This window comes from Micromonospora sp. NPDC049523 (genome assembly GCF_040676775.1).
Lineage (GTDB): Bacteria > Actinomycetota > Actinomycetes > Mycobacteriales > Micromonosporaceae > Micromonospora_G.
In genome coordinates this window covers 57,672-113,928 of record NZ_JBFAPP010000022.1, presented here as the reverse complement: position 1 = coordinate 113,928, position 56,257 = coordinate 57,672, and the positions used below count along the sequence as shown (strand labels likewise).

Annotated in this window: 55 protein-coding genes (2 of these 55 only partly in view); 33 read left to right on the top strand and 22 right to left on the bottom strand. The window is 70.3% G+C overall.

Annotated elements, in window-relative coordinates; translation table 11 throughout:
• Together AB0J90_RS28595 and AB0J90_RS28590 are read left to right on the top strand one after the other, a co-directional pair.
• A protein-coding gene (locus tag AB0J90_RS28595; protein ID WP_363601012.1) for an EAL domain-containing protein crosses the window boundary here: on the top strand, nt 1–2,512 show its 3' portion. The gene continues 161 nt to the left of window position 1, outside the view; 2,512 of the gene's 2,673 nt are visible here — the last part of the coding sequence; its start codon lies beyond the left edge, outside the window; the stop codon is at nt 2,510–2,512.
• A gap of 205 nt (nt 2,513–2,717) precedes the next feature.
• Complete coding sequence (locus AB0J90_RS28590; RefSeq protein WP_363601010.1) at nt 2,718–3,884, top strand: acyl-CoA dehydrogenase family protein; 1,167 nt, start codon at nt 2,718–2,720, stop codon at nt 3,882–3,884.
• A 57-nt stretch (nt 3,885–3,941) separates the two neighbouring features.
• Here the strand turns inward: AB0J90_RS28590 and glyA are convergent, their stop codons facing one another.
• Entirely contained in the window at nt 3,942–5,210 is a 1,269-nt protein-coding gene (gene glyA / locus AB0J90_RS28585) for a serine hydroxymethyltransferase (protein ID WP_363601008.1), read from the bottom strand.
• Between the two features lie 274 nt (nt 5,211–5,484).
• A complete protein-coding gene (locus AB0J90_RS28580) occupies nt 5,485–6,504 on the bottom strand; it encodes a LacI family DNA-binding transcriptional regulator (RefSeq protein WP_363601006.1) in 1,020 nt (339 codons plus the stop codon).
• A 244-nt stretch (nt 6,505–6,748) separates the two neighbouring features.
• On the opposite strand from AB0J90_RS28580, the gene AB0J90_RS28575 reads away from it, so the two are divergent.
• Nucleotides 6,749–9,238 (top strand): glycoside hydrolase family 2 TIM barrel-domain containing protein, encoded by a 2,490-nt coding sequence (locus AB0J90_RS28575; protein WP_363601004.1) that lies wholly within the window; start codon nt 6,749–6,751, stop codon nt 9,236–9,238.
• Between the two features lie 179 nt (nt 9,239–9,417).
• Here AB0J90_RS28575 and AB0J90_RS28570 read toward each other — a convergent pair whose 3' ends face one another.
• On the bottom strand, nt 9,418–10,554 hold the full coding sequence (locus AB0J90_RS28570) for a serine hydrolase domain-containing protein (RefSeq protein ID WP_363601002.1): 1,137 nt from the start codon (nt 10,552–10,554) through the stop codon (nt 9,418–9,420).
• A 65-nt stretch (nt 10,555–10,619) separates the two neighbouring features.
• Between AB0J90_RS28570 and AB0J90_RS28565 the strand changes: the two genes are divergently transcribed.
• A complete protein-coding gene (locus AB0J90_RS28565; RefSeq protein ID WP_363601070.1) occupies nt 10,620–11,096 on the top strand; it encodes a hypothetical protein in 477 nt (158 codons plus the stop codon).
• Nucleotides 11,097–11,269: 173 nt separating this feature from the next.
• Here the strand turns inward: AB0J90_RS28565 and AB0J90_RS28560 are convergent, their stop codons facing one another.
• Nucleotides 11,270–11,842, bottom strand: coding sequence for a helix-turn-helix domain-containing protein (locus tag AB0J90_RS28560; RefSeq protein WP_363601000.1), 573 nt, complete (start codon nt 11,840–11,842; stop codon nt 11,270–11,272).
• Between the two features lie 48 nt (nt 11,843–11,890).
• Between AB0J90_RS28560 and AB0J90_RS28555 the strand changes: the two genes are divergently transcribed.
• Nucleotides 11,891–12,673, top strand: a complete 783-nt coding sequence (locus tag AB0J90_RS28555; RefSeq protein WP_363600998.1) for a class I SAM-dependent methyltransferase — start codon at nt 11,891–11,893, stop codon at nt 12,671–12,673.
• Nucleotides 12,674–12,903: 230 nt separating this feature from the next.
• Here the strand turns inward: AB0J90_RS28555 and AB0J90_RS28550 are convergent, their stop codons facing one another.
• Both AB0J90_RS28550 and AB0J90_RS28545 read right to left on the bottom strand, forming a co-directional pair.
• A complete protein-coding gene (locus AB0J90_RS28550) occupies nt 12,904–13,092 on the bottom strand; it encodes a DUF397 domain-containing protein (RefSeq protein WP_363600997.1) in 189 nt (62 codons plus the stop codon).
• Nucleotides 13,080–13,835, bottom strand: a complete 756-nt coding sequence (locus tag AB0J90_RS28545) for a helix-turn-helix transcriptional regulator (RefSeq protein ID WP_363600995.1) — start codon at nt 13,833–13,835, stop codon at nt 13,080–13,082. Before AB0J90_RS28545 ends, AB0J90_RS28550 begins: the two co-directional genes overlap by 13 nt.
• Nucleotides 13,836–14,315: 480 nt before the next feature.
• Here AB0J90_RS28545 and AB0J90_RS28540 point away from each other — a divergent pair, with 480 nt between their 5' ends.
• The 3 genes from AB0J90_RS28540 (at nt 14,316) to AB0J90_RS28530 (ending at nt 15,688) form a co-directional block, all read left to right on the top strand.
• Nucleotides 14,316–14,597: a hypothetical protein gene (locus AB0J90_RS28540; RefSeq protein WP_363600993.1), complete on the top strand. Its 282-nt coding sequence runs from the start codon at nt 14,316–14,318 to the stop codon at nt 14,595–14,597.
• Between the two features lie 5 nt (nt 14,598–14,602).
• Nucleotides 14,603–14,890 (top strand): hypothetical protein, encoded by a 288-nt coding sequence (locus AB0J90_RS28535; RefSeq protein ID WP_363600991.1) that lies wholly within the window; start codon nt 14,603–14,605, stop codon nt 14,888–14,890.
• Nucleotides 14,891–15,067: 177 nt separating this feature from the next.
• Nucleotides 15,068–15,688 (top strand): hypothetical protein, encoded by a 621-nt coding sequence (locus AB0J90_RS28530; RefSeq protein WP_363600989.1) that lies wholly within the window; start codon nt 15,068–15,070, stop codon nt 15,686–15,688.
• 45 nt (nt 15,689–15,733) lie between these two features.
• On the opposite strand, the gene AB0J90_RS28525 is transcribed toward AB0J90_RS28530, so the two are convergent.
• The 3 genes from AB0J90_RS28525 to AB0J90_RS28515 form a co-directional block, all read right to left on the bottom strand.
• The gene (locus AB0J90_RS28525; RefSeq protein WP_363600987.1) at nt 15,734–16,084 is read right to left on the bottom strand and encodes a hypothetical protein; all 351 of its coding nucleotides are present in this window, start codon (nt 16,082–16,084) and stop codon (nt 15,734–15,736) included.
• Entirely contained in the window at nt 16,081–16,998 is a 918-nt protein-coding gene (locus AB0J90_RS28520; RefSeq protein WP_363600985.1) for a phosphotransferase, read from the bottom strand. Before AB0J90_RS28520 ends, AB0J90_RS28525 begins: the two co-directional genes overlap by 4 nt.
• Nucleotides 16,999–17,062: 64 nt before the next feature.
• A complete protein-coding gene (locus tag AB0J90_RS28515; protein WP_363600983.1) occupies nt 17,063–17,413 on the bottom strand; it encodes a DoxX family protein in 351 nt (116 codons plus the stop codon).
• A 91-nt stretch (nt 17,414–17,504) separates the two neighbouring features.
• On the opposite strand from AB0J90_RS28515, the gene AB0J90_RS28510 reads away from it, so the two are divergent.
• Genes AB0J90_RS28510 through AB0J90_RS28500 form a run of 3 tightly spaced genes read left to right on the top strand, consistent with a single transcriptional unit; the run spans nt 17,505 to nt 20,658 of the window.
• Entirely contained in the window at nt 17,505–19,289 is a 1,785-nt protein-coding gene (locus AB0J90_RS28510; protein WP_363600981.1) for an Hsp70 family protein, read from the top strand.
• 50 nt (nt 19,290–19,339) lie between these two features.
• Complete coding sequence (locus AB0J90_RS28505) at nt 19,340–19,717, top strand: PadR family transcriptional regulator (protein WP_363600979.1); 378 nt, start codon at nt 19,340–19,342, stop codon at nt 19,715–19,717.
• Entirely contained in the window at nt 19,714–20,658 is a 945-nt protein-coding gene (locus AB0J90_RS28500) for a hypothetical protein (protein ID WP_363600977.1), read from the top strand. Before AB0J90_RS28505 ends, AB0J90_RS28500 begins: the two co-directional genes overlap by 4 nt.
• A gap of 68 nt (nt 20,659–20,726) precedes the next feature.
• Here AB0J90_RS28500 and AB0J90_RS28495 read toward each other — a convergent pair whose 3' ends face one another.
• Both AB0J90_RS28495 and ilvD read right to left on the bottom strand, forming a co-directional pair.
• Complete coding sequence (locus tag AB0J90_RS28495; RefSeq protein ID WP_363600975.1) at nt 20,727–21,161, bottom strand: DUF5980 family protein; 435 nt, start codon at nt 21,159–21,161, stop codon at nt 20,727–20,729.
• 214 nt (nt 21,162–21,375) lie between these two features.
• Nucleotides 21,376–23,223: a dihydroxy-acid dehydratase gene (gene ilvD, locus AB0J90_RS28490; protein ID WP_363600973.1), complete on the bottom strand. Its 1,848-nt coding sequence runs from the start codon at nt 23,221–23,223 to the stop codon at nt 21,376–21,378.
• A gap of 266 nt (nt 23,224–23,489) precedes the next feature.
• Between ilvD and AB0J90_RS28485 the strand changes: the two genes are divergently transcribed.
• The 5 genes from AB0J90_RS28485 to serA all read left to right on the top strand — a co-directional run bounded on the left by AB0J90_RS28485 (nt 23,490) and on the right by serA (nt 31,402).
• Complete coding sequence (locus AB0J90_RS28485) at nt 23,490–25,739, top strand: EAL domain-containing protein (RefSeq protein WP_363601068.1); 2,250 nt, start codon at nt 23,490–23,492, stop codon at nt 25,737–25,739.
• A gap of 261 nt (nt 25,740–26,000) precedes the next feature.
• Entirely contained in the window at nt 26,001–27,995 is a 1,995-nt protein-coding gene (locus AB0J90_RS28480) for an acetolactate synthase large subunit (protein WP_363600971.1), read from the top strand.
• A gap of 28 nt (nt 27,996–28,023) precedes the next feature.
• Entirely contained in the window at nt 28,024–28,539 is a 516-nt protein-coding gene (ilvN, locus tag AB0J90_RS28475; protein WP_363600969.1) for an acetolactate synthase small subunit, read from the top strand.
• 42 nt (nt 28,540–28,581) lie between these two features.
• Nucleotides 28,582–29,595, top strand: a complete 1,014-nt coding sequence (gene ilvC, locus AB0J90_RS28470; RefSeq protein ID WP_363600967.1) for a ketol-acid reductoisomerase — start codon at nt 28,582–28,584, stop codon at nt 29,593–29,595.
• A 208-nt stretch (nt 29,596–29,803) separates the two neighbouring features.
• A complete protein-coding gene (gene serA, locus AB0J90_RS28465; RefSeq protein WP_363600965.1) occupies nt 29,804–31,402 on the top strand; it encodes a phosphoglycerate dehydrogenase in 1,599 nt (532 codons plus the stop codon).
• Between the two features lie 46 nt (nt 31,403–31,448).
• Here the strand turns inward: serA and AB0J90_RS28460 are convergent, their stop codons facing one another.
• Together AB0J90_RS28460 and AB0J90_RS28455 are read right to left on the bottom strand one after the other, a co-directional pair.
• Entirely contained in the window at nt 31,449–31,805 is a 357-nt protein-coding gene (locus AB0J90_RS28460; protein WP_326560510.1) for a hypothetical protein, read from the bottom strand.
• Nucleotides 31,806–32,127: 322 nt separating this feature from the next.
• Nucleotides 32,128–33,024, bottom strand: coding sequence for an FAD:protein FMN transferase (locus AB0J90_RS28455; RefSeq protein WP_363600963.1), 897 nt, complete (start codon nt 33,022–33,024; stop codon nt 32,128–32,130).
• A gap of 263 nt (nt 33,025–33,287) precedes the next feature.
• On the opposite strand from AB0J90_RS28455, the gene AB0J90_RS28450 reads away from it, so the two are divergent.
• Together AB0J90_RS28450 and AB0J90_RS28445 are read left to right on the top strand one after the other, a co-directional pair.
• Nucleotides 33,288–34,319 (top strand): 3-isopropylmalate dehydrogenase, encoded by a 1,032-nt coding sequence (locus AB0J90_RS28450; protein WP_363600961.1) that lies wholly within the window; start codon nt 33,288–33,290, stop codon nt 34,317–34,319.
• Nucleotides 34,320–34,533: 214 nt separating this feature from the next.
• Nucleotides 34,534–35,631, top strand: a complete 1,098-nt coding sequence (locus tag AB0J90_RS28445) for a branched-chain amino acid aminotransferase (RefSeq protein ID WP_363600959.1) — start codon at nt 34,534–34,536, stop codon at nt 35,629–35,631.
• Between the two features lie 101 nt (nt 35,632–35,732).
• On the opposite strand, the gene AB0J90_RS28440 is transcribed toward AB0J90_RS28445, so the two are convergent.
• On the bottom strand, nt 35,733–36,476 hold the full coding sequence (locus AB0J90_RS28440; protein WP_363600957.1) for a tyrosine-protein phosphatase: 744 nt from the start codon (nt 36,474–36,476) through the stop codon (nt 35,733–35,735).
• Between the two features lie 86 nt (nt 36,477–36,562).
• Between AB0J90_RS28440 and AB0J90_RS28435 the strand changes: the two genes are divergently transcribed.
• Entirely contained in the window at nt 36,563–38,014 is a 1,452-nt protein-coding gene (locus AB0J90_RS28435; RefSeq protein WP_363600955.1) for an MFS transporter, read from the top strand.
• A gap of 134 nt (nt 38,015–38,148) precedes the next feature.
• Here the strand turns inward: AB0J90_RS28435 and AB0J90_RS28430 are convergent, their stop codons facing one another.
• Nucleotides 38,149–38,493: a PRC-barrel domain containing protein gene (locus AB0J90_RS28430; RefSeq protein WP_363601066.1), complete on the bottom strand. Its 345-nt coding sequence runs from the start codon at nt 38,491–38,493 to the stop codon at nt 38,149–38,151.
• Nucleotides 38,494–39,067: 574 nt separating this feature from the next.
• Between AB0J90_RS28430 and cimA the strand changes: the two genes are divergently transcribed.
• The 11 genes from cimA to AB0J90_RS28375 all read left to right on the top strand — a co-directional run bounded on the left by cimA (nt 39,068) and on the right by AB0J90_RS28375 (nt 51,034).
• Complete coding sequence (cimA, locus tag AB0J90_RS28425; RefSeq protein WP_363600953.1) at nt 39,068–40,657, top strand: citramalate synthase; 1,590 nt, start codon at nt 39,068–39,070, stop codon at nt 40,655–40,657.
• A 231-nt stretch (nt 40,658–40,888) separates the two neighbouring features.
• Nucleotides 40,889–41,944 (top strand): MoxR family ATPase, encoded by a 1,056-nt coding sequence (locus tag AB0J90_RS28420; protein WP_363600951.1) that lies wholly within the window; start codon nt 40,889–40,891, stop codon nt 41,942–41,944.
• Between the two features lie 73 nt (nt 41,945–42,017).
• Nucleotides 42,018–43,037: a DUF58 domain-containing protein gene (locus AB0J90_RS28415; protein WP_363600949.1), complete on the top strand. Its 1,020-nt coding sequence runs from the start codon at nt 42,018–42,020 to the stop codon at nt 43,035–43,037.
• On the top strand, nt 43,034–43,993 hold the full coding sequence (locus tag AB0J90_RS28410) for a VWA domain-containing protein (protein ID WP_363600947.1): 960 nt from the start codon (nt 43,034–43,036) through the stop codon (nt 43,991–43,993). Before AB0J90_RS28415 ends, AB0J90_RS28410 begins: the two co-directional genes overlap by 4 nt.
• 80 nt (nt 43,994–44,073) lie before the next feature.
• Complete coding sequence (locus AB0J90_RS28405) at nt 44,074–44,991, top strand: trypsin-like peptidase domain-containing protein (protein ID WP_363600945.1); 918 nt, start codon at nt 44,074–44,076, stop codon at nt 44,989–44,991.
• Between the two features lie 88 nt (nt 44,992–45,079).
• On the top strand, nt 45,080–45,499 hold the full coding sequence (gene arfB, locus AB0J90_RS28400; protein WP_363600943.1) for an alternative ribosome rescue aminoacyl-tRNA hydrolase ArfB: 420 nt from the start codon (nt 45,080–45,082) through the stop codon (nt 45,497–45,499).
• Nucleotides 45,500–45,933: 434 nt separating this feature from the next.
• The gene (gene alr, locus AB0J90_RS28395) at nt 45,934–47,145 is read left to right on the top strand and encodes an alanine racemase (protein WP_363600941.1); all 1,212 of its coding nucleotides are present in this window, start codon (nt 45,934–45,936) and stop codon (nt 47,143–47,145) included.
• A 1-nt stretch (nt 47,146) separates the two neighbouring features.
• Nucleotides 47,147–48,136: a D-alanine--D-alanine ligase family protein gene (locus tag AB0J90_RS28390; protein ID WP_363600939.1), complete on the top strand. Its 990-nt coding sequence runs from the start codon at nt 47,147–47,149 to the stop codon at nt 48,134–48,136.
• A gap of 5 nt (nt 48,137–48,141) precedes the next feature.
• Nucleotides 48,142–49,317 (top strand): UDP-N-acetylglucosamine--N-acetylmuramyl-(pentapeptide) pyrophosphoryl-undecaprenol N-acetylglucosamine transferase, encoded by a 1,176-nt coding sequence (locus AB0J90_RS28385; protein ID WP_363600937.1) that lies wholly within the window; start codon nt 48,142–48,144, stop codon nt 49,315–49,317.
• On the top strand, nt 49,314–49,958 hold the full coding sequence (locus AB0J90_RS28380; protein WP_363600935.1) for a M15 family metallopeptidase: 645 nt from the start codon (nt 49,314–49,316) through the stop codon (nt 49,956–49,958). Before AB0J90_RS28385 ends, AB0J90_RS28380 begins: the two co-directional genes overlap by 4 nt.
• A complete protein-coding gene (locus tag AB0J90_RS28375; protein WP_363600933.1) occupies nt 49,955–51,034 on the top strand; it encodes an acyltransferase in 1,080 nt (359 codons plus the stop codon). Before AB0J90_RS28380 ends, AB0J90_RS28375 begins: the two co-directional genes overlap by 4 nt.
• Before the next feature lie 101 nt (nt 51,035–51,135).
• On the opposite strand, the gene AB0J90_RS28370 is transcribed toward AB0J90_RS28375, so the two are convergent.
• The 5 genes from AB0J90_RS28370 to AB0J90_RS28350 form a co-directional block, all read right to left on the bottom strand.
• Nucleotides 51,136–51,498 carry a VOC family protein gene (locus AB0J90_RS28370; protein ID WP_363600931.1) on the bottom strand — a complete coding sequence of 121 codons (363 nt, stop codon included), beginning with the start codon at nt 51,496–51,498 and terminating at the stop codon, nt 51,136–51,138.
• Nucleotides 51,499–51,592: 94 nt separating this feature from the next.
• Nucleotides 51,593–51,859: a flavin reductase gene (locus AB0J90_RS28365; RefSeq protein WP_363600929.1), complete on the bottom strand. Its 267-nt coding sequence runs from the start codon at nt 51,857–51,859 to the stop codon at nt 51,593–51,595.
• Between the two features lie 29 nt (nt 51,860–51,888).
• Entirely contained in the window at nt 51,889–52,107 is a 219-nt protein-coding gene (locus AB0J90_RS28360) for a hypothetical protein (protein WP_363600927.1), read from the bottom strand.
• Entirely contained in the window at nt 52,104–52,328 is a 225-nt protein-coding gene (locus AB0J90_RS28355; protein WP_363601064.1) for a flavin reductase, read from the bottom strand. Before AB0J90_RS28355 ends, AB0J90_RS28360 begins: the two co-directional genes overlap by 4 nt.
• Nucleotides 52,329–52,366: 38 nt before the next feature.
• A complete protein-coding gene (locus AB0J90_RS28350) occupies nt 52,367–52,585 on the bottom strand; it encodes a hypothetical protein (RefSeq protein WP_363600925.1) in 219 nt (72 codons plus the stop codon).
• Nucleotides 52,586–52,830: 245 nt separating this feature from the next.
• Here AB0J90_RS28350 and AB0J90_RS28345 point away from each other — a divergent pair, with 245 nt between their 5' ends.
• From AB0J90_RS28345 to AB0J90_RS28335, 3 genes are all read left to right on the top strand, one after another.
• Nucleotides 52,831–53,619 (top strand): helix-turn-helix transcriptional regulator, encoded by a 789-nt coding sequence (locus AB0J90_RS28345; RefSeq protein WP_363600923.1) that lies wholly within the window; start codon nt 52,831–52,833, stop codon nt 53,617–53,619.
• Nucleotides 53,610–53,804 (top strand): DUF397 domain-containing protein, encoded by a 195-nt coding sequence (locus tag AB0J90_RS28340; RefSeq protein ID WP_363600921.1) that lies wholly within the window; start codon nt 53,610–53,612, stop codon nt 53,802–53,804. The genes AB0J90_RS28345 and AB0J90_RS28340 overlap by 10 nt, the downstream gene beginning before the upstream one ends.
• Before the next feature lie 109 nt (nt 53,805–53,913).
• Nucleotides 53,914–54,420 (top strand): DinB family protein, encoded by a 507-nt coding sequence (locus AB0J90_RS28335; protein ID WP_363600919.1) that lies wholly within the window; start codon nt 53,914–53,916, stop codon nt 54,418–54,420.
• A gap of 74 nt (nt 54,421–54,494) precedes the next feature.
• Here the strand turns inward: AB0J90_RS28335 and AB0J90_RS28330 are convergent, their stop codons facing one another.
• Nucleotides 54,495–55,868 (bottom strand): PQQ-binding-like beta-propeller repeat protein, encoded by a 1,374-nt coding sequence (locus AB0J90_RS28330; protein ID WP_363600917.1) that lies wholly within the window; start codon nt 55,866–55,868, stop codon nt 54,495–54,497.
• Between the two features lie 20 nt (nt 55,869–55,888).
• Nucleotides 55,889–56,257 carry the end of a PQQ-binding-like beta-propeller repeat protein gene (locus AB0J90_RS28325; protein ID WP_363600915.1) on the bottom strand. Its footprint extends 1,095 nt past the window's final position, so 369 of the gene's 1,464 nt are visible here — the last part of the coding sequence; its start codon lies beyond the right edge, outside the window — the gene reads right to left on this strand; it ends in the stop codon at nt 55,889–55,891.

The window sequence follows — 56,257 nt, the reverse complement described above, 5'->3', positions numbered from 1 at the left end:
GGCTGTCGCCGTCGGCGTGGTCTCCGCCCTGGCCGCCACCCGGCTGATCCGGCTCGCGCTGGCCATCCATTCCGCCCGGCGCAGCTTCGGCCCCTGTCGCGGCGTCGGCTTCCTCGGCGCCGGGGTGGTGGCCACCGGGCTCACCGCACTCGCCCTGCCACTGCTGCCGGCCGCCGCGCACCCGGCCGCGCTCCTCACCGGGCTGCTCGTCGCCCTGCCGCTGTACCTGCTCGGCGCCCTGCTCCTGCCCGGCGCGGCGAGCACCACGTCGATGCGGCTGCGCCGCGGCTTCGACGGGCTGAGCCTCGGCATCAGCCTCGCCTTCGCCGGCTGGCTGATGCCGCCGGGCGGCGGAATGCCACCGGTTGCCCTGGCCGTGGCGCTGCTCGGCGTGGGCGGGTTGTCGATCATCGCGGTCACCGCCCTGCGTTCCTCCGGCTACCGGCGGGTGGCCGGGCTCTGCGGCGCGGGTGCCGGGGCCTCGGTGTTCGGGCTCGCCACGCTCGGCGTACTGCTGCACTACGACGTACCGGGCTGGGCGCCGCTGGCCGCGGCGGTCCCGCTGGTGATCGGGCCGATGCTGACCGCCACCGGCACCCGGTACGCCAACCCGGCCGCCAAAGCCCCCGCGCCGGGCGAGCCCGAGACGCACCTGTCCGCGTACCCGTTGCTCACCGTGCCCGCCGTGGTCGCCACCCTGGCCGCGATCTACCACCTGGTCACGGTCGGCGAGTTCGACCGCACCTCGATCGTGCTGGGCCTCGCGGTGATACCGACCCTGGTGGTACGCGAGGTCTTCGCGGTGCTCGACATCCGCAGTTACGCCCGCCGGCTGGTGAGCCAGGAGGCGCACTTCCGGGCGCTGGTCGCCGGAGCCAACGACCTGACCCTGGTGGTCGGCGCCGACCTGCTGATCCGCTGGCAGTCACCGGCCGCCGCCCGGCTGTTCGGCCTGGCCGACGCCGACGTGGTAGGGCGGGCGTTCGCCGACCTGATGCACCCGGACGACGCCGCCCCGGTCACCACCATGCTGACCGGCGTGCTGACCGCGCCGGCACCGGTCACCGGGCGGACCCCGCTGGTCACCGCCCGGCTGCGCGACGGGCACGGGATCTGGCGGGACACCGAGTCCACGGTCAGCGACCAGCGGGGGGTGCCGGAGGTCGGCGCGCTGGTGGTGCACGTCCGCGACGTCGGCGAACGGCGGCAGCTCGAACACCGGGTGCACCAGCTCTCCTTCACCGACCAGCTCACCGGGCTGGCCAACCGGCGGGACCTGATGCGGGCGATCGTCACCCAACGGTCGCTGGCCGGGCACACCGGCACGCTGCTCGTGGTCGACCTGCACGGCATGTCGGCGGTCAACGAGATCCGTGGGCGGGAGGTCGGCGACGCGGTGCTGGTGGAGGTCGGCCGGCGGCTGCGTACCGGCGCCGGATGTGACGACGTGGTCGCCCGACTGGGCGGGGACGAGTTCGCGGTGGTCACCGTCGACGGCCCGATGCTCGCGTACGCGCTCGGCATCCGGCTGATCGCCGCGCTGACCGAGCCGTACCAGTTGCCGGGGACGATCGTGAGCCTGCAGGCGAGCATCGGCCTGGCCGAGCTGGCCGGCGGCAGTGGCGTGGACGACGTGCTGCGCCGGGCGGAACTGGCCCGGCGCCGGGCCCAGCAGCTCGGACGCAACCGGATCGAGTGGTACGACAGCTACCTGGAGGAGCAGCTCGTACGCCGGATGGACCTGGAACGGGAACTGCCCGGCGCCGCCGCGCGGGGTGAGTTCGACCTGGTCTACCAGCCGGTGCTCGACCTGCACGACCAGCGCCCGGTCGGCACCGAGGCGCTGGTGCGCTGGCGCAGCCCCGTGCTCGGTACGGTGCTGCCGGCCGAACTCGTCCCGGTCGCCGAGGCCATGGGTCTGATGGACGAGCTGGGCAGTTGGGTGTTGCACAAGGCCTGCCGCCGGCTCGCCGAGTGGTCCCGGGGCGGGCGCCGGCTGTGGATGTCGGTGAACGTGTCGGTGTCCGAGCTGACCGGACCGGACTTCGTCGGCCGGGTCGCGGCGGCGCTCACCCTGCACCAGATCGAACCCGAGCGGCTGCTGATCGAGATCTCCGAGCCGAGCGGCGAGGTCGACGTGCTGGGGGTGGTGAGCCAGCTCGGCCGGCTGCGGTCGCTCGGGGTGCGTACCGCCCTGGACGACTTCGGTCTGGGGCCGGCGTCCCTGGCCCACCTGCGGCGGATGCCGGTCGACATCCTGAAGATCAACCGGGCGCTGGTGTCGGAGCCGAGTGGCTGGCAGGGCCAGGGCAAGCCGGTCATCGACGTGGTGGTGAGCCTCGGCCGGCGGCTCGGCATGGAGATCATCGCCGAGGGGCTGGAGTCCGTCGAGCAGGTCGAACAGGCCCGGCTGGCGGGCTGCCGGTTCGGCCAGGGCTACGTGCTGGCCCGTCCGGCGACCGCCGAACGGGTCGAGGCGTACCTGGAGGAGTTCCCCACCCCGTCCCGCTAGCCTCACGATCCTTTGTGGACGGGCGCCCCCGACGCTCCGGCAACCGGATCCGGTTGTCATCGCGGCCAGGAACGCGCCCGGCGGGGGAGTCCGGGTCGGTCGGCCGAGGGACGGTGGGTCCCCCGCCGGCCGGTGCCCCGCGCCGCGCATCTTCACTACCGTCGATGCCGGGGTTCCGCCGTACGGGCGGACGGGAGGGGCGAACATGAGTGACGACGCGGGCCAGCAGGTCCTCGCGGCGGTCCGGGACCTGGCACCGGGCATCAGCGGCCGGGCGGCCGAAACCGAGGAGGGTCGCCGGCTGCCGGCCGACCTGCTGGCCGACCTGACCGCCGCCGGCTGCTTCCGGATGTTCGTCCCGCGTAGCCACGGCGGGTACGACCTCGACCCGCTCGCGGGCATCGCCGTGCTGGAGGAACTGGCCCGCGCCGACCCGGCCACCGGCTGGACCGTGATGCTCGGCAGCGAGGCCCCGCACCTGCTCGCCCTGCTCGACCGGGAACAGTTCGACAAGGTGTACGCGAACGGCCCGGACGTGATCGTCGCCGGTGGGTTCAACCCACAGGGCCAGGCGCAGGTCGTCGACGGCGGTTACCAGGTCGACGGCCGCTGGGCGTTCGCCAGCGGGTGCGAGCACGCGGACTGGATCTTCGGCAACTGCGTGGTGCTGGAGAACGGCGTACCGAGGCCGGGGCCGGTCGAGGGGATGCCGGAAACCCGCGCGATGCTCTTCCCGGCCAATCAGGTGCAGGTCGTCGACACCTGGCGGGTACTCGGACTGCGCGGCACCGGCAGCCACGACATCACGCTCACCTCGGCGTTCTGCCCGGACGCGTACACCTTCGACATCTTCACCGGGCGGCCGTCCGTACCGGAGGCAAACCTGGTGGCGCCGCTGGTGCAGTTCGTCCTGCACCTCGGGGCGGTCGCGGTCGGCACCGCCCAGGGCGCACTGGACGAGCTGACCAAACTGGCGCTGGGCAAGCAGCGTCTCTACGCCCGTACGTCACTGGCCGACTCGGCGGTCTTCCAACTGCACCTCGGCCGGGCCGAGACGTCCGTACGGGCGGCCAGGGCACTCCTGCGTGACCTGGCCTCGGAGTTCATTGCCGGTGCCGCCGCCGATCCGGGCGCGGTGGCCGGCTTCAATCCGGCCGCCTCGGCGGCCCTGTCCTGGGTCACCGAGGTGACCTCGGCCGCGGTGGACATGTGCTACCGCTCCGGCGGGGGCGGGGTGGCGCGGGACTCCGCCCCGCTCCAACGCCGGTTCCGCGACATCCACACGTTCAGCCAGCACGCCGCCGCCGCGGAGGGCTTCCTCGCCACCTACGGCAGTGCCCTGCTCGGCCGCCCCGTCGGCATCGGCTACTGACACGGCGAAGGGGCCCTCCCGGTCGGAAGGGCCCCTTCGCCGATGCCTGAGGCAGGGTCAGACGGTGGTGTAACCGGGCATCGGGTACGCGGCCAGCAGGTCGCTCACCTCGCCCGCGATCCGGTCCAGCGCACCCTCGTCGTCCTTCAGGGCGGCGGTGACCGCGTCGTCCATCCACGTCGCCACCTGCGGCATCTGCTGCTCGGTGAGGCCACGGGTGGTGAGTGCCGCCGCGCCCAGCCGGATCCCGGACGGGTCGAACGGCTTGCGGGTGTCGTACGGCACCGTGTTGTAGTTCAGCTCGATGCCGGCCCGGTCCAGCGCCTGCGCGGCCGGCTTGCCGGCGATCCCCTTGCTGGTCAGGTCGGCCAGGATCAGGTGGTTGTCGGTGCCGCCGGAGGAGAGCTCGAAGCCCCGCTCGACCAGGGCGGCGGCGAGCGCCTGCGCGTTGGCGACCACCTGGTGGGCGTACGCGCGGAAGTCCTCGGTCGAGGCCTCCTTCAGCGCCACCGCGATGGCGGCGGTGGTGTGGTTGTGCGGGCCGCCCTGCAGGCCGGGGAAGACCGCCTTGTCGATCGCGCTGGCGTACTCGGCGGTCGTCATGATCATGGCGCCGCGCGGCCCGCGCAGGGTCTTGTGCGTGGTGGTGGTGATGACGTCGGCGTGGCCGACCGGCGACGGGTGCGCCCCGCCCGCGATCAGGCCGGCGATGTGCGCGATGTCGGCGACCAGGATCGCGCCGACCTCGCGGGCGATCGCGGCGAAGCCGGGGAAGTCGATGGTGCGGGGGACCGCGGTGCCACCGCAGAAGATCACCTTGGGCCGCTCGCGCAGGGCGATGTCGCGTACCTCGTCCAGGTCGATCCGGCCGGTCTCGCGGGAAACCTGGTAGCGGACCGGGCTGAACCACTTGCCGGTGGCCGAGACCGACCAGCCGTGGGTGAGGTGCCCGCCCATCGGCAGCGCCATCCCCATCACCTTGTCGCCCGGGGACAGGAACGCCAGGTAGACGGCGAGGTTCGCCGGGGACCCGGAGTACGGCTGGACGTTGGCGTGGTCGACGCCGAACAGCGCGCGGGCCCGCTCGATGGCCAGCGTCTCGATCGGGTCGATGAACTGCTGGCCCTCGTAGTACCGCTTGCCGGCGTAGCCCTCCGAGTACTTGTTGGTCAGCACGGTCCCGCTGGCCTCGAGTACGGCGGTGGACACGTAGTTCTCCGAGGCGATCATCCGCAGCTTGTCGTGCTGGCGCTGCGCCTCGGACTCGATCAGGGCGGCCAACTGCGGGTCGGCGGCGGTCAGGGCGGGAATCGGTGGTACGTGCACGAGGATCCTCCTGGCTGGTCGGCGCTTGCCCGGCTGCGGAGTGCGGACCGGACAAGGCACTGCCGGAGCCGTCCCGTCCGGCCAGAGCCGGTCCAGACAGTCCCGGTTGACGTGCACCCAGGCGCGCGGTGCACTATCTCGGTCGCTCCCCGGTGGTTTCTTCCACCTCGCCGCGCCAGTCGCCTTTAACCGCCCTGATGGTAGCGGCCCGACGGTCGTCCCCGCATCGCGCGCCACCCCCACCCGGCGTACTTAACCGTTTAACCGGGTCACATCAGGGGGTGCGGGGCGGTGCGGTGCTGCCCCGGGGGGCCAGGTGCGCGGTCTCGTCCTGGAAGTCGCCGATGGCCTCACCGGCGATGGCGGCGAGGAGTTGCCGGGCGGCGTTCGCCCCGTACGCGGGGATGTCCCGGCTGAGCGCGGTCAGCGGGGGATGCACGAGCCGGCACAGCGGTGAGTCGTCCCAGGCGACGATGGACAGGTCGGCGGGGACGGACAGGCCCATCTCCTGGGCCACCGAGAGCCCGGCGATCGCCATCACGTCGTTGTCGTAGACCAGGGCGGTCGGCCGATCGGCGGAACTGAGCAGCCGGCGGGTGACCCGGGCACCCTCCTCACCGGTGTAGTCCGATCCGACGGTCCGGGTCTGGTCCAGCCCGAGCCGCCGGCTCACCTCGGTCAACGCCGCCGTACGGATCTCGGTGTGCAACAGGCCCGGCAGGCCGCCGATCCGGGTGATCCGGCGGTGGCCGAGCGCGTACAGGTATTCGACCGTCTCGACCAGGACCGCCGCGTCGTCGGACCAGACGCTGGCGAGCCGGCCCGTGTGACCGGGTCCGCCGATCACCACCGTCGGCAGTCCCAGTTCCTCCAGCGCCGGCACCCGCTGGTCGTCGACGCGCAGGTCACAGAGGAAAACACCGTCGATGCGGCGCTCACCCCACCACCGCCGGTAGACGGCGATCTCGGTTTCCGGGTCGGCGACGATCTGGAGGGTCAGCGCGTACGACCGGGCGGAGAGTTCGGCCTCGACACCGCTGATCAGCTCCATGAAGAACGGCTCGATGCCGAGCGTACGGGCCGGTCGGCGCAGGGCCAGCCCGACGGCGTTGGCGGTCGCGCCGGACAGGGCGCGGGCGGCGCTGTTCGGGTTGAAGCCGATCTCGCGGGCGATGGCGATGATCCGCTGCCGGGTGGACTCGGAGACGCCGGGCTGGCCGTTGAGGGCGTAGGAAACCGCCCCCTTCGAGACCCCGGCCTGGCGGGCGATGTCCGCGATGGTGGGCCGCTTCACCGGCGCTCCCTCACTGCTACGGCCGGAACGCTCCGGTCTGGTCACTGGCTCGACGCTGGAAGCGGCCTGCGGCGGCGACCGCTTGTCCGGTTAAGCATAGCCACCGACGATCCCCGTTACCGCATGCCCACGCTGTTCACGCCTCATTGACACGGCTGGGACCCGATCGTACGGTGACCTCACTTATCCGGTTCAGTGGGTGTTCCTCGATACCCCGAGGAATCATGGAAGGCGCGATCAAGTCATGACGTTTCGTTCGACCGAACCGGCTGTGCCTCCCACCCGGCGACCGTTGCACGACGGCTGGTCGGTCCGGCCCGTACCCCATGCCGGGGTTCCCGTGTCGGTGTCGGACCAGCCGGTCCCGGCAACGGTCCCGGGTTGTGTGCACACCGACCTGCTCGCCGCGGGGCTGATCCCGGACCCGTACCTGGACAGCAACGAGCTGGTCGTGGCCTGGATCGGCCGCACCGACTGGGTCTACCGGACCACCTTCGAGTGGGACGACCAGGCGGCCGAGCGGGTGGACCTGGTCTGCGCCGGCCTGGACACGGTGGCGACCGTCCAGCTCAACGGGGTCGAGGTCGGGCGTACCGCCAACATGCACCGCGGCTACCGGTTCGACGTACGCCCGCTGTTGCTGCCGGGGGAGAACACCCTCGAGGTCCGGTTCGACTCCGCGTACCGCTACGCCGAGGCGTTGCGTGACTCGCTCGGTGACCGGCCGAACGCGTACCCGGAGCCGTTCAACTTCATCCGGAAGATGGCCTGCAACTTCGGTTGGGACTGGGGCCCGACGCTGGTCACCGCCGGCATCTGGCAGCCGATCGAGCTGCACACCTGGTCGGTGGCCCGGCTGGCCGAGGTCCGCCCGCTGGTCACCGTCACCGACAACACCGGCCGGGTCGACGTGGCGGTCACCGTCGAACGCGCCGCCGCCGAGCCGCTGACCGTCAGCGCCCAGGTCGCCGGGGTACGCACCGAAGCGGTCATCCCGGCCGGCGAGACGGGTACGACGCTGACCGTCACCGTCCCCGACCCGGAACTGTGGTGGCCGCGCGGCTACGGCGAGCAGACCCGCTACCCGCTCGACGTGACCCTGCACGGCCCCGACGGCACCGCGCTCGACACCTGGCAGCGCCGGATCGGCTTCCGCTCCACCCGCCTCGACACCAGCGAGGACGAGCACGGTTCCGCGTTCACCATCCTGGTCAACGAAACCCCGATCGTGATCCGCGGCGTCAACTGGATCCCCGACGACGTTTTCGTCACCCGGGTCACCCGCGAGCGTTACGCCGCCCGTTTCACCCAGGCCGTCGACGCGAACGTCAACCTGCTCCGGGTCTGGGGCGGCGGCCGGTACGAGTCCGAGGACTTCTACGACCTCGCCGACGAGCTTGGCTTGCTGGTGGAGCAGGACTTCCCGTTCGCCTGCGCGGCGTACCCGGAGGAGGAACCGTTCGCCAGCGAGGTCGAGGCCGAGGCGCGGGAGCAGGTCGTACGCCTCGCCAGCCACCCGAGCCTGATCCTCTGGATCGGCAACAACGAGAACATCTGGGGCTGGCACGACTGGGACTGGCAGGAGCCGCTGGGAGACAGGACCTGGGGCGCCGGCTACTACTTCGAGCTGCTGCCGTCGATCGTCGCGGAACTGGACCCGACCCGTCCGTACTGGCCGGGCAGCCCCTGGTCGGGGCGGCACGACAAACACCCGAACGATCCGGCGTACGGCAGCATGCACATCTGGGACGTGTGGAACCGCGAGGACTACACCAAGTACCGGGAGTACCGCCCACGGTTCGTGGCCGAGTTCGGCTACCAGGCCCCTCCGGCGTACGCGACCCTGCGTCGGGCACTGAGCGACGAACCCCTGGCTCACGACTCGCCCGGTATGGCCCATCACCAGAAGGCCGGCGACGGGGACGCGAAACTGCAACGGGGACTCGACGCCCACCTGCCGCCCCCGGCCGACTTCGACGACTGGCACTACCTGACCCAGCTCAACCAGGCCCGCGCGATCACCCTCGGGGTGGAACACTTCCGGGCGCTGCTCCCACTCTGCATGGGCACCATCGTCTGGCAGCTCAACGACTGCTGGCCGGTCACATCGTGGGCCGCCGTCGACGGCGACGGCCGTCGCAAACCCCTGTGGTACGCGTTGCGCCGGGTCTACGCCGACCGGCTGCTGACCGTACAGCCGGGTGACGGCGGTGGGTTGAACCTGGTCGCGGTGAACGACGCGGGTGTGCCCTGGCGTACGTCGGTGACCGTGACCCGGCTGACCCTGGACGGGGAACCGGCCGCCAAGACGGCCCTCGACCTGGATGTGGCGCCGCACTCGGTGGCGACGGTTCCGCTCCCGGCCGAGCTGTCCACCACCGACCGTCCCCGGCACGAGCTGCTGCTAACCGAAGCAGTCGGTACGGGCGAGCGCGCGTTCTGGTTCTTCGCCGAGGACCGGGATGTGGCGTACCCGACGGCTGCTTACGACACCGAGGTCGAGTCTTCGGCCGACGCCACCGGCCACGTGACGCGGGTACGGGTTACCGCGCGGACGATTCTGCGGGATGTGGTGCTCGGGGCTGACCGGCTGGATCCGACCGCCGAGGTGGACGAGGCCCTGGTCACGCTGCTGCCGGGGGAGTCGACCACGTTCACCGTCCGCTCGGCTGGGGCGTTGGAGGGGGCGGCGTTGACCAGTCGGCCCGTACTGCGCTGCGTCAACGACCGGTAGCCATCTGAAAGGAGGAACATACGCACCCGCATCGCGGCAGAAGCGGACGTTGCCGTCGAGCTTTCGCTGTGCGGTGGTGCCCGGGCCCGTGGAAGGCAGATAGCTCGGGATGCGATGCGGTGGTTGTCTGGCTGCCCAGTGGCGACCGAGCAGCCCGACAACTACGTCAGGTACGGGAATTACGACGATTTCTGGGTCAGCGAGGCGTGCATGGCCTGCACCAGGCTGGCCGCCCGGTGGTCCGGTGTCATGTCGGCGTGCAGGCGGTTCATGACGTATCCGAAAGCGATGCCGGTGGCCGGGTCGGCATAGCCGAGTGATCCGCCAAGTCCGGGAAAGCCGAATGCGGACGACGAGTACCACGGCATATCGGGAAGCGGAAGGCCGAAGCCCAGAGCGGGCCGGGTCGGCACACCCAGGACCCGGTCGACGCCGCTGGCTTGTTCGGCGGTAGCGGTCGCGAGGGTGTTCGCGTCGAGGATGCGCACCTCGTCGACCTCGCCGATCAGGGCGGCGTAGAACCGGGCTAGGGACTGGGCGGTGCAGATGCCGTTGACGGCGGGCACCTCCGCCGCCTGGACATCGGGATCGTTAAGATCGAGTGGTTCGCTGGTAATCAGCATTGTGCGCATGATCAGCGACGTTGGGTCGGCGAGCGCAAGCGTCTCTGCCTGGGACGGCGGCTCGACGATCCGGCTAACCCGATGCTGTTCGGTCTTGGGAAGGCCGATCCAGAAGTCCAGGCCGAGTGGGTCCCCGATCTCCTGCGTGAAGTACGCGCCCAGACTGCGCCCGGAGACCCGCCGGACCACCTCGCCTACCAACCATCCGTACGTCAGGCCGTGATAGCCGTGTGCGGTGCCAGGTTCCCACTCCGGGGTTTGTGCGGCGAGGGCGGCCACCATGGGTTCCCAGGCCAACGCGTCGGCCAGCGGCATCCGCCGGTCCAGTGCCGGAAGGCCGGCCTGATGCGACAGGAGCCACCGCACCGGTATCCGTTCCTTGCCTGCGGCGGAGAACTCGGGCCAGTAGTCAGCGACCGGCGCGTCAAGGTCTAGGTGGCCGCGTTGCGCGAGCAGGTGGGCGCATGCTGCGGTGGCGCTCTTGGTGGCCGAGTAGATGGCCTGCAGGGTGTCGTGGTGCCAGGCCCGGTCGGTCTGCGGGTCGGCGGTACCGCCCCAGAGGTCAACGACCTTGCGGCCGTGCAGGTAAACGCTCACCGCCGCCCCTACCTCGGAGTGCCGTTCGAAGTTCGCCGCGAAGGCCGCACGCACCGGCTCGAACCCGGGGGCGACGGTCCCCTCAATCATCGTCATGGCAGTCAGGATACCCTGACCCTGGTGTCAGGACATCCTGACGCTCGTATGATTCCCGAGTGCGGATAAAACTTGACGACCTGCCAGGTCACGAAGGCATCGTCGGGTTCCGTCTGCCCGACGGCTCGTTACTCCCCGATGCGGGCGTAGTCGGGGACCCCGTCGGCTACCGGGCGATGTGCTCCTGCGGGTGGATCGGCGGGTCCGACTACCCGCCCACTGACACAGGCCGGATGTCGGCTACCTCCGACTGGGTCCAGCACATGAAGCCGCTTTGGGCGTCAGCCCCGCCGCAATGGTTACTCAGTCGCTCGGACACGTTGCGCGACAATCTGGCGGAGTTGGCGACCCAGTGGCCGCTTCAGGCGCTCGGCGTCCTGGCTGAGGTGGAACGCTGGCAACGACCACTCATCGAGAAAGCGGTCGCGGTGGCCAGGGACAACGGCGTCTCCTGGGTAGAAATCGGCGCTGCCCTAGGCATCACGAAACAATCGGCGCACGAGCGATTCAGCGCCTCAGCACGCCGGAAGCCCAGGGCTTGACCCACCGATCTCGATGACAGCAGTTACCTGAGGCGCAACACGCGCTCATCGACATGTCCGGACATCCACCGGCCGGGAAGCGTAATCACCAAGCGTGCCTGCTTCGGCTGTGCGGGCGGCGCGCACGGTCGGCGGCATGAGAGTGAGCCGATGCCCGATCCCGGCATACTGCATCAGCGCAGGACGCTCGCCACGACGTTGTGCACATTTTCGACTGGCGGCTCGCCGCGGTGCTCGGTGAACAGCAGTTGCACCGCGCCGATCAGGGTCGGCGCCAGCACCTGCACGTCCGCGTCGGCGGCGATTCGACCGAGGTCGTGCTCGGCTGCCAGATAGCCGGCCACCGCAGCGACCGCCTCGCCCACCAGGGGGAATCGGGCGGTGCCGGCCGCGCGCAGACGGTTGCGCAGCTCGTCGCGGGCGATGGTGAGCACGATGATCGCGGACATGACCGGCTCGAAGAGTTCGAACATCACGCCGGTGAGGTTGCCAGCAACGGTCCCGCTCCCGGCCGCATCGCGGAGCGTGGCACCTTGCACCTCGACCCGCGCGATGCGGTCGAGCACCAGATCGACCAGGAACGCGTCGAAGTCGGCGAAGTGCCGATGCAGTACGCCCTTGGCAACTCCGGCCTCATCGGTGATCGCGCGGCTGGTCAGCGCCGCGACCCCGCCGCGGATGAGCACTCTCACGGCCGCATCGAATAGTTGCTGGCGCGGATCGCGCAGAGCTACGCCGGTCGGCATGAGATGCTCCCGCTTTTCTAGTGGGCGATTGCCCACTAGAGTGGGCGCATGGTCACTCTACCGCCGCAACCTCACGAAGCCCGCCGCGTCGCAGAGTCATTCGGAAGCGAGCCCGGGCGCTACGACCGCAGTCGGTCACCGTATCCGGATGCGCTGATCGAGCACATCGTCGCCGCCGCGCCGGGCCCCGCATTTCTCGACGCCGGTTGCGGGACCGGGATCGAAGCCCGCCAGTTCCGCGCCGCTGGGCGCACGGTCCTCGGCGTCGAGCCCGATCCCCGGATGGCCGAATTCGCCCGCGCGACCGGCATCGACGTCGAGGTTGCGACCTTCGAGACATGGGAGCCGGCCGGCCGCAACTTCGACGCGATCGTCTCCGGCACGGCCTGGCACTGGGTCGACCCTGTCGCCGGAGCCGCCAAGGCAGCCGAGATACTGAGCCCAGGCGGCGTCCTCGCGCCGTTCGGCCACGTCTACGAACTGCCGTCGCCGATTGCCGCAGCGCTGGCTGCCGGGCTACGCCGGGCTGCGCCAGACCTGCCCTACCGCCAACCGTCCGGTTCCATTCTCGACGGCTATCGCGCCCTCTACGACCGCGCCGCCGAGGGAGCCCGCGCGTCCGGCTGCTTCGCCGAACCCGAGATCCGCCGTTACGACTGGCAGCGCACCTACGCCCGAGAGGAACTGCTCGCACTCATCACGACTTCCGGCGGCCTCGCGAGCATGTCACCAGATAAACTCGCCGAGATCCTGTCGACGGTCGCCGCCGCGGTCGACGGCGATGTCACCCTCGCCTATGCCACCTGGTGCCTGACCGCTGTCCGCAGGTAACCCGTCGACGCCGCTCGCCGCGACAGAAAGCGCTAGTCACACATCCGGATGACGTGCATTAACAAGTGCATTCACATCGGCAGATGAGTATGCCAAGAGTGCTAATTGGCACGTCTATGCGAGCATGGCAAACGCTTGGAATCACACGCAGCTGCCCGCTGCTGCGGCTTCACGAGTTGATAATCGCCCGGCGAGGGGACCTTGCCTGTTCGACCTGGCGTTTGCCTTGTTCAGCTCGCGACCCCGGCGACGAACACCCGCCATGCATCCGGCTCGAACGTCAGGGTGCCGCCGTCACGGTCCTTGCTGTCGCGTACGGCGACGACGCCGGGCAGGTTGTCCGCCACCTCCACGCAGTTCCCACCGTTCGAGCCGCTGCGGGTGCTCTTGCGCCAGTGGGCGCCGGTCAGGTCAGCCATGGCCTTGCTTTCAGTAGTTGGATCGACAGGTCACGCGGTAAGGCGTACCCCCGCACAGCATCCCAGACTCGTGTCAGCGAGGCCAGTTGTCCTGGGTCGCTCACCAGACGCCCGGACGCCTGATCGTCCAGCCACAGTACGTCTGGCGAGTCGTGCATGGAGGCGAGCGCGAACCCGGCCAGCCCGGGGTGTACTCCGGCTTCCAGGGGGATCACGTGTACGAAGACGTTCGGACGTTCGGCCATCGCGATGATGTGGGCAAGCTGCGGGATCATGAGTTCCCGATGACCGCGCATGAGTACGGCCTGGTCGAGCACGAACACGCACATCGGCGGTCGGGGTCGGTCGAAGACGGCCTTTTGCCGCTCCATTCGTATCCTGACCAGCCGGTCTACCTCGTCAAGATGTAGCGGACTACTCGACAGCACCGCACGCGCGTAGTCCTCGGTCTGGAGCAGCCCCGGTACGACGGCTATCTCGAAGCCCCGCAGCGACACGGCCGCCAGCTCCTGCTCCCGCCAGGGGCGGAACCACGCCACGTCCCGCCGCCGGAACGACTCAGGCCACAGCTCCTCGACGTCCTTCCCGAGGGCTTCTGCCGCTGCGGCACGGTGACGGGCTTGCGGGATCCGACCTTCCGTGTCCCAGCGTCGGACCGTCTTGGCGTCGATCCCGAGACGCGCCGCGAGTGTCTCGGCGGTCAAACCCTTGGCGCTGAGCGCACTGCGCAGGACCTCGTTCATGACCCAGCCCTCCCATTGGGACAACCTGAATGCCCACTGACCATAGTCGATTGGACTATCTCTGTCTGTACGGCGCGCGTCATCTTGTTGACAGGCGATATCGCTACCAGTGGCGGCCCAAGTCGGAGGAGATCGTTATGTCACGGGTATGGAGATGGTGGTTCTCGGGTCGACTGGGTGGGCGAGCCGTACCCGCCCTGTCGCAACGGTCAGGCTCATCGGGGCGGTGTCCGCATTCGCACACCACTCAACCACCGCACACCCCGCCGTTGAGCCCCCGAACACCGAGCCCGCCAGCCTGGTGCACCGCTCCCACCGCCGCGTACTACCGGTTGACGCTGGGGCAGATGACCGCGTACCGCGTGCCGCGCCATCTCCACCGGGAGGCCCGGCGATGACGCTGTTGGTGAGCGCGGGAGACGTGCTCGATCGCCTGCCGGGGTGTCAGGATCCATCGTCGTACGCCGGGGGTTTGGTGTGGTGACCGCGCGTCCCCTGGTGCAGGTGGGCGACCGCGTCGACATCGGCAGTGGGGCGTACCTGACTGGTGAGCCTGGTCGGTACTTCCTGCGCGAAGGTTCGCTGACCGGCACCGTCACCGAGGTCCCCAACGGTGATACGCCGGTGTCCGGCAACTGGGTGGCGGTCGTGGTTACCGATGACCGCGACGGCCAGAGCGTGCCGGCCATTGCACAGGACCGGTACCTGCCCGGCTTCGTGCCGCGCAAGTCCGGGCTGCCCGACCTTGCGGACCCGAGATGACGGGGGTGCACGGAGAGCTTGAGCACGTCTTCCGGGTGCCGCTCTACGACTGCCGCGCGTGCGGACGGCCCTGGCCGTGCCTGGCAGCACAGGCCGAACTGACCGCGCAGTACACCGACATGCCCCTGTCCCTGGCCCTCTACCTCGCCTCCTGCTGGGTTGATCTGCTGACGGCCTTCGCGCGGCTGGACACCGGTCAGACTCCCGACGCCCGCGCGACGTGGGAACGGGTTGTCGGTTGGTCGGTGCCGGTCCTTCGCGGCACGGCGACGAAGGGGAAACCCGGTTCGTAGACCCCGCCGACCTCTTCCCCCAGCCAGGTCAGCGGAATGCTGGGCCGCGATCCCCACCTCTCGGGATCGCGGCCCAGTTCCTTGGCCGTGGTCGGGGCCGACGCCGACCTGCTTCACGGTGGGGCAGGGGCGTGTGGGGGTGCCACAATGCTTCGGGTTTCGACCATTGGGGGATTCATGTCCGTGGAGCTGCAGGCAGCGATGCCGGTCGCCTTCCCCGTCGCAGCGCTGGTGACGACGACCCGGGAGGTTCTGACCGAGTTGCTGGGCGGCTGTCCCGTACCAGCGATTGCTGTACGCACCGACCGCCGGTACGAGCAGGGTGAGTTGGTCGATCCGGGTCGGGTCCTGACCCCTGCCGAGCAGGAGACGACCATCGTCGGCGCCGATCTGGTCGGGCCTGACTACGGCTGCTCAGGCCCGCACTACCGCCTGGTGGTAGGCGACGAGGACGACGGCGGGTCGTTCTATGTCAGCGCATACCCGGCCTATCCCGAGTTCGACGAACCAGCACGGACCGTCCTGTTGTGCGTCCCGGACCGCACGTGCGTCGGCGTCGCCGTCGGGGCAGCAACCACGTTGGCCGCGGCCATTCGCGGTGGCGGTCAGATCGAGGAATGCCAGCTTGACCTGTTCCCGGTCGTCGACCCACGTGCGGCGATCCAGGCGTTGCGCCTGCCCGATGCGGGAACGGGATTCGTCGACCAATGCGTACGGTTCGTGCGCGCGATCAAGTCGCTCAACGGCTGGCCGTCGACGGTCAATCTTGCCTCCTGGCCCACCTCGTGGCCTAGCTGAGGACGCCGCGTACGTCGGTGTTGGGCACGCGGCGGCCGCCGGTGTCTATGTTGCTGGCTGGTACCTGACGATCAGGTAGCGGGCAAGCAGTGCCATGGCTCCCGGTACCACGGCGGGAACCAGACCCGCCACGATCGCCACGACCAGTAGACGCTTCGCCATACCAAGGTGGCCTTTCCAGACGAGCCACGCTGCGGCTACGGACGTGATAGCAGCTACGGACTGCAGCACCAGGAAGGCGATAGACGTGAGATCGAAGCTGCGACCGGTCTCGATCGCGGTGCCTTGCTGTTCGACTACGGTCGTGGTGACGAACGGCGTGGTGTAGACGAACAGAGCTGCGGCGATGCCAGCGAGACAGGCCACCAGGACGACCAACCCGTTCCGGGGCGTCACGGTCGGCCGTCCAGGAACATCCGCAGCCGGGTGAGGGTTTGCTTGTTGTCGCCGGGCACGTGCCCGTTCACCGCGCGGCAAACCCAGCCGAGCCGCAGCGCCACGCCGGCCGCGGCGACCAGGTCGCCGCTGAAACGCTCGGCGTACGGAGTCAGATAGGCGTCGCGGAACGGGGCGGTGTCGACGGACTGCTCGACATCGTCCAGGCCCCACGCCAACACCCCCTCAAGGGTCACCGACAGGGTGAAGAACGGGTGCGAGATACACGCGTCGCCCCAGTCGAGCACCAGGTGGCGGCCATCCCGTACGAACACCTGCGCGTCGTGCAGGTCGTCGTGTTGGAGGAGTTCCGGCAGCGCGTACGCGGCAAGTTCGTCGCACAGGTCGGCCACCATTCGCGACGCGTCGCGGTACCGCCGTTCGGCGCCGATCTCGTCCAGCAAGCGTTCGTACGCACCCGGCAGCACGGCGAGCCGCATGTCCGGTACGCCCAGGGCGAGCAGGTCGTCCACATCCCCGGCGAGGTCGAGCTGGATGCCGGCATAGAGCGGCAGCACGTCGTACCAGCGGCCGAGATCCCGCTCGCGGGCCGTCACCGTACGCAGAGTCTCCCCGCCGTCGGCCATCAGCATCCAGCCGAGGGTGGTGTCGGCGGCCAGCAGCGGCGGTACCGCGTCGGGCCGTCGAGCGGCGATCCGTTCGACGACGGCGGCCTCGTGCCGCAGTGGCTCGGCGTTGGCCTTGAACCAGACGGGTCCCAGTTCCGTCGGGATCCGCAGCACCGTCGACCAGGGATAGACATGCGGCTGCTCGATCGCCCCGGTACGGGTCACGCCCAGCTCACCGAGGCGACCGTCGATCCAGCCGTGCACCCCGGCCAGCCAGTCGCGATCACGCCAACGCTCGTCCTCCACGGGCAGGACCATACTTACCCACCGAGCCTGCGCGACATCGGTTATCCCCCGACGTCTGTACGTCTCACCAGTGGTAGCCGAGGTTCAGGATGAGCGCGGCGACCGCGGTGGAGAAGAACACGGCCCATCCGGCAAGCTGGCGGGAACCCACTCGCAGGTGCACGACGAGCGCGCCGACGAAGTACAGCACGAGTCCGGCGGCGGCGAGTGTGCCCAGCAGCGGAACGGCGAACCCGGCCAACAGCCCCAGGGAACCCGCCGCCAGCAGCAGACCCAACACAGGTATCCACGACCGTGGCACGCGCTTCAGGTCCGCCTGGGCTTTCGGATAGTCGTGGCCGATCAGGTAGGTGACGGCGGCGATGCCGTTGAAGACCGACGCGAGGATGGTGACCGTGACGTAAGCGGCGAACATGGGCCCTCCCTTGTGGTTGCCACAAGGACGAGTCGGCGCCGCGAAGTGTGACGCGTTGCTGGTGATAGATACGGGGCCGTACGGTTGCGCCGTGGGCGCACGGGGAGCTCGTCTCGGCATTGACTTCGGCACGTCGAACACGGTGGCGGTGCTGGAACTCCCCGGTCGGGAGCCCAGGGCCATCCTGTTCGACGGTTCTCCGCTGCTGCCGTCCGCGGTGTGCGCGGACCCCTCGGGGCGGCTGCTGGTCGGCCGGGACGCGCTGCACACGTCACTGGCGTCCCCGGCGTCGTTCGAGCCCTTTCCGAAGCGCTGCATCGACGACGAGACGGTGCTGCTCGGCGAGCAGCAGGTGCCGGTGCCGGACCTGATCGCGGCGGCGCTGCGTCGGGTGGCCGCCGAAGCGGCGCTGGTCAGCCCCGACCCGATCGTCGAGGTGGTACTCACCTGCCCGGCCGCCTGGGGAGCCCAGCGGCGCGGGATCCTGATCGAGGCTGCCGCCCAGGCGCTGCCGGCCGTACGCCTGGTCACCGAACCGGTCGCGGCCGCGAGTTTCTTCGTCGAGGTCGCCGGAAGCCAGCTTCCGGTCGGACGGTACGCCCTGGTCTACGACTTCGGCGCCGGCACCTTCGACGCCTCGGTAGTGCAGCGTACGGAGGACGGCTTCGTGACGGTGGCCGCCGAGGGGCTGCCCGACGCCGGGGGCCTCGACATCGACGCCGCCATCGTGGACCGGATCGGTGCCACGGTCGGCGTACGGGATCCGGAGATCTGGCAGCGGCTGCTGCGTCCGGAAACGACCAGCGACCGGCGGGCAAGCCGGCAACTGTGGGACAACGTACGGGCCGCCAAGGAGATGCTGTCGCGCGGCACCACCACCCTCGTCCACGTGCCGCTGTTCGACGCCGAGGCACCGTTGGGTCGCGAGGAGTTGGAGGAGATCGCCGCGCCGGTTCTCGCCCGTACCGTCAAGGCGGTCCGGTCGGTGCTCGACCGGGCGGGGATCGAGACCGGCCAGGTGGCCGCGGTGTTCCTCGCGGGTGGATCGAGCCGGATGCCCGCCGTGGCGACGGTGCTGCACCGGGCACTGGGTGTCCAGCCGACCATCGTGGACCAGCCCGAGCTGGCCGTGGCGGAGGGCAGCCTGCGTACGGTCGAATCAGCCGGCGTCGCAGAAGCCGCGACGGCGACGCCCGCCTCGGCCACGGAAGACCCGGCACCCGGGTCGGGCACGGACGAGCCGGCGCCGGTGTCGGCGGCGCGGTCGAGGCGTCATCTCGCGGCCGTGGCCGGGTCGGCGCTGGTGTTGACGCTGGTCGTCGCCGGGGTCGTGGCCGGCGCGCGGGCCATCGGCGACGACCGGAAGGATCCCCTCGCGACGCCCACCACCGCGGGCGCGTCTCCGACGGCATCCCCGACGCCGACGCCATCGCCGACGCGTTCGTTCGCGCCCCAGATGGACCCCTGCCTGCTCGGCACCTGGCGGTCGACGTCGATGCAGACGTTCAGCCGGATCAACGGTGACCAGGTGCAGCTCTCGGGCGGCGCCGGCATCATCCTGACGTACAAGCCGGATGCCACCGCCTCGCTCGACTACAACAAGAGCGAGGACGCTGCCGCGACCCACGACGGCGCACGCTGGACCCAGCGGATCAGGGGCACGATCACGATGAGCGTCCGGCACACGGGGGGCAAGGAGTACATCAGCAACGTCAAGGCCAGCGGGACGAACACGTTGTACCGCGCCGGTAAGCGCAGCAACTCGATCGCGCTGTCGCTGCTCCTGGAGCCGGACGACTACTTCTGCACCGAGAACAGGCTGGAGTTCCACAGCACCGGGGTCGCCGTCAGCGTCTGGGCCCGGGTCAACGAATAACTCATAGGTAGTTGCACGACATAAGTCTGTGGACGAGGTATCGTCCTCCCATGGAGATGCGGGAAGCCACCTACTTCATCCTGGCCGCGTTGCAGGGCGAGCCCCGGCACGGCTACGCGATCATGAAGTTCGCGATCGACTCGTCCGGAGGCCGCGTGAAGCTGTCGACCGGCACGCTCTACACGGCACTCGACCGGCTGAACACCGCGGGCCTGATCGAAACCGACCGCCAGGAAGTGGTCGACGGCCGGGCCCGCCGCTACTACCGGCTCACCGACACCGGCAGGTCCGCGCTGCTGACCGAAGCCGCCCGGCTCGCCGAGATGTCCCGCGTCGTGACCGACCACGCCGCGTCCGCCGACCAGCCCGCCGCAGTCGAACCGTCCCGGACCCGGCGGCCGGGCCTCACCCAGGTACGGCCGGCATGAACGACGAATCCGTGCTGCGCCGCCGCGTCAACGTGCTGCTGCGCGCCTACCCACGCCGGTACCGGGCCGAACGCGGCGAGGAGATCGCCGCGACCATGCTCGACGTCGCCGCGCCGGGCCAGACCTGGCCGTCGGTACGCGAGGTAGGCGGCGTGCTGCTCGGCGCGGCTCGCCTGCGCAGCCGCAGCGCCGACCTGACCTTGCCGACGCTGATACGCCACGCGCTGCAACTGGCCGTCGTCGGCGTGACGGTCCCGCTCGTGGTCTTCCACCACCCGTACGAAATCTTTCCCCACCTGCCGTTCCGCGGCCAACTGATCGCCTGGGCGGTGCCGTACGCGCTGCTGGTGGGCGGCCTGGTCGCGGCGGCCGTGGGCGCGTACGGCACCGGCCTTGCCTTGCTCGGCGGAACGTACGCCCTCCAGCATCTCAGCGGCGGTCTGGCCGTGGACGGCGTGCCGATCGGCCCGTACTGGATGGACTACTACTACCTTCCCGGGGTCCTGCTCGGCGTGCTGCTGCTGTGGCGGCTGGCCGATCGGCTCCGGCCCCACGTGACGGTCGTCCAGCCCGGCCGGCTCCACCGCGCACCACCGTTCAGCGTCGTGACGGTAGTGCTGATCACCGCGGTGGTCCCGATCCTGAACGAGACGCTGCTTCCGCTGCCGCTGGACGGTCTGTGGTGGCAGTACGAACTCCACAACTTCGCGCCCTACCTCATGTTGCTCCTGTTCGTGGGGATCGACCCACGCATCCCCCTGGCCGGTGCCCCGTTGGCGATCCTCGACAACAGCCGCCTCTTCCACACCGTCTTCGGCACCGACATCTACCCGCAGCGTGAGGTGTTGAAGGCCGCACTGGTGCTCGGTGGGGCGCTGGCCGCGGGCGTGGTCCTGGCCGCCGCGAGCGTGCTGGCCCGATGGCGACTGTCCCGCCATTGACCCCGCCAGGACGGACGCTGGCCGCGATCCCACACTTGGGATCGCGGCCAGTCGATACGAGACGCCTTCTAGGGACACCGTTCCTGCACGCGGATCGTGATCGGGACGGTCTGCGTCTCGACCGCGTCCGACGCCCACAGCACCGCGCCGTAGACCCCGACCGGAGTCGGCGGTACGACCACCGGGACCAGGGCGAGCACGTTGTGGTCGTCGTTCGATCCGGGTGGTATGAACGCGTGGGGCGTGCCGGCTGTCGAACCGGCGGGCAGCTCCCGCGCGGTGACCTCGATGGGTGCCGACCAGCTTCCCTGGATCACGATCAGGAAGTACGTGCTTCGGCCGTACCTGGCGTCGACACAGATCGCCTGCTGGTAGTCGAGCAGTTTCCAGGTGACCGGGGCGGCGTCGTACGTCGCCGCGGTGGTGCCGCCCGCTGCGGCAGCCGGTGGCCCGGTGAACAGTGCCAGCGCCAGCCCGATTGTCAGGCCGAGCGCCAATCTCACGCTACGGTGCGTCGATTTCACAACCAACCCCCTGGGAAGTGGGTAGCCGTACCTGGCACTGCGACAAATTAGGCGACGAATCTCAGTCGAATTTCAGAGGCATCGGCACGTCCCGACGGGCATCGACCCACGCATTTCCTTGGCCATATTGATGATCGGGACAAAAACCGGCCCGGACCATGACGGTCCGGGCCGGTTCGGCGTTCGCGGGGACCTACTCCGGGACCCGGCGGTACGCGCCGTCGCTGGCCGAGGTCGCCATCGACGCGTACGCCCGCAGCGCCGCCGACACCGGGCGCTGCCGGTCCACCGGCGTGTACGGCTTGTCGCGCTTCTCCTGCGCGACCCGGCGGGCGTCCAGCACGTCGGCCGGCACGTTCAGCTCGATCGACCGGGTCGGGATGTCGATGACGATCTCGTCTCCCGGCTCGACCAGGGCGATCAGGCCGCCGCCGGCCGCCTCCGGGGAGATGTGCCCGATGGACAGGCCGGAGGTGCCGCCGGAGAACCGGCCGTCGGTGATCAGGGCGCAGTCGCGGCCGAGGCCCCGGCCCTTCAGGAACGAGGTGGGGTAGAGCATCTCCTGCATGCCCGGCCCGCCCTTGGGGCCCTCGTAGCGGATCACCACCACGTCACCGGCGACGACCTCTTTGGCGAGGATCGCGGTGACCGCGTCGTCCTGCGACTCGTACACCTTGGCCGGGCCGCGGAAGCTGAGCCGGTCGGCGGGGACTCCGGCGGTCTTGACCACGGATCCCTCCGGGGCCAGGTTGCCGTGCAGGATCGCCAGCCCACCGTCGACCGTGTACGCGTGCTCCCGGTCGCGCAGGCAGCCGTCGGCCGCGTCGGTGTCCAGGGTCGCCCACCGGTTGGTGGTGGAGAACGCCTCGGTGGTGCGTACCCCGCCGGGGGCGGCGTGGAACAGCTCGACCGCCTCGGGGGTGGGGCTGCCGCCCCGGATGTCCCAGTCGGCGAGCCACTGGTCGAGGGTGGGGGAGTGCACCGCGTGCACGTCCCGGCGGAGCAGGCCGGCACGGTCCAGCTCGCCCATGATCGCGGGGATGCCGCCGGCCCGGTGCACGTCCTCCATGTGGTACTTCGGGGAGTTCGGGGCGACCTTGGCCAGGCACGGCACCCGGCGGGAGATGGCGTCGATGTCGGCGACGGTGAAGTCCAGCTCGGCCTCGCGGGCGGCGGCGAGCAGGTGCAGCACCGTGTTGGTCGAGCCGCCCATCGCCACGTCCAGGGCCACCGCGTTGTCGAAGGCGGCGCGGGAGGCGACCGAGCGGGGGAGTACGGAGTCGTCGTCGCCGTCGTACCAGCGCTTGGAGATCTCCACGATGGTCCGGCCGGCCTCCTCGAACAGCGCCTTGCGCGCGGCGTGGGTGGCCAGGGTCGAACCGTTGCCAGGCAGGGCCAGCCCGATCGCCTCGGTGAGGCAGTTCATCGAGTTGGCGGTGAACATGCCGGAGCAGGAGCCGCAGGTCGGGCAGGCGGAGCGCTCGATCTCGCCGAGCTGGGCGTCGCTGACCGCGTCGTTCGACGAGGCGATCATGGCGTCGATCAGGTCGATCTTGTCGTGCACGATGCCCTCGATCGCGATCGTCTTGCCGGCCTCCATCGGGCCGCCGGAGACGAAGACGGTCGGGATGTTGAGCCGGAGCGCGGCCAGCAGCATGCCGGGGGTGATCTTGTCGCAGTTCGAGATGCAGACCAGGGCGTCCGCGCAGTGCGCGTTGACCATGTACTCGACCGCGTCGGCGATCAACTCGCGGCTGGGCAGCGAATAGAGCATGCCGCCGTGGCCCATCGCGATGCCGTCGTCCACCGCGATCGTGTTGAACTCCCGGCCGACCCCGCCCGCCTCGGCCACCGAGTCGGCGACCAGGCCGCCGAGGTCCTTGAGGTGTACGTGACCCGGTACGAACTGGGTGAAACTGTTGGCGATGGCCACGATCGGCTTGCCGAAGTCGTCGTCGGTCATCCCGGTGGCGCGCCAGAGTGCGCGGGCCCCGGCCATCGTCCGGCCATGAGTGGAGGTCTTGGACCGCAGGTCAGGCATTGCACCAGTGTTACACCGTCGGCGCGGTACCGGCCTGCTCGGCGGGCCCGCGTCCAGAAGGCGGGATGCCGGCACCGGGCTCCGGGCGGTCGGCGCGCGGGCCACCGGGCACGGCTCCGGCCGGTCGTCGTCGGCGAATCCGGTACGTCCGGCTGGTCAATCATGAACACCCCGTCCCCCACGGGACGGCTCGTATCCGGCACAGTGGATGCGTGCAACTCCCCTCTGGCGTGGTCGTCGGCGCGGTGGCGAGTGGGCTCGCGACGATCGCGGGTACGGCGGTGTTGATCTCCTCGACGCTCCGGCGGACCGGCGACCGGCGCCGGGCACACCTGCTGCTGGCCTCCGGCGTCGTGCTCGCCACCCTGAGCGCGCTCACCGGCCTGGTCGGCATCCTCGGCATGGCCGGGCACTGGGGAGAACACCAGCACCAGCGGATGACGCTCGCCACCGTGGTCGCGGTCGGGCTGGCCGCCAGTGGCGTGGTGCTCTGCGCCGGGGTGCTGCGGCTGCCGGGCGTCGCGCGTACCCGGTCGGCGGCGCTGCGGCTGGTGCTGGACGGGGTGGTGATCGGGGCGGCGCTCTGGTTCGTCGGCTGGGTGTTCGCCTCCGAACCGACCCGCGTGCTCGGCGACTGGACCCCGCGCGCCTGCCCGGCGATCCTGCTCGCCTCCGCGACCGCCGCCGGGGCGATCGGGCTCACCTTCGTCGTCGGCGTCCGCTCACCCCGCCCGCGTCGCGAGCTGGTCCTGATCGGGTCCGGCGTGACCCTGGTCGGGGTGGCAGGGCTCGGGCTGGCGGCCGGGATCTGCCAGGCGGGTCCGGCGGTGGCGCTGACCGGGGCGGCCCTGCTGCCGGTCGGCTTCCTCCTGGTCTTCGCGGGTGGGCGGGCGCCCGAGCAGACCGGCGAGGCCGACTCCGACCTGATCCGCAACGGCACCGGGTACGCCTTCCTGCCGATGCTCGCGATGGCCGTCTCCGCCATGTACCACCTGCTCCGGATGGGCGACTTCACCGTGCTCGGGATCGTCTCCGGCAGCGTGGAGGGCTTCGCCCTGGTGGCCCGCCAGTCGCTCGCCCTGCGCGACGTACGGGCGTACGCGCGGCGGCTGGCCGAGCGGGAGGCGCACTTCCGGGAGCTGGCGCACACCGACCCGTTGACCGGGTTGGCCAACCGTCGGGGACTGCTGCGGGCGCTGCAACAGGGCTCGGCTTCGGCGGCTCCGTGCGTACTCCTGGGTCTTGATCTTGATGGTTTCAAGAACGTGAACGACCTGCACGGTCACGACGTCGGCGACGCGGTGCTGGTCGAGGTCGCCCAGCGGCTGCGGCTCAACCTGCGCCCCGGCGACCTGGCCGCCCGGCTCGGCGGGGACGAGTTCGCGGTGCTGATGTGGGCCCGGCCGCCGGAGGCGCAACGGGTCGCCGAACGGCTGCTCGGCATCCTCGGCCGACCCTACGACCACCCGGCCGGGCGGATCTTCGTCTCGGTCAGCGTCGGGGTCGCCGCCCAGGCCAGCGCCCCGGAGGTGGAGACCCTGCTGCGCAACGCCGACCTCGCCCTGCGCTACGCCAAGCAGCGCGGCAAGAACCGGGTCGAGCGCTACGACGTCGCCTACGACCACCTGCTGCGCCGCCGGACCACCCTGGAACACGAGATGCGCGGTGCGATCGAACGCAACGAACTGCACCTCGTCTACCAGCCCGTGGTGGCGGTCCCGTCGGTACGCCCGGTCGGCGCCGAGGCGCTGCTGCGCTGGTACCACCCGGAGCTGGGCAGTGTCCGGCCGGACGAGTTCATCCCGCTCGCGGAAGAGTGCGGCATGATCGCCCCGCTCGGCTCCTGGGTGCTGCACCAGGCCTGCCACCAGTTGTCGATCTGGCTGGCGGAAGGGCACGACGTCTGGCTGTCGGTGAACGTCTCCCCGCGCGAACTGCACGCCCCGGAGTACGTGGTGCAGGTGGCCGAGGCGCTGCGTGCGCACCGGGTGCCGCCGCAGCGGCTGGTGCTGGAGGTCACCGAGCACGCCGTGGCGACCGACCTGGACGAGCTGATCCGCCGGCTCGCCGCGCTCCGCGCCACCGGCGTACGGATCGCGCTCGACGACTTCGGCGCCGGGTACTCGTCGCTCGGACAGCTACGCAAGCTGCCGATCGACATCCTCAAGATCGACCACAGTCTGGTCGCCGAGCAGGAGCCGATCCGGCCACCGGGCGAGGGCGAGCGGCGGGTCTTCGCGCCCATGGTCGACGTGGTGATGCGGCTCGGCCACCAGCTCGGCCTGGAGGTGATCGCCGAGGGGGTGACCAACCCGTTGGAGCTGGCCGCGGTGGTCGAGGCGGGCTGCCGGTTCGGCCAGGGACAGCTCTTCGGCTGGGGGGTTCCGGCCGAGCACCTGGAGGCGATGCTCGATGCCGCGACCTCGCCCGGAGCACGCGCCGTGCCCGCCCCGCGCAACCGACCTGCCCAGAATCTGGGATCAGTTGACTCATCGCATGAGATGCGTCAGGCTTAGCCCCATGTCGTCGACCAGGTCGTTTCGAGTACTTACCTGAGCGCACTCTCTAGTCTGAGAGTGCGCTGGCCCCGTGCATCTGCACGAGGGCCGTTTTTATTGGTCAACTTCCAGTCATCGAGGCGGGTTCCCAACCTCGGCCGGAGCGCCCAGCCCACGCGAGCGGGCGACCGGCAGGACGGGTTCCCCCTCACCGGGCGGACTTCCTCCGCAACGCGCCAACGCTGACAACACCGATCTGAGTTAAAGGCCTGAATCGCTATGACGAGACCCACGCCAGAGACACTCGCCCACACCGCCCGCCGAAGTCGGCCGAGCACCGAGGCGGTAACCGAGACAGCGGACCAGTTCAACCGGCGTACCCGGTCCGGCGGTGTCGAGGGTGGCCCGGCCGACCAGGCCCGGCGCGGCCGGCCGGCCGGTGACGGCGCCGACGCGGCGCCGCTGCCCGGCCCGGTTCCCGGACCGGCGCGACCGGTGGCCCCGGTCCCGGTCACCGGCGCGGGATCGCTGGTCAAGTCGCTTGAGGCGCTCGGCGTCGATGTCGCGTTCGGCATCCCCGGTGGTGCGATCCTGCCCGCGTACGACCCGCTCTACGATTCGTCCGTGCGGCACATCCTGGTCCGGCACGAGCAGGGCGCCGGCCACGCGGCGACCGGCTACGCCCAGGCCACCGGCAAGGTCGGGGTCTGCATCGCCACCTCCGGCCCCGGGGCGACCAACCTGGTCACCCCGATCGCCGACGCCTACATGGACTCGGTGCCGATGGTCGCGATCACCGGCCAGGTGGCCCGCCCGTCGATCGGCACCGACGCGTTCCAGGAAGCCGACATCCAGGGCATCACGCTGCCGATCACCAAGCACAACTTCCTGGTCCAGACCCCGGAGGAGATCCCGAGGGTGCTGGCCGAGGCGTTCCACCTCGCCTCGACCGGCCGCCCCGGCCCGGTCCTGGTCGACATCCCCAAGGACGTGCTCCAGGCGCAGACCACGTTCTCCTGGCCGCCCACCCTGGACCTGCCCGGCTACCGGCCGACGCTGCACCCGCACGGCAAGCAGATCCGCGAGGCGGCCCGGCTGATCGCCGCCGCCCGCCGTCCGGTCCTCTACGTCGGCGGCGGTGTGCTCAAGGCCGGCGCCACCGAGGGGCTGCTGCGGCTCGCGGAGCTGACCGGCATCCCGGTGGTCACCACGCTGATGGCCCGCGGCGCGTTCCCGGACTCGCACCCGCAGCACCTGGGCATGCCGGGCATGCACGGCACCGTGGCCGCCGTCTACGGGCTCCAGAAGGCCGACCTGATCGTGGCGCTCGGCGCCCGCTTCGACGACCGGGTGACCGGCAAGCTCGACTCCTTCGCCCCCGGCGCGGCGATCGTGCACGCCGACATCGACCCGGCGGAGATCGGCAAGAACCGGGCCGCGGACGTGCCGATCGTCGGCGACGCCCGGCACGTGATCGACGAGCTGATCGACGCCGTCCGCGCCGCCGGCCCGGTCGAACGGCAGCCCGGTACGAGCAGCAGCCGGGTGGCCGGTGACCGGACCGACTGGTGGGCACAGCTCAACGACCTGCGCGAGCGTTACCCGCTCGGCTACGACGAGCCCTCCGACGGCACCCTCGCCCCGCAGTACGTGATCAAGCGGCTGGGCGAGCTGGCCGGTCCGGACGCCATCTACGTGGCCGGCGTCGGCCAGCATCAGATGTGGGCGGCGCAGTTCATCTCGTACGAGAAGCCGAACACCTGGCTGAACTCCGGTGGCCTCGGCACCATGGGCTACTCGGTGCCGGCGGCGATGGGCGCCAAGGTCGGTCGGCCGGACACCATGGTCTGGGCGGTGGACGGCGACGGCTGCTTCCAGATGACCAACCAGGAGCTGGCGACCTGTGCCCTGGAGGGCATCCCGATCAAGGTTGCCATCATCAACAACGGCAACCTGGGCATGGTCCGACAGTGGCAGACCCTGTTCTACGGGGAGCGTTACTCCAACACCGACCTCGGCACCCACAAGCACCGGATCCCGGACTTCGTGAAGCTCGCCGAGGCGCTCGGCTGCATCGGCCTGCGCTGCGAGACCGCGGCCGACGTGGACAAGACCATCGAGGCGGCGATGGCGATCAACGACGCACCCGTCGTGATCGACTTCGTGGTCGGCAAGGACGCGATGGTCTGGCCGATGGTCGCCGCCGGCACCAGCAACGACGAGATCATGTTCGCCCGGGGTGTCCGCCCCGCCTTCGAAGACGACGACCTGTGAAGCGCCGACCAGTGAAGCGGAGTACGACATGACCATCCACACGCTCTCCGTGCTGGTGGAGAACAAGCCCGGCGTGCTGGCCCGGGTCAGCGGGCTGTTCTCCCGGCGTAGCTTCAACATCGACTCGCTGGCCGTCGGGGAGACCGAGAACCCGGACGTCTCCCGGATCACCATCGTGGTCAACGCCGACTCCTCACCCCTGGAGCAGGTGACCAAGCAGCTCAACAAGCTGGTCAACGTACTGAAGATCGTCGAACTGGATCCGGCCGTGTCGGTCGCCCGGGAACTGGTGCTGGTGAAGGTGCGGGCCGACCGGGCCGCCCGGGCCCAGGTGCTGGAGACGGTGAACCTGTTCCGGGCCCGGGTGGTCGACGTGGCGCCGGACACCCTCACCATCGAGGCGACCGGTACGCCCGACAAGCTGGACGCGCTGCTGCGCGACCTGGAACCGTTCGGAATCAAGGAAATGGTGCAGTCCGGTCTGGTGGCCATCGGGCGCGGCTCGCGTTCGATCACCACCGGTTCGGCGTTGCGTGCCGCTTAGGTCCGGTGGCCCGGCCATCGGGCGCCGCATGAAAGGGAAGTCATGAGCATCGAGATTTACTACGACGACGACGCCGACCTGGGCCTGATCCAGGACAAGAAGGTCGCCGTGCTGGGCTACGGCAGCCAGGGCCACGCCCACGCGCTGTCCCTGCGCGACTCCGGTGTCGACGTCGTGATCGGTCTGCCGGAGGGCTCCAAGAGCCGGGTCAAGGCCGAGGAGCAGGGCCTGCGGGTGCTGACCCCGGCGCAGGCATCGGCCGAGGCGGACGTGATCATGGTGCTCGCGCCGGACACCGCGCAGCGCACGCTCTACACCGAGGCGATCGAGCCGAACCTGACCGCGGGCAAGGCGCTCTTCTTCGGCCACGGCCTCAACATCCGGTACGGCTTCATCACCCCGCCGGCCAACGTCGACGTGGCGATGGTCGCGCCGAAGGGTCCGGGTCACCTGGTCCGTCGCCAGTACGTCGACGGCAAGGGTGTGCCGGTGCTGGTCGCGGTCGAGCAGGACGCCTCCGGTACGGCGCTCGCTCTCGCCCTCGCGTACGCGAAGGGGATCGGTGGCACCCGCGCGGGCGCGATCAAGACCACCTTCAAGGAGGAAACCGAGACCGACCTCTTCGGCGAGCAGGCGGTCCTCTGCGGCGGCGCGTCGGCGCTGGTCCAGACCGGTTTCGAGGTGCTCACCGAGGCCGGCTACGCCCCGGAGATCGCGTACTTCGAGTGCCTGCACGAGCTGAAGCTGATCGTCGACCTGATGTACGAGGGCGGCATCGCCCGGATGCGGTACAGCGTCTCCGACACCGCCGAGTACGGCGACTACTCGCGCGGCCCGCGCGTCATCGACTCCCGGGTCAAGGACGAGATGCGCAAGATCCTGGCCGAGGTCCAGTCCGGCGAGTTCGCTCGTGAGTGGATTGCCGAGGACGACAACGGCCGGCCGAACTTCAACAAGTGGCGGTCCGAGGGTGCGGCGCACCCGATCGAGGAGACCGGCAAGAAGCTGCGCGGCATGATGAGCTGGGTCGACCGCCCGCTCACCGAGACGGCCTGACCTTCCGGCCGATCGACGGCCCCCCGCGGGCCGCGCAACATGTGGGACCCGGCGCCCCCGGTGTGTGGAAATCCACCACCGGGGGCGTTGTGTCGTTCCCTGGCAGGTCATCGCGCGTTTACGATCGCTGAGGGCCGATGTTTCCGCCACGTAACGCGAGTGGTGGTGTGGCCCGCCGCAGCCGATCGTCTCGACGACAAGAGGACGCATGAAGCCTGTCGTACTGATCGCCGAAGAACTCGCCCCCGCCGCCGTCGACGTACTCGCCCACGACTTCGACGTACGACACGTCGACGGCACCGACCGCGCCGCCCTGCTCGCCGCGCTCGGTTCCGCCGACGCCGTCATCGTGCGCAGCGCCACCCAGATCGACCGGGAGGCGGTCGCCGCCGCACCCCGGCTGAAGGTGGTCGCCCGTGCCGGCGTCGGACTGGACAACGTGGAGGTGCCCGCCGCCACAGCGCGAGGGGTGATGGTGGTCAACGCGCCCACCTCGAACATCGTCTCCGCCGCCGAGCAGGCCATCGCGCTGCTGCTGGCCGTGACCCGCAACACCGCCAGCGCCAGCGCCGCACTGAAGGCGGGGGAGTGGAAGCGGTCCCGTTACACCGGTGTCGAGATCCAGGGCAAGACCGTGGGTGTGGTCGGGCTGGGCCGGATCGGGGTGCTGTTCGCCGCCCGGATCGCCGCGTTCGGGACGAAGCTGATCGCGTACGACCCGTACATCCAGCCGGCGCGGGCGGCCCAGCTCGGGGTCCGGTTGGTGAGTCTGGAGGAGTTGCTGCGGGAGAGCGACTTCATCTCCATCCACCTGCCGAAGACGCCGGAGACGGTGGGGCTGATCGGCGAGAAGGAACTGGCGATGGTCAAGCCCGGCGTACGGATCGTCAACGCCGCGCGTGGTGGCCTGGTCGACGAGCAGGCGCTCGCGGACGCGATCGCCGAGGGCAGGGTGGGTGGCGCCGGCATCGACGTCTACAGCAAGGAACCGTGTACGGCGTCGCCGCTGTTCGCGTTCGACAACGTGGTGGCCACCCCGCACCTGGGCGCCTCCACGGTGGAGGCGCAGGACAAGGCCGGTCTGGCGGTGGCGCGCAGTGTCAAGCTCGCGTTGCAGGGGGAGTTCGTACCGGACGCGGTGAACGTGCAGGCCGGCGGTGTGGTGGCCGAGGACGTACGGCCGCTGTTGCCGCTGGCCGAGCGGCTGGGCCGAGTCTTCACCGCGGTCGCCGGTGGGGTCGCCGCCAGCGTCACCGTCGAGGTACGCGGTGAGGTCGTCGCCAACGAGGTTTCGGTGTTGAAGCTCGCCGCCACCAAGGGCCTGTTCACCTCGGTCGTCTCCGAGCAGGTGACGTACGTCAACGCGCCGCACATCGCGGCCGAGCGCGGCGTCGAGGTGGTGCTGACCACGCACGGCGAGACCATCGACCACCCGAACCTGGTCACCTTGGCCGGTGCACTGCCGGACGGCCGCGCGGTCACCGTCTCCGGCACCGTGAGCAGCACCGCCACCCGGGACGTCTTCAAGCTGACCGAGGTCGACGGGTTCGACCTGGAGCTGGCTGCCGAGGGCATCCTGCTCTTCCTCCGCTACACCGACCGGCCGGGTGTGGTGGGTCTGGTCGGCTCGATCCTCGGCGAGGCCGGGGTGAACATCGCCGCGATGCAGGTGGCGCGGCGGGAGGCCGGTGGCGAGGCGCTGATGACGCTGACCGTCGACTCGGCGCTCGGCGCGGAGCTGCTCACCTCGGCGGCCGACTCGATCGGCGCGGTCGCGGCCAGCGTCGCCGACCTGCGTGAGGAATAGGTGAAACTGGCCCGCCGGGGCTCGGCCGCGGCCGAGCCCCGGCGGGTTAACGGATCACCGTATGCGGTGGTGGATAGACCGAGCCGTCCTGGGGATCGAGCAGCAGCAGGCTGTGTTCGCCGGCCAGCCGTTCGATCAGGAGTAGCACCGCGTCGTCGCAACTGGGACTGAGTCTCATCTCGATGTGGTCCGCCGCGAGGTGCAACGGAACCACCTCCCAGGGCGAGGCGGGTGCGGCGACCCGGTCCGGGTATATCGCCATGAGCGCCCGGTGGAACATGACCAGCCGGGGCTGCGGCGCACCCTGGACGTGCTGACCCTGACGGCACCGCGCATGGGCCGCCCGCACATCCGCTGACGTGGCCCCGTGCTCCAGGGCCCACACAACCAGATCGAAACTCACGGTGGTACAGGGTGCCATCCGTCGTTCATCAATTTGTGCATACCCCGCCTGACGCGCGGTGCATATCCTCAAGCGACGCATCGTGCAAGTGGCCTTGCGGCGAGTTGCGTCGATTGGTTAGGTTCCATACTGGATACCCGGTGAGTTCCCTGACGTGGACTCGTCTTCGGGTGATGAGCGCGCGTCGACCAACCGGGTAACCGGCACCCCGTGTACGCGAGCCACGCGTACTCGTCGCTGGCCGGCCCCCACGATCGTTGCCGAGAACGTGGGGGCCGATCGCGGCCCGTGTGCCCTTTTCCCAGTTCAGACCGGGTCCAGCTCAGCTCGCGGCGTTGGCCTGCCGGGGTACGGCCATCAGTGCGCGGTAGCCGTGTGCGGTGGGGAACCAGTCCAGTCCGGCCGGTCCGGCGGCGTACAGCGCGGTGGCGTAGGCGTCGGCGACGGAGAGTTCGGGGCCCGCGACCGTGGTCGCCACGAGCTGGCGGGCCGGCAGACCGGTGTGCGGGTCCACCACGTGGTCCCGTCGTCCGGCCACCCCCGAACTGCCGATCGCCCCGCTGGTCAGCTCCAGGGTCAGCGGTGTGCGCTGGGCGCCGACCTGGTGGCGCCGGTTGATCGGGTACCTGACCTCGTTGGGGTGCTGCGGTCCGGCGTACGGCTGGTGCACCGCGACCCGCCACGGACCGCCGTGCGGCGCGCGGCCCTGGACCACCAGGTCGCCGCCGCTGAGCACCGCGTAGTCCTCGCTGCCGGCGGCGCGCAGCCGGGCCGCGGCCCGTTCGACCGCCCAGCCCTTGAGCAGGCCGCCGGGGTCGAACCCGCCGGGTACGGCCCAGGCGTCGAACCAGCCGTCGGTGGCCGCCCGCATCGCCGCGCACCGGGCGACCAGGTCCGCCAGCGGCGGGTACGCGTCGGGTGAGATCTCGCCTCGGCGCAGCCGGGAGACGAGGCTCTCCGGTCGGGCCGGGCTGTAGGTGAGGTCGATCGCGCGCAGTTCCGCCACCGCGTCCCGGATCGCCTCGCCGAGTCCGCGCCGGCCCCACCAGGCCGGACCGTTGACGACCAGGGAGTATTCGGCGATCGAGGTGCGTACGGTGTGCCGGGCGACCAGCCGGTCGGCGCGGGCGATGGCCAGCCCGGCGCCGGGTCGACCGGGCAGGCCGGGGCTCGGCCCGCCACCGAGCCGAAAGTCCGGTGCCGGTGGGCGGTTCTCCACCCGACGGTGACGATCGGTTCGGCTGCGTTCACTTATCGGCATCTCCCCGCCCCCTTTGCAAGCTCGCTGCGGGACCGGCCCGTGGTCCGTGTTCGACCCACCCGAAGCACCATAAGCAGCGAAGATGTCCAACTCATGGGTATCGGCTGAGAGTGTGCTGAGGGTTTTGGCATCCCGGATGTTAGGACCCGCGTACCGGAAATCGAGACGGGGCCTTAACGTTTCCTAGACGGCGCAAGAGACAAAGGGGTATCGACGTGTCGGTGGCACGGATCGCGGTGGTTGCTGGTGACGGCATCGGACCGGAGGTGGTCGCGCAGGCGCGCAAGGTCATCGACGCGGTGCTGCCCGGAGTCGAGGCCACCGAATACGACCTCGGCGCCGCGCGCTACCACCGGACCGGCGAGGTGCTGCCGGACTCGGTCCTGAGCGAGCTGGCCGAGCACGACGCCATCCTGCTCGGCGCGGTGGGCGACCCCACCGTGCCGCCGGGAGTGCTCGAACGCGGCCTGCTGCTCAAGCTCCGCTTCGATTTCGACCAGTACGTCAACCTGCGCCCGTCCCGGCTCTGGCCCGGCACGGTCAGCCCGCTGGCCACGGTCAAGCCCGGCGAGATCGACCTGGTGGTGGTCCGGGAGGGCACCGAGGGCCTCTACGCCGGAGCCGGCGGCACCCTGCACCGGGGCACGCCGGCCGAGGTGGCCACCGAGGAGAGCCTGAACACCCGGCACGGTGTCGAGCGGGTGATCCGGGACGCCTTCAGCCGCGCCGAGCGGCGCGAACGGCGCAAGGTCACCCTGGTGCACAAGACCAACGTGCTGACCCACGCCGGCTCGCTCTGGGCCCGCGCGTTCCAGGCCGTCGCCGCCGAGCACCCCGACGTCGAGACCGAGTACCAGCACGTGGACGCGGCGGCGATGTTCCTGGTCAGCCAGCCCCAGCGGTACGACGTGGTGGTGACCGACAACCTCTTCGGCGACATCCTCACCGACATCGCGGCCGCGGTCAGCGGTGGCATCGGGCTGGCCGCCAGCGGCAGCATCAACCCCGAGCGGTCCTACCCCTCCATGTTCGAACCGGTGCACGGCTCGGCCCCGGACATCGCCGGCCAGGGCGTCGCCGACCCGGCTGCCGCGGTGCTCTCCGCCGCCCTGCTCCTCGATCATCTCGGCCACGCCGACGCCGCCGCCCGAGTAACCGGGGCGGTCGCGGCCGAGCTTGCCGCCCGTACCCCGGGCGCGGCGAGACGCACCGCCGAAGTTGGCGACCGGCTCGCCGCCAGCGCCGCGGCCTGACCCACCGGCTAGCGGTCTTCTCTCCTGGTCGGCGCCCGCCCCTGAATCCACGGGGCGGGCGCGGGCATTGCCGTGCGTGACCGTCTCGGGTCGGGCCCGGTCGATCAGCCGACCGGAGACTCCCGTTGAACGAACGTTCGGGGTAAGTTTTCAGGCACCAGTCTCTCTTTCGGTACGCCCCGTCCGCGTGCCGTACCCCATGGAGGTCAGCGCTATGAGCGGTGGTGACAAGCTCGACTTCGAGATCCGTCCGAATCCTCAGCCGGTATCCGCCGCCGAGCGGGCCGCGCTGATGGCAAATCCCGGATTCGGTCGGGTCTTCACCGACCACATGGTCACGATCCGCTACGCCGAGGGTAAGGGCTGGTACGACGCACGGGTCGAGGCCCGCGGCCCGATCCCGATGGACCCGGCGACCGCGGCCCTGCACTACGCCCAGGAGATCTTCGAGGGGCTCAAGGCGTACCACGTGGCCGATGGCGGGGTGACCCTGTTCCGGCCCGAGGCCAACGCCGCGCGGTTCGTCGAGTCGGCCCGCCGGATGGCCATGCCCCCGCTGCCGGAGCAGGTCTTCCTCGACGCCCTGCACCACCTGATCGAGGCCGACCGGGAGTGGATTCCGACCGCCGACGACGGCACCCTCTACCTGCGTCCGTTCATGTTCGCCAGCGAGGTCTTCCTCGGCGTACGCCCGGCCAACGAGTACCTCTTCGTGGTGATCGCCTCGCCGGTCGGGTCGTACTTCTCCGGTGGGGTCAAGCCGGTCAACGTCTGGGTCTCGCCGAACTACACCCGCGCCGCCCCCGGTGGCACCGGCGCGGCCAAGTGTGGCGGCAACTACGCCGCCTCGCTGGTCGCCCAGGCCGAGGCGTTCGAGCACGACTGCGAACAGGTGGTCTTCCTCGACGCGGTGGAGCGCAAGTACGTCGACGAGCTGGGCGGGATGAACATCTTCTTCGTCTACGACGACGGCACCCTGGTCACCCCGCCGCTGACCGGCACGATCCTGCCCGGCATCACCCGTGACTCGGTGATGACGCTGGCCAGTGAGGAGGGCCGGACCGTGATCGAGCGGCCGGTTTCGTTCGCCGACTGGCAGGCCGACGCGGCCAGCGGCAAGCTCCGCGAGGTCTTCGCCTGCGGCACCGCCGCCGTGATCACCCCGATCGGCACGGTCCGCTTCCCCGACGGCGAGTTCACCATCGCCGACGGCACCCCCGGCGAAACCACCACCGCCCTACGCCAGCGCCTGGTGGACCTCCAACGCGGCCGCGCCACCGACCCCCACAACTGGGTCCACCACATCGCCTAACCGGCCTCCTCGGCCCACCCAACGCTGTTGATCATGAAGTTAGCGACGGTTTTCCGCTCTGGCGGCGTCGCTAACTTCATGATCAACGCGTGTTTCGGGGGTCAGGTGAGGAGGTGGGTGCGGAGGGATTGGATTTGGGTGGGGGTTAGGCCGGCGGTTAGGAGGTATTGCTCTATCGAGCCGTGGTTTTGGCGGAGGGTGGTGAGGAAGATGGTCATCGCTTCGGCGGGGGAGGAGTAGTAGGGCTGGGGGGTGGGGAAGTCGCGTGCGGGGAGCTGGGTGGTGATCCAGCGGCGGAAGCGTTCCGAGGCGTCGGTGCTGAGGGCGTAGTCGGCGGCGATGTCGGCGTCACTCACCCCGAGCAGCGACAGGGTCAGCGCGCAGACCACCCCGGTACGGTCCTTGCCGGCCACGCAGTGCACCACCACCGGAGCCGCGTCCTCGTCCGCGATCGTGCCGACCGCCCGCGCTATGCCGGCCGCCCCGGTTTCGGCCAGGTCCCGGTAACGCTCGGCGAGGTAGTGGGCGACACCCAACTGCTCGTCGTACGGGACCTCGTCCCACTCCCGGTGCTCCGGGTGGATGTGCCGGTAGTCCAGCCCCTCGTAGGCCGGCACCCGGCCGTCCCGCTTCACCTCGTGCGGCCGGCGCAGGTCCAGCACCGTACGGATGCCCAGGTCGGCGAGGATCGCCTGGTCGGCCTCGTCGATCCGGTGCAGCGAGTCCGAGCGGTACAGCCGCCGCCAGCGGACCGTGCGCCCGTCGAGTCCGGTGTAACCACCGACGTCGCGGAAGTTGAACAGGCTGCCGAAGGCGGTCACGCGGCTGACCGGGGATGCGTCCATGTGACTCACCATATCGGCTACCCGGAGCCGGTCAGCGACGTGATGATCATGACTCGCGGTGGCGAGACAGTGATTGTCTTGATTGGGTGCACAGCTACCGGGAAGACCTGTATCTGTTCCGGGACCGTCGCTTCGCACTGCTGTTCGCCGCCCGTACCGCGTCCGTGCTCGGTGGCGCGTTCGCGCCGGTGGCACTCGCGTTCGGCGTACTCGGGTTGCCGGGGGCGACGGCGACCACGCTTTCCCTGGTGCTGGTCGGGCAGGCCGTGCCGCAGATGGTCCTCATGCTCGCTGGTGGGGTGCTCGCCGACCGGCTGCCCCGCTACCGGGTCATGATCGCGGGGGAACTGATCTGCGCGGCGGCGTACCTGTTGCTCTCGGCCATGCTGGTGACCGGCCGCGCCCCGCTGCCGGCGCTGGTCGCGGGCGCCGCGCTCGCCGGGGTCGGAGTCGCGGTGCTCTTTCCCGCGATCCTGGGCATCGTGCCCGAGGTGGTGTCCGCGGACCGGTTGCAGGCCGCGAACGGCCTGCTCCGCATGGGTACGAACACCGCCCGGCTGGCCGGCTTCACGCTCGGCGGCACGATGGTGGTGCTGCTGGGTGGCGGCCCGGCGCTCGCGTTCAGCGGTGCCTTCTTCGCCCTGTCCTCGGTGTTCGTCGTCGGGCTCGGCCGCCCCGGCAAGGCCACCACGGCCGGCACTGCCGCTCTCGCCGTCGGTGCGACCGCCGGTACGGCTGCTGCCGCCGTCGGTGCGACCGCCGGTACGGCTGCTGCCGCCGTCGGTCCGACCGCAGGCACGCCGTTCGCCGACCTTCGTGCGGGGTGGCGGGAGTTCGTGGGTCGGCAGTGGCTCTGGGTGATGGTGGTCCAGTTCGCGTTCACGGTGGCGACGACGCAGGCCGTGCACGGGGTGCTCGGGCCGGTGGTCGCGCAGCGGGAGTTGGGCGGGGCGGCGGCCTGGTCGGCGGTGCTCGTCGGCGAGGCGGTCGGAATGCTGATCGGGGTGGTGATCGCGATCCGGCTGCGCCCCCGCCGGCCGCTGCTGATGGTGGCGGTGGCGACGTGTGCCGCCGCCGTCCCGCTCTACCTGCTGCTCGGCCTCGGTGCGCCACTGTGGACGGTGGTGCTCGCCGGTCTGGTCACGGGGATCAGCGTCGACATCGGCAACGTGATCTGGGATACGACGCTGCAACGGGAGATCAGGCCGGAAATGCTGTCCCGGATCAGCGCCTACGACGCGCTCGGCAGCTACATGTTCGGCCCGATCGGGCTGCTGCTGGTCGGGGCGGCGGCGACCGCGTTCGGCCCGCGACCCGCGATGCTGTGCTGCGCCGGGGTGGCGCTGCTCGCCGCCGCGGGTACCCTCTGCGCGCCGTCCATCCGCCACCTGCGCGCCCCGTATCCGCACGCAACAGCCCCGGATCCGCACGCAACAGGCTCGGATCCGCACGCAACAGGCTCGGATCCGCACGCAACAGCCCCGGATCCGCACGCAACAGCCTCGGATCCGTATGTCACGGAGCCGGACCGCACCTAGCGGCGCCAGGGAGACCGCCCGTTGACAGCGGTGGACGGACGGCGGGCCGGTGGGATGAAACCCACCGGCCCGCCTCGGTTGTCCGACCGGATGAGCGGTCGGCCCGGTCTGCTGGGGCTACTGCCCGGTCACGGTCAGAGCGGCCGGTCCGGGGGCAGCGGCGGCGTGCCCGGCAAGCCGTACATGCCGCCGTAGTAGCCACCGATCTTGTCCAGGTAGACCGGATCGGTCTGGTCGCTTTCGGCGTACTCGGGAGCGGCCTTGATCTGGGCCTTGTCCCGATCCACGTAGACCTTGCGGTCGTCGTGGTCGACGTGATTGACCACGCCCGCGGGCAGCATGACCTTCTTGCCGAAGATCCACGGCCCGGTGTCGACCACCAGGAAGCTGGCGTCGACCTCGTAGTTGGCGCGGTCGATCTTGCCGATGCCGCCGTCGGTCGCCTCCACGTGGTAGCCGACCAGGTCGGCGCCGGTCACCCCGGCGTCGTCGCGGTAGCGCCACGGCTGGAACGAGCCGTCAGACTCGTAAGCGCCCGGCGGGAGGGGCGTGCCCGTCGACTGGTACGTCTCCGCGGAGGCGGAGCCGGTCCACTCGTCGGGTCCGCGACGGCTGGTCGGGTCCAGCGCCTGGTCCGGTGTCGGCTCCGGGGTCCGAAACGGGATCGGTTCCGGGTTCTGGTCCGGGGTCGGCTGAGGATCGAGCCTGTTCATTGGCTTTCACTCCTCTTCTCGTCCTCGACTTCGCTGTCCCGGACCCTGCTACCCAGAGTTGCCGGAAGCTACACCTACCGGTCACCCGACCCGTTCCGGCGCGGCCGGTCGTAATGGTGCCGCGAACCCGGTATCCCGAGATGTGGATTTTCCCTCCCGGAATCCGGTCGGGAGTGGCAGAGTACCGAGCGTGACCCAGCACGTACTGATTATTCGCGACTAGCGCGCCGGCAACCCCTCCGCCGAGCGCGCAGACCTCCCGCATCAGCGGGGGGTCATTTTGTTTGTCCGGCCTTGGGGCCGCAGCCGGACGGACGGTGCTGCTCTCGAAAGGACTCAGATGGCTTTCCAGGTCTTCGACACGACGCTGCGCGACGGTGCACAGCGTGAGGGGATCAGCTACTCGGTGGTCGACAAGCTGGCCGTGGCCAGGCTGCTCGACGAGTTCGGCGTCGGCTTCATCGAGGGCGGCTGGCCCGGCGCGATGCCCAAGGACACCGAGTTCTTCCAGCGCGCCCGTACCGAACTCCAGCTTCGCCACGCCACCCTGGTCGCGTTCGGTGCCACCCGCAAGGCCGGACTGGCGGTCGCCGACGACCCCCAGGTACGCGCCCTGCTCGACGCCGAGACACCGGCGGTCTGCCTGGTCGCCAAGTCCGACATCCGGCACGTCGAACGGGCCCTGCGCACCACCGGGGCGGAGAACCTCGCCATGGTGCGGGACAGCGTCGCGCACTTCGTCGCCGAGGGACGCCGGGTCTTCCTCGACTGCGAACACTTCTTCGACGGCTTCCGCTTCGACCCGGCGTACACCGCTTCGGTGGTCGAGACCGCGCTCGCCGCGGGCGCCGAGCGGGTGGTCATGTGCGACACCAACGGCGGCATGCTGCCGTCGCAGATCACCGCCGCGATCAACGCGCTGACCGAGCGGCTCGGCATCAGCCCGGCCCGGCTCGGCATCCACTGCCAGAACGACACCGGCTGCGCGGTCGCCAACACCGTCGCCGCGGTCGAGGCCGGCGTCGAGCACTTCCAGTGCACCGCCAACGGGTACGGCGAACGCCCCGGCAACGCCGACCTGTTCACCGTCGTCGGCAACCTGCAACTCAAGCTCGGGCTGCCCGTCCTACCGGACGGCTGCCTGGAACAGATGGTGCGCGTCTCGCACGCCATCACCGAGATCGCCAACATCGCCCCCGACACCCACCAGGCCTACGTCGGGGCCGCCGCCTTCGCCCACAAGGCGGGGCTGCACGCGAGCGCGATCAAGGTGGATCCGGTGCTCTACAACCACGTGGAGCCGACGCTGGTCGGTAACGACATGCGGATCCTGGTGACGGAGATGGCCGGTCGGGCCAGCATCGAGCTCAAGAGTCGTGAGCTCGGCATTGACCTGGCCGGCCATCCCGAAGCCCTGTCGAACGTGACCAAGCGGGTCAAGGAACTGGAGGCCGGCGGCTGGTCGTTCGAGGCCGCCGACGCCTCGTTCGAGCTGCTGGTCCGCTCCGAGTTGCCCGGCCAGGACGTGCCTCGGCCGTTCACGCTGGAGTCGTACCGGGTGCTGGTCGAGCACCGGGAGGACGGCTCGGTGGTCTCCGAGGCGACCGTCAAGATCCGCGTACGCGGTGAGCGGGTCATCGCCACCGCCGAGGGCAACGGTCCGGTCAACGCACTGGACGAGGCGCTGCGGGTGGCGCTGACCCGGCACTACCCGGCCCTGCGTACGTTCGAACTGGCCGACTACAAGGTGCGGATCCTGGAGGGCAGCCACGGCACCGGGGCGATCACCCGGGTGCTGGTCGAGACGACCGGTGACCGGGGCCGGGACTGGACCACGGTCGGCGTACACAACAACGTGGTCGAGGCGAGCTGGCACGCCCTGGTCGACGCGCTCACGTACGGCGTCTCCCGCGCGCCCGCCGAGGTGTAAGGAGTGACTCCTTCCCGCCGGTCCGCTGGCGGGAAGGAGCCTTTCCGTCCGTTGCCGTGCGCGCACGAGTGTGATCGGCGCCGACGGTCAAGCTAGTGGGTGCAGGTGGCCGTTTCGTGTCGCTCCCGGTCTGGTACTACGGGTAAGGGGTGCACTGCACCGTTCTGGCGCCGGTTGGACAAAGACCGGTCCTTACATGTTTGCCCGTGCCCTGACGGGGAAGCTTGCACCGTGACGGACATGTCGGACACCTTGGCCAGTGGGCCCAGGCCGGTCGAGACAACGTCGACCGGCCCCGAACTTGAACAGACCCTGTTTGAGGTCAAACGGGTCATCGTCGGCCAGGACCGCCTGGTCGAGCGGCTACTCACCGCGTTGCTGGCCGACGGGCACTGCCTGCTGGAGGGCGTACCCGGGGTGGCGAAGACGCTCGCCGCGCAGACCCTGGCGAACGTCGTCGGCGGCAGCTTCTCCCGCATCCAGTTCACTCCCGACCTGGTGCCCTCGGACATCGTCGGCACCCGCATCTACCGGGCGTCGAAGGAGACCTTCGACGTCGAGCTGGGCCCGATCATGGCGAACCTGGTGCTCGCCGACGAGATCAACCGGGCCCCGGCGAAGGTGCAGTCGGCGCTGCTGGAGGCGATGGCCGAGCGCCAGGTCTCCATCGGCGGCACCAGCTATCCGGTGCCGAACCCGTTCCTGGTGCTCGCCACCCAGAACCCGATCGAGTCCGAGGGCGTCTACCAGCTCCCGGAGGCGCAGCGGGACCGGTTCCTGATGAAGGTGACCGTCGACTACCCCAGCGACGTCGACGAACTCGCCATCCTCTACCGGATGAGCACCGACCGCCCACGGGTACGCCGGGTGCTGGACCCGCACCGGCTGCGTACGTTGCAGCACCGGGCCTCCCAGGTCTTCGTCCACCACGCCCTCGCCGAGTACGTCGTCCGGCTGATCCTGGCCACCCGCAACCCGGCCCGGTTCGGGTTGCAGGACGTGGCGCCGCTGCTGGCGTACGGTGCGAGCCCGCGCGCCACCCTCGGCCTGGTGGCCGCCGCACGGGCCCAGGCCATGCTGCGTGGTCGCGACTACGTGCTGCCCGAGGACATCCGGGAACTGGCCGTGGACGTCATCTCGCACCGGCTGGTGCTCTCCTTCGACGCGGTAGCCGACGGGATCCCGGCCGAGGCGGTGGTACGCCGGCTGATCGAGGCGGTACCCCCGCCCCGGATCGCCCCCGCCCGCCGCGACGACGACCGCACCCCGGGCCTGGCCGCCGCATGACCGAGCGCAGCGAGGTCATCGGTCGGCTCTGGCATTGCGGTCATGGTGTCGACGAGCGCAGCGAGGAGACGCCATGACCCGCTCCGACCGCGAACACGGGGCAGGCGCCTCGTTGGGCGAGTTGGCGCCGGAGGGCCGGCTGCGCCGGTTGGAGCTGGCCATCAACCGCCGGCTCGACGGGCTGCTGCACGGCCAGTACCTCAGCCTGCTGCCCGGACCGGGTTCCGAGTGCTCCGGCAGCCGGGAGTACCGGCCCGGCGAGGACGAGGTACGCCGGATGGACTGGGCGGTCACCGCCCGGACCACGCTGCCGCACGTACGCGAGGTGGACGCGGACCGGGAACTGACCACCTGGCTGCTGGTCGACTCGACCCCGAGCATGGACTTCGGCACCGCCGAGGTGGAGAAGCGGGAACTGGCGGTGGCGGCGGTGGCCGCGATCGGATACCTCACCGCCGGCTCCGGCAACCGGCTCGGCGCGCACCTACTCGGTCCGGAGGGAGTCCGCCGCTTTCCGGCCCGTACCGGTCGTGACCACCTGATGAGCCTGCTGCGTACGCTGCTCGCCGCGCCGCGCGGCGGTGACGGCGTACGGCCGCCGGCCCTCGCCGAGGCGATCGCCGCGCTGAACTCGGCCACCCCCCGGCGCGGGTTGGCCGTGGTCGTCTCGGACTTCCTCGACGGGCTGCCGGACGCCGACGTCGGCGAACCGACCTGGGAACGACCGCTGCGGCGGCTGACCGCCCGGCACCAGGTGCTCGCGATCGAGGTCGTCGACCCCCGGGAACTCGAACTGCCCGACGTCGGGGTGATCACCTTCGTGGACCCGGAGGGCGGGCAGCGCCGCGAGGTGTCGACCGGCGACCGGCGGGTACGCCAGCGGTTCGCCGAGGCCGCCCAGGCCCAGCGGGAACTGGTCGCCGGGGCGGTACGCCGATCCGGTGCCGAGCACCTCGAACTGCGTACGGATCGGGACTGGATCGCCGACATCGCGCGGCACGTGCAGTCCCGGCGACGGTTGGCCAGAGCCGCCCGTCCACCGGCCCGTGCGGCCGGCGCGACGGTGGCGGCGGGACCGGGGGGTGGCTGGTGACCTGGCAGTCTCCGGAACGGTTGTGGCTGCTCGCGGGCGTACTGGCGGTTGCCGTCGGTTATGTCCTCATGCAGCGCCGACGCAGCCAGTACGCGGTCCGCTTCACCAACCTGCGCCTGCTCGACCGGGTGGCGCCGAAACGTCCGGCCTGGCGCCGGCACGTACCGGCGAGCCTGTTCCTGGCGATGCTGGCGTTGCTGGTGGTCGGGTTCGCCCGCCCGTCAGCGGAGGTGCAGGTGCCCCGGGAACGGGCCACGGTCATGGTCGCGGTGGACGTGTCGACCTCGATGCTCGCCACCGACGTGGAACCGGACCGGCTGGCGGCGGCGAAGGTGGCGGCGCACAAGTTCGCCGACGCGCTGCCGGACGAGTTCAACGTCGGGCTGGTCGCGTTCGCCGGCAGTGCCGCCGTACTGGTGCCGCCCGGCACCGACCGCAGCGCGCTGCACCTGGGCATCAAACGCCTGGCCGAGGGGAGCACCGGGGTCCAGGGGACCGCGATCGGCGAGGCGATCAGCACCTCGCTGGAGGCCGTACGGACGCTGGACTCCCAGGCCGCGCAGGAACCACCGCCGGCCCGGATCGTGCTGCTCTCCGACGGGGCGAACACCTCCGGTCGGGATCCGATGACGGCGGCGGACGACGCGGTGAAGCTGAAGGTGCCGGTGCACACGATCTCGTTCGGCACCGCGGCCGGTTACATCGACCGGGGCGGGCGCCCGATCCGGGTGCCGGTCGACGGTCAGACCCTGCGCACGGTGGCGGAGGAGACCGGCGGCGAGTTCCACGAGGCCGGTACGAGCGCCGAACTGCGGGCCGTCTACCAGGACATCGGTACGTCGGTCGGCTATCGCACCGAGCAGCAGGACGTGTCGGCTCGGTTCATCGGTGTGGGCCTGCTGCTGGCCCTGGGTGCGGCGGCCGGCTCGATGGTCTGGTTCTCCAGGCTCCCCTGAGCGGGCGCCGGGCGCGGAACGGTTCGGGAACTGGCTGGATGGGGATGCGGGAGCGGGACCGACCAGACGAGGAGTGCGCTATGGCACAGCAGAGCGGGCTGGGCGAGCCGCGCGGCCCATGGTTCATCTCACCTGATCTTGATCCGGCCTCCGGTGGGCGGGGCAACGGGGACGGCGACGGCTCCGGCTCGGCCGGGCGACGGTGGCGACGGATCCTGCTGACCGGGCTGGCCGTGATCGCGCTCTCGCTGGCCTCCGGCGGGCTCGCCGGGGGTTATGTCGCCGGGCAGGACGGGCCGGATCCGCAGGCGTCCGCCTCGCCGTCCGCGCTGCCACCGGACATGGTGGGTGCGGCGGCGCAGGTCGTACCCGGTGTGGTGTCGGTGACCGTGGCCAGCGGCGGCGGGATGGCCACCGGGTCGGGCTTCGCCATCGACGACCAGCAGCATCTGATCACGAACGACCACATCGTGGCCCAGGCCGGGGCGGCGGCCGCGTCGGCGGGTCCGGGCGCGGCCGGCACCGGCAGCAGCACCGCCGGTGAGCCGACGGTGATGGTCGAGACACCCGACGGCCGGCAGTTGCCGGCCCAGGTGGTGGGGCGCGACTCGGGCAGCGACATCGCGGTGCTCAAGGTGCCGGCGGGCGCCGGCCTGGCCCCGCTGGTCCTGGCCAAACCCGGCGCGACCAGGGTGGGTGAGCCGGTGCTCGCGGTCGGTTCGCCGCTGGGACTTTCCGGTACGGTCACCGCCGGCATCGTCAGCGCGCTGGACCGGCAGGTGAAGCTCGGCAACAACCGGCACCGCGCGGTGCAGACCGACGCCCCGATCAATCCCGGCAACTCGGGTGGGCCACTGGTCAACGCGCGGGGTGAGGTGGTCGGCGTGAACACCGCCATCGCCACCATCGACGGAAAGGGTTCGATCGGCATCGGGTTTGCCATCCCGATCGAGCAGGTCCAGCAGGTGGCCGACACGATCATCGGCAAGGGTGGCTGAAAATTGCCGGCGGGAGTATCGGGGCGGGAGGCTAGCCTCTAGCCATGGCTGACGACATGACGATCGTCCGAGCCGGACGGCCGGCGTCGTGACGTTGCCCATCCGCCCCGGTACGGCGATCCCCGACGCGGAGCTGACCTGGCGTTTCTCCCGGTCCAGCGGTCCCGGCGGGCAGGGCGTGAACACGACCGACTCCAGGGTGGAGCTTTCCTTCGACCTGGGTCGGTCGACCGCCCTGCCGGAGCATCTGAAGGCGCGGGCGTTGGACCGGTTGGCCAACCGCCTGGTCGACGGGGTGTTGACCATCGCGGCCTCGGAGCACCGGTCGCAGTTGATGAACCGGGAGGCGGCCCGGGAGCGGCTGGCCGCCCTGCTGGCCGAGGCCACCGCGCCACCGGCCCCGCCGCGCCGGGCGACCCGACCCTCACGGGGTGCGAAGGAGCGCCGGATCGCGGACAAGAAGCGACGGGGTCAGACCAAGCGCCTGCGCCGCCCCGACGACGACTGAGCCCGCAGGGCGGCACCGACTCCGCCGCGACAAAACCCCCCGATGGTCACTTCTTCACAGAATCCACACGACCCCCGAGCACGATAACCAGCGTGTCCGCTCCCGCCTTCCCCCGCCAAGATCGACCCTCTTGTAGAGAAAGAGTGGCTTCCCGCGCCGGGATAGCCACTCTTTCTCTACGTCAGGGCGGGTCTTCGGGTGGGGGTGTGGGGTGTTGGGGGTGTGCGGGGTGGAGGTAGACACGGCATGTATACATGCTGTGTATAGTCGCGCGGGGTCCCGGTGGGAAGTGGGGCCGAACTGGGTGTACGCCTTCGGCTAGCCGATTTATCGCGAGAAAGGGGTTATCTGGTGACTCCTTGTGTTTCATGGCGGCCGGTCCTCTCGTGGTTGTCGGTAGGACGGGCGACCGCACTGCCGCTGGGGCAGGCCCGATGAGCGGGCAACTGGCCGAGGCGGTGATCGACCTCTCGGCGATCGGTGACAACGTCCGTACCGTCGCGGGGGTCGCCCGGACCGGGCTGATGGCAGTGGTCAAGGCCGACGCCTTCGGGCACGGCGCGGTGCCGGTCGCCCGAGCCGCCGTACGGGCCGGAGCGAGCTGGCTCGGCGTGACCTCCAGCACGGAGGCGCTGGAGCTGCGTACGGCGGGGATCGGGGCGCCGATCCTGAGCTGGCTGCACCGCCCCGACGAGGACTTCACCCACCTGATCACCGCGCGGGTCGACATCGCGGTGTCGACCCTCACCCACCTGCATGCGGTCGCCGGAGCGGCCACCCGGCTCGGCACCCCCGCGACGGTGCAGCTCAAGGCCGACATCGGCCTGTCCCGCAACGGAGCCAACGGCGACGACTGGCCCGAACTCGTCACCTGGGCCCGCAAGTACGAGGCCGAGGGCAACGTGCGCGTACGGGGTGTCTGGTCGCACCTGACCAACGCCGAGGAGCCGGGCAGCCGCAGTGTCGCCGGTCAGGTGTCGACGTTCCGGGACGCGCTGCGGATCGCCCGGGACGCGTGCCTGACCCCCGACGTGGTGCACCTGGCCAACTCCGCGGCGGCGCTCGGCGTACCGGAGGCGCGGTACGACCTCTGCCGGATCGGGCTCGCCCTGTACGGCGTCGACCCGTTCGGCTCGACCGGTCCCGGACGGTTCGGACTGCGCCCCGCCATGACCCTGCGTACGAGCGTGGTCAACGTCAAGCGGGTGCCGGCCGGCAGCGGTGTGTCGTACGGGCCCGAACACGTCACCGACCGGGCGACCACGCTCGCGCTGATCCCGCTCGGGTACGCCGACGGCCTGTCCCGGACCACCGAGGGCCGCGCGTCGGTGTGGCTCGGCGGTCGGCGGTGCCCGATCGTCGGCCGGATCGCCATGGACCAGTGCGTCGTCGACGCAGGCGACCTGCCGGTGGCCCTCGGCGACGAGGTTGTCGTCTTCGGCCCCGGCGGCGCGGCCCCGTCCGGCGGCGCCAGCGGTGGCCCCGGCGCCGTCAGCGGGGGTGGCGGCGCATCGGGTGCGGCGCCGAGCGAAGGGGCGGAGCCGACGGTGGGGGAGTGGGCGCGGTGGGCGGGGACCAATCCGCACGAGGTCATGACCGGGATCGGCGCGCGGGTGGCGCGGGTACATCTTCACTTGGAGCGATGAGTTGACGAACATCCGGCTGGCGGTGCTCTTCGGTGGGCGCAGCGGCGAGCACGACGTTTCCCGCCGCTCGGCGGAGAGCATCCTCGCCCACCTCGACCGCGACGCGTACGACGTGACCGAGGTGCTGATCGAGCGGGACGGTCGGTGGCGCGTCGACGGCGAGCCGGTCACGTTCAGCACGGCACTGAAGGTGCTGGGCGCCCACGACGTGGTGTTCCCGGCACTGCACGGCCCGTACGGCGAGGACGGCACGGTCCAGTCGATGCTGGAGTGGCTCGGCGTCGCGTACGTCGGCAACGGGGTCTTCGCCAGCGCAGCGGGCATGGACAAGCAGGTCACCAAGCGCCTGCTCGCCGCCGACGGACTGCGGGTCGCCGACGGGGTGACCCTGCGTCCGGGCGAGGAGCTGTCGGAGGCCGACCGGGAGCGGCTGGGCCTGCCCGTATTCGTCAAGCCCGCCCGCGCCGGCTCCAGCATCGGCGTGTCCAAGGTGGAACGGTGGGAGCAGTTGCCGGCCGCACTGGAGCTGGCGCGCGAAAGTGACAGCCGGGTGCTGGTCGAGGCGGCCGTACGCGGACGCGAGATCGACGTCGCCGTACTCGAACACCCGGACGGCCGGATCGAAGCCGGCCCACCGCTGGAGATCAGCGTCGCCAGCGCCGCCTTCTTCGACTACGACGCCAAGTACGACGGCGGCGCCGTCTTCCACATCCCGGCCGCGCTCGACCCCGACTCCACCCGGATGCTCCAGGACCGGGCGGTGCAGGCGTTCCGCACCCTCGGCTGCCGGGGGCTGCTCCGGGTCGACTTCTTCCTCCCGCACACCGGGCAGGAACCGGTGGTCAACGAGGTCAACACGTTCCCCGGTTTCACCGCCGCGTCGCAGTACCCGCAGATCTGGCAGCGCTCCGGAATCAGCTACACCGCCCTGCTCGACATCCTCGTCGCGGGCGCGCTGAAGGAGTCCCGGCTCGGCGCGGCGGCGGTCTGAGCAGCATGGTCATCTACAGCGCGGAGCGCCTGCGCGGGATCCGGGTGGTCGTCACCGGCGGCGGGACCGGCGGCCACACCTACCCGGCGTTGACCACCATCCGTACGCTGCGCGCCCGGCTCGCGGTCGCCGGCACCGAACCGGAACTGCTCTGGGTCGGTGTCTCACACGGCCTGGAGGCGAAGATCGCCCGGCAGGAGGGCATCCCGTTCCAGGCGATCACCACCGGCAAACTGCGCCGGTCGCCGAGCCTGCGGGAGCTGGGGCGCAACATCGCGGACGCGTTCCGGATCCCGCTCGGCATCCTCCAGGCGATCATGATCGTGGCCCGTACCCGACCGGCAGTGGTCCTCTCGACCGGCGGGTACGTCTCCGTACCGATCGGGATCGCGGCCTGGCTGACCCGCCGGCCGCTGGTCATGCACGAGCAGATCCTCACCCTCGGGCTGGCGAACCGGATCCTGGCCCGGATCGCCGACCGGGTGCTGCTCAGCCACGAGTCCTCGGTGGACCACCTGCCCGAACGGGCGAAGGCCCGCGCGGTCGTCACCGGCAACCCGATCCGGCCGGAGATCCTGCGCGGTGACCGGGGTCGGGCGCTGGCCGCGTACCGCCTGGACCCGCACCTGCCGCTGCTGTACGTCACCGGCGGCGCCCAGGGTGCGGTGCAGGTCAACAACCTGATCGCGGAGATCCTGCCGGACCTGCTGGCCGGCTGTCAGATCCTGCACCAGTGCGGCGAGTTCTCCTTCGACCGGATGAGGCTGACCGCCGACGGCCTGCCGGAGCACCTGCGCGACCGCTACCGGGTGGTCGACTACGTGCACGACGAAATGCCGGACGTGCTCGCCGCCGCCGACATCGTGGTGGCCCGCAGCGGCGCCGGAACCGTTGCCGAACTCACCGCACTCGGCAAGGCATGTGTGTTCGTCCCGTTGATCCCGACCGGGGGTGACGAGCAGCGGCGTACCGCCCGGCACCTGGCCGAAGCGGGCGCGGCCCGGATGCTCGCCGGCCCCGACGCGACCCCCGACCGCCTCCGCGAGGAGATCATGATGCTGCTCGACCACCCCGACCGGCGCCGACACCTGGCCGACACCGCCCGCCGCTACGGCCGCCCCGACGCCGCCGCGGCCGTCGCGACCGCGATCATCGACGCCGCCGGACGGTACGGCTCATGATCCTGCTCTCCGACCGGCGGATCTCCGCCATCCCGCTCGGCGACAACAACGAACCCCTGGTCGACCTGCGTCGGATCGACGATTTCCGGGTGGACGACCGTCTCGCCGACCCGGCCGGCGCGTACGCCCACCTACGGGAGGAGACCGCCGCCCGGCTGCTCGCCGCCCAGCGAAGCCTGCCGTACGGGCTGCGGCTGCTGATCGTCGAGGGCTACCGCCCGCTGACGCTCCAGACCACCTACTTCGAGGGCTACAAGGACGAACTGCGTCAGCGGTATCCACAGTGGGAGCCGGACCGCCTGCACGTCGAGGCGAGCAAGTACGTCTCCCCGCCCGAGGTGGCCCCGCACAGCACCGGCGGAACCGTCGACCTGACCCTCTGCACCGCCGACGGCGACGAACTCGACCTGGGTACGGCCGTCAACGACAGCCCGGTGGCCAGCGCGAATGCCTGTTTCACCGGCTCGCCCGACATCTCGCCCGAGGCGAGGGCCAACCGCGACATCCTCGGTACGGCACTGTCGGCCGCCGGCATGGTCAACTACCCGACCGAGTGGTGGCACTGGTCGTACGGCGACCGCTACTGGGCCCTGACCACGCGGGCCGACAGCACCCGGTACGGCCCGGTCGACCTGACGTGAGGCGGCTGTACGAGGTCGACCTGCTGCGGATCATCGCGGCGCTGGCGGTCGTCGTCTTCCACTACACCTTCTCCGCCTGGATGCAGGGCCTCAGCCCGGTCACCTTCCCGGTGCTCGGTGAGGTGACCCGGTACGGCTACCTCGGCGTCGACCTGTTCTTCGTGATCAGCGGGTTCGTGGTCCTGTCCAGCGCCTGGAACCGTACGCCTCGGGAGTTTGTCGTCTCCCGGATCGTCCGGCTCTACCCGGCGTTCTGGGTCGCGGTCACCCTCACCGCAGTGGTGAGCGTCGTCTCCGGCCGGTTCCCGATCGGCCCGGTGCAGTACCTGGCGAACCTGACCATGCTGAACCCGGCGGCCAACATCGACAACATCGACGTCGTCTACTGGACGCTCTGGGCCGAACTGCGGTTCTACCTGATCGTGTTCGTGTTGGCGCTGGTCGGACTGACCCGCCGCCGGGTGCTCACCGCGCTCTGGGGCTGGCTGGCACTGACCGGGCTGTACGAACTCGGCCTGCTGCCGTCCGCCGCCGACCTGCTGCTCCAGACCACGTTCTCGCACTACTTCGTCGCCGGGATGGCGCTGAGCCTGCTGCACCGGTTCGGCCCGAGTTGGGAACTGGTGGCGATCCTGGTGCTGTCGTACGCGAACGCGGTCTACCGGGGACTGGGCTTCGCCGCCGACGTTGCCGAGCGCTACCAGACCGGGTTCCATTCGGCGGTCGTCATCGGCGTGATCTGGCTGATCTTCATGGTGGTCACGCTGATCGCCCTGGAGGCCACCGCCGGGATCGGCCGGCGCTGGTTCCTGGTGGCCGGATCACTGACCTACCCGCTCTACCTCGTCCACGCGCACATCGGCTTCGTGCTGCTGGGCTGGTTCGGCCCGCTGGTCACGCCGTACCCGGGGCTGAAATGGGTGCTGCTCGCCGTCTTGATCGCCGGCATGGGTGCACTCGCGTACGCCATCCACGTGCTGGTCGAACGCCCGCTCGCACCCCGGTTGAAGCAGGTGCTGAACCGCCTGGCGCGGGTGCCGGTGCGGGCTCGTCAGGTCGGGTCGCGTCCCGTGTGAGCGCGGCTGCCCCCGAATGGTCACGTCCGGCCCGTCACGGGGCGGTGCCGGACGTGACCAACCGGGGGCGTGAGCTACGGGCCGGGCAGGATCGAGCGGGCTCAGCCCGGCAGGAACAGGCAGAACGGGTGACCGGCCGGGTCGAGGTAGACCCGTACGTCCTCCTGGGGTTGGAAGTCCGCGAGCGTCGCACCGGCCGCGATCGCGTGCGCCCCGGCCACCTCCAGGTCGTCCACCTCGATGTCCAGGTGCAGCATCATCTGCTGGTCGTCCGGGCCGGCGGGCCAGGTCGGCCGCACGTACGCCGACTCGGTCTGGAACGACAACCCGGCACCGCCCACGGGTGCGCTCAGCTTCACCCAGTCCGGCTCGTCCTGCTCCACGTTCCAGCCGAGCAGCCGCCGGTAGAACGCCGCGAGTTCCTGCGCGTCGGGCGAGTCGAGCACGATGCCAGAAACGATCATGCGGGGTGGCGGAGCCATGGTTTCCCTCCCGGATCCTTTGGACGTCTCCGGCATTCTTCCCCACTCACCGCCCCAGCCATGCCCCGCCGAGCCGTCAGATCGAGCGAAGCCGGCGGCGTGGCGGCGGGTCCGATATCCAGCCGAGGAATCGGGCCTCGATCTGCGCCGGGGGCAGGTCGACCAGATCGACCGCCGCCCGTTCGTGGAAATGCCGCATGAATGTCGTCAGCTTCTCCGGGTCGCCATGATAGAGCGACCGGAGGCGGGCGCGGAATACCGGGCACGGCCACGGTTCGCCGCAGTCACCACAATTCCATGCGGCGTCGGGGCGGTGCGGGGCGAGCAAATCGTCGTTGTCCACGCTGGCCGCACCTCTTCTCCGGATGGTGGTCAGATCAGGTAGATCTCGCGGGGTACGCCATCGTCCCGCACAATCGTGAAATGCCCCTCGGGCGCCAGGTCATGCAGCAGCGCGGCGATTTTCACCGCGTGGTTGAGCGCGTCGGTGCGATTGCCGTCAAGTTCGACGAGCCGGTCCAGTGCCGAGTTGGCCGACGGGGTGAGGTTGAAGGTCACCTTCACCAGTCGGGAACGCGCCGGTTCGGTCATCGGCGCGGCACCGGCGGCCAGGCGATGAAACGGTTGTACAGGTTTTCGCGGGGCGCGTTCGGGGCGTACTCGGCGAGGTCTTCCAGGGCGTGGACGTACTGCGCGGAGAGGTAGAGGCAGAGCGCGACCCGGTTACGGTGGAACTCCGCCAGCAGCGCCAGCCGGGCCGGACCGCACGGCCATTCGGCTGCGCAGACCCGGCACCGCCACGTCGGCCGCATCGGCAGGTGCGGTCGCCTTCGGGTACGCGTACGCGCGGTCACGCCGGCCGGTGAGGATCACGGCGTACGCGTCCGGAGACACCGACCGCGAACAGTTCGAGCGGGACGATCGGCGGGTCGTCGTACCCCGGTCCTCGATTTGTCGAACGTCTTCTCGGCGCGCGGGCCGGCGGCAGATCCGGCGTCATCTCGCGCGGTGCAACTTCCATTGTGGGTTTGTCGTGTTGCCCGGTCGTCTCGTCGTCTTCGCTGGACATGATTCGTCTCCTTCTCACCGTTGGAAGGGGCCGCCCCGGGGAGGTTGGGCGGGGAAGCCGGGGCGGCCCCGCAGTCCCGCCCGTCCGGGTCCACTTGCCGATGGGTCCGAGCGGTTCCGCTAGTGACACTCTGCTGTGGAATTCACTATGTTGGGGAGGCTCAGTGCGTCGACCCTGCAGCGCGTATGACGACATGATCCGTTGGTAGCAAACTTGTCCGGAGGTTGTCCGTGCAAAGATCACCAATGCTCGACCACTTTGGCGAAGAGCTGAAACTAGCCCGCGTCGCCGCTGAAATGTCCCAACAGGAACTCGCGGGGGCGATCAGCTATTCGACCGCACTCGTGGGCAAGATCGAAAACGGTGACCGCCGCCCCAGCGCCGACTTCGCCCGTCGCTGCGACTCGGTCTTCAACACCAACGGCCTGTTCGTCCGCATCCAACGCCTGATCAGCCGAGACGGGATGGTGGCCTGGTTCCGCGAGTTCGCGGCGCTGGAGCAGGAGGCCGCCGCCCTGCGCTGGTTCGAGCCGCTGTTCGTGCCGGGCCTGCTCCAGACCGAGGCGTACGCGCGTGCCCTGCTCTCCGCGTCGGACCTACGTTCGGAGGAGGACATCGCACAGCAGGTCGCCGCGCGATTGGAGCGGCAGGAGGTCCTCACGAGGCAAAACCCGCCCATGTTCACCGCCGTTATCGACCAGTTCGTGCTCCGTCGGTCGGTCGGCGGCCCTGTGGTAATGCGTGAGCAGCTTCAGCACCTGATCAAGATCGGAACGTCGCTGGCACGGGTGCGAATCCACGTCGTTCCACTGTCCGTTGGCGCGTACGCTGGGCTCAATGGACCGTTCGTCGTTGCCACCCCGCCGGTCGGTGAGGACGTCGTGTATGTGGAAGGACCGTTTCACGGAGAGATCTCCGACCGCTCGGAGGACGTGAAGCAGGCGGTCCAGGTGTGGGAATCCATCCGGGGCGAGGCGTTACCTCATCAGCAGTCCCTTGAGTTGATATCGGAAGAGGCGGAGAGATGGACTTGAGCGGCGCCGAGTGGCGCAAGAGCAGCCGTAGCAACACCAATGGCGGCGCGTGCGTCGAGGTCGCGGACAATCTGCCGGGGCGGGTGTTCGTGCGGGATACCAAGGACCGTGAGGGTGGGACGTTGGCGTTCGGTCCGGCCGCGTGGCAGGCGTTCGTCGCCGACCTGCCGTCCCGCCGGGTGTAGCTCACCCGCGACACGTCGTTCGGTGCCCGTTCCCGGCTGGTGGAGCGGGCACTTGGCGTTATGGGGGCACAGGCAGCTCGTGTCGTACCGTCGGTTTAGTGTGCCTCGCGTGACGTCACCGCAGGTCCGTACCGCGGACGAGAAGACGATTCTCGTCTCCAGCCTTGCCCGCCACCGTCAGGTGATCCTCTGGAAGATCCAGGATCTCGACGACGAGCGGCTACGCCGACCGATGGTGCCGTCCGGCACCAGCCTGCTCGGGCTCGTCAAGCATCTCGCCGGGGTCGAATACGGCTGGTTCTGCGAGACGTTCGGCCGGCAGGTCGAGCCGATGCCGTTCGACCTCGACCAGGACCCGGAATCCGACATGTTCGCCGCACCGGGGGAGACGACGGCGGACATCGTCGCGTTCTACCAGCGGGCCTGCGCGGCGGCCGACGCGGCGATCTCCGAGATCGACCTCGACACGCACGGCACCTCGTGGCGCGGCGACACCGTCTCGATGCGCTGGGTGCTGGTGCACATGATCGAGGAAACCGCGCGGCACGCCGGTCACATGGACATCGTGCGGGAACTGCTCGACGGCGCAACGGGCGACCACGCTCCAGCCGTATAGCGCGTCAAGTTCGTACATCGTTCCGATCCCGAGCCGATCCCCGGGCGGGGCGGCGCAGCGCAGCGTGGGGCGGATCAGCGGTGGTAACGCCAGATGCGCAGTGCGTCGGACTGGTCCTGGCAGACGATGATGTCCGCTTCGATCTGGCAGTGCTCCGCCTGGTACGGCACCATCCCGAGCAGGTGCACCTCGGTCGCGCCCGGTTCGAGCAGACCGAACCAGGTTCCCGCGCCCGTCCTGCTCGTCTGTGTGAGCAGCGCCGGTTCGCCCGGAGGCGGGGTGGTCATCCCCTCCCAGCCGGTCAGGTCGGTCAGCGTCCGGTCAGTGGCCGGGTCGACCGTACGAGCCAAGTCTCCGTCCTCCATACGCAACTCGACCACGTGGCTCCCGACCGAGACCCGAACCGTGGTGGGATCTGTCTTCGGACCGGTCTGTTTGCCGGTGCCCGGGTCGAGCAGCGTCCAGCCCGAGCCGTTCCCCACGCAGGGCTGGTCGGCGCAACTGTTCACGGACACCTCCGGGCTTCCGAGCACCCGGTGCCAGCGTTCGGTGAACGTGTCGACCGCGTACGCGGTCAGCACCCCGTCCGCCCGTTGCACCAGCAGCAGGTCACCGGCCACCACCACGGCCGGCGGCTCCACCGTGACGGCCGGAAGGCTCTGCCTGGCCTTACCGGTCCGGGCGTCCCACTGCTCCACCTGCCCGTTCACGGTGGTGACCACCACCGCGGCGCTCTCGGCCAGTGGGGTGTTCGACCAGCGGGTGGCGGTCGCGTTCGCCACCGGCACCGAACTCCAGAGCGCCTCCCCGCTACCCAGGTCGTACGCACGCACCACCGTCCCCAACGGCTCGACCAGGTAGGCGTCGCCGGACGCGGAGTAGTAGTACGAGGCGGACAACGCGGCGGACGGCTCCACCGGTTTCGCGTCGGCGGGGAACACCTCCTCCATGGTCAGCCCCGTACGGTCGTCGATCATCGTCTGCATCTCACCCGGCACCGACCAGCGGACCTCACCGGTACGGGCGTCCACGGCGGTGGTGCCCGCGGCCTCGTCCCGCACCGTCCAGATCAGCAGCACGTCCGCGACCTGCCGGCCGAGCACACCGGCGGCGCCGTCGTCCCGGTCGTACTCGGCGGTCCAGAGCAACCGCCCCTGACGCGGCTCGTACGCGGCGACGGACTCTCCGGTCTGGTTCGTCCCGACGAACAGCCGGTCGGGGGTGAGCACGAAGCCCCGGTCCGGCGCCACGGTCAGGGTGGCGATCTCGGTCAGCGACGGTGGTCCGGGTGCCGCGGAGCCACCGAGCGCCAGCAACAGCACCGCGCCGACGGCCAGCGCCCCGAAGCGCAGCCGGCGCGCCGACACCGGCGACCCAGGTACGGCAACGGTCGGTGACTCGTCGGGGGACAGGTCGAGATCGATCACCATGGGGGTGCCGCCGTCCATTTGCGCTCCGTTGCTCGAACTCATTCGTCTTCCGCCTGGACAGGGGTCCGGTAGCGCCAGATCCGGAGCGTGTCGTCGGTGGTGGTGCAGGCGATCACCGTCGCGTTGAGCTGGCAGTCGGAGACGCCGACCGGCACCGTACCGAGCTCGACCGGTGCCACCCACCCCGTCCTGAGCACTCCCAGCCACGTCGGCCCGCTGTGCGTCTCCGGGTTGGCGAAGAGGACCCTCCCGCTGGTCATGACGTTGGCCTGTTTCCAGTTCATCAGGTGGAGGCGGGGCGCGCCGGTCAGCGGATCGACGGTACGCAGCGGTCGCATCGAGCCCTGGGGCACGAACTCGATCAGGTGCCCGCCCGCGTCCGTGATGGCGTGTTCCCGGGGAATCGG

What these genes read in the sequence shown, in the direction of transcription:
- AB0J90_RS28405 (WP_363600945.1), top strand. Translation starts at nt 44,074, where the DNA reads ATGGCACAGCAGAGCGGGCTGGGCGAGCCGCGCGGCCCATGGTTCATC.
- AB0J90_RS28560 (WP_363601000.1), bottom strand. Translation starts at nt 11,842, where the DNA reads ATGCCGACCGGCGTAGCTCTGCGCGATCCGCGCCAGCAACTATTCGAT.
- cimA (WP_363600953.1), top strand. Translation starts at nt 39,068, where the DNA reads ATGGCTTTCCAGGTCTTCGACACGACGCTGCGCGACGGTGCACAGCGT.
- serA (WP_363600965.1), top strand. Translation starts at nt 29,804, where the DNA reads ATGAAGCCTGTCGTACTGATCGCCGAAGAACTCGCCCCCGCCGCCGTC.
- AB0J90_RS28570 (WP_363601002.1), bottom strand. Translation starts at nt 10,554, where the DNA reads ATGACGATGATTGAGGGGACCGTCGCCCCCGGGTTCGAGCCGGTGCGT.
- AB0J90_RS28530 (WP_363600989.1), top strand. Translation starts at nt 15,068, where the DNA reads ATGTCCGTGGAGCTGCAGGCAGCGATGCCGGTCGCCTTCCCCGTCGCA.
- ilvD (WP_363600973.1), bottom strand. Translation starts at nt 23,223, where the DNA reads ATGCCTGACCTGCGGTCCAAGACCTCCACTCATGGCCGGACGATGGCC.
- AB0J90_RS28575 (WP_363601004.1), top strand. Translation starts at nt 6,749, where the DNA reads ATGACGTTTCGTTCGACCGAACCGGCTGTGCCTCCCACCCGGCGACCG.
- AB0J90_RS28440 (WP_363600957.1), bottom strand. Translation starts at nt 36,476, where the DNA reads ATGGACGCATCCCCGGTCAGCCGCGTGACCGCCTTCGGCAGCCTGTTC.
- AB0J90_RS28500 (WP_363600977.1), top strand. Translation starts at nt 19,714, where the DNA reads ATGAACGACGAATCCGTGCTGCGCCGCCGCGTCAACGTGCTGCTGCGC.
- AB0J90_RS28480 (WP_363600971.1), top strand. Translation starts at nt 26,001, where the DNA reads ATGACGAGACCCACGCCAGAGACACTCGCCCACACCGCCCGCCGAAGT.
- AB0J90_RS28330 (WP_363600917.1), bottom strand. Translation starts at nt 55,868, where the DNA reads ATGGACGGCGGCACCCCCATGGTGATCGATCTCGACCTGTCCCCCGAC.
- AB0J90_RS28350 (WP_363600925.1), bottom strand. Translation starts at nt 52,585, where the DNA reads ATGTCCAGCGAAGACGACGAGACGACCGGGCAACACGACAAACCCACA.
- ilvC (WP_363600967.1), top strand. Translation starts at nt 28,582, where the DNA reads ATGAGCATCGAGATTTACTACGACGACGACGCCGACCTGGGCCTGATC.
- AB0J90_RS28505 (WP_363600979.1), top strand. Translation starts at nt 19,340, where the DNA reads ATGGAGATGCGGGAAGCCACCTACTTCATCCTGGCCGCGTTGCAGGGC.
- AB0J90_RS28445 (WP_363600959.1), top strand. Translation starts at nt 34,534, where the DNA reads ATGAGCGGTGGTGACAAGCTCGACTTCGAGATCCGTCCGAATCCTCAG.
- alr (WP_363600941.1), top strand. Translation starts at nt 45,934, where the DNA reads ATGAGCGGGCAACTGGCCGAGGCGGTGATCGACCTCTCGGCGATCGGT.
- AB0J90_RS28550 (WP_363600997.1), bottom strand. Translation starts at nt 13,092, where the DNA reads ATGGCTGACCTGACCGGCGCCCACTGGCGCAAGAGCACCCGCAGCGGC.
- AB0J90_RS28555 (WP_363600998.1), top strand. Translation starts at nt 11,891, where the DNA reads ATGGTCACTCTACCGCCGCAACCTCACGAAGCCCGCCGCGTCGCAGAG.
- AB0J90_RS28380 (WP_363600935.1), top strand. Translation starts at nt 49,314, where the DNA reads ATGATCCTGCTCTCCGACCGGCGGATCTCCGCCATCCCGCTCGGCGAC.
- AB0J90_RS28590 (WP_363601010.1), top strand. Translation starts at nt 2,718, where the DNA reads ATGAGTGACGACGCGGGCCAGCAGGTCCTCGCGGCGGTCCGGGACCTG.
- AB0J90_RS28340 (WP_363600921.1), top strand. Translation starts at nt 53,610, where the DNA reads ATGGACTTGAGCGGCGCCGAGTGGCGCAAGAGCAGCCGTAGCAACACC.
- AB0J90_RS28545 (WP_363600995.1), bottom strand. Translation starts at nt 13,835, where the DNA reads ATGAACGAGGTCCTGCGCAGTGCGCTCAGCGCCAAGGGTTTGACCGCC.
- ilvN (WP_363600969.1), top strand. Translation starts at nt 28,024, where the DNA reads ATGACCATCCACACGCTCTCCGTGCTGGTGGAGAACAAGCCCGGCGTG.
- AB0J90_RS28385 (WP_363600937.1), top strand. Translation starts at nt 48,142, where the DNA reads ATGGTCATCTACAGCGCGGAGCGCCTGCGCGGGATCCGGGTGGTCGTC.
- AB0J90_RS28360 (WP_363600927.1), bottom strand. Translation starts at nt 52,107, where the DNA reads ATGACCGAACCGGCGCGTTCCCGACTGGTGAAGGTGACCTTCAACCTC.
- AB0J90_RS28415 (WP_363600949.1), top strand. Translation starts at nt 42,018, where the DNA reads ATGACCCGCTCCGACCGCGAACACGGGGCAGGCGCCTCGTTGGGCGAG.
- AB0J90_RS28370 (WP_363600931.1), bottom strand. Translation starts at nt 51,498, where the DNA reads ATGATCGTTTCTGGCATCGTGCTCGACTCGCCCGACGCGCAGGAACTC.
- AB0J90_RS28345 (WP_363600923.1), top strand. Translation starts at nt 52,831, where the DNA reads ATGCTCGACCACTTTGGCGAAGAGCTGAAACTAGCCCGCGTCGCCGCT.
- AB0J90_RS28355 (WP_363601064.1), bottom strand. Translation starts at nt 52,328, where the DNA reads ATGCGGCCGACGTGGCGGTGCCGGGTCTGCGCAGCCGAATGGCCGTGC.
- AB0J90_RS28515 (WP_363600983.1), bottom strand. Translation starts at nt 17,413, where the DNA reads ATGTTCGCCGCTTACGTCACGGTCACCATCCTCGCGTCGGTCTTCAAC.